This is a genomic window from Caulobacter sp. GW821-FHT11A05, from assembly GCF_058809015.1.
In genome coordinates, this window is sequence record NZ_JBXASF010000009.1 from 68740 (window position 1) to 124540 (window position 55801).

General features: G+C 68.8%; 53 protein-coding genes, 1 tRNA gene and 1 riboswitch (2 of these 55 running past the window's edge). Of the genes, 40 read left to right on the forward strand and 14 right to left on the reverse strand.

The window, feature by feature from the left end:
• Nucleotides 1-247, forward strand: partial view of a hypothetical protein gene (locus AC1RSK_RS14120; protein WP_492908200.1) — the end only. The gene continues 536 nt to the left of window position 1, outside the view; only the last 247 of its 783 coding nucleotides appear in the window; its start codon lies off the left edge, out of view; its stop codon occupies nucleotides 245-247.
• A 138-nt stretch (nucleotides 248-385) separates the two neighbouring features.
• Complete coding sequence (locus AC1RSK_RS14125; protein WP_492908201.1) at nucleotides 386-1036, forward strand: outer-membrane lipoprotein carrier protein LolA; 651 nt, start codon at nucleotides 386-388, stop codon at nucleotides 1034-1036.
• Between the two features lie 272 nt (nucleotides 1037-1308).
• Here the strand turns inward: AC1RSK_RS14125 and AC1RSK_RS14130 are convergent, their stop codons facing one another.
• Nucleotides 1309-3186, reverse strand: a complete 1878-nt coding sequence (locus AC1RSK_RS14130) for a methyl-accepting chemotaxis protein (RefSeq protein WP_492908202.1) — start codon at nucleotides 3184-3186, stop codon at nucleotides 1309-1311.
• A gap of 322 nt (nucleotides 3187-3508) precedes the next feature.
• Between AC1RSK_RS14130 and AC1RSK_RS14135 the strand changes: the two genes are divergently transcribed.
• Nucleotides 3509-4315 carry an exodeoxyribonuclease III gene (locus AC1RSK_RS14135; protein ID WP_492908203.1) on the forward strand — a complete coding sequence of 269 codons (807 nt, stop codon included), beginning with the start codon at nucleotides 3509-3511 and terminating at the stop codon, nucleotides 4313-4315.
• 4 nt (nucleotides 4316-4319) lie between these two features.
• On the opposite strand, the gene AC1RSK_RS14140 is transcribed toward AC1RSK_RS14135, so the two are convergent.
• Nucleotides 4320-4769 (reverse strand): hypothetical protein, encoded by a 450-nt coding sequence (locus AC1RSK_RS14140; RefSeq protein WP_492908204.1) that lies wholly within the window; start codon nucleotides 4767-4769, stop codon nucleotides 4320-4322.
• The gene (locus AC1RSK_RS14145; RefSeq protein ID WP_492908359.1) at nucleotides 4766-5452 is read right to left on the reverse strand and encodes a response regulator transcription factor; all 687 of its coding nucleotides are present in this window, start codon (nucleotides 5450-5452) and stop codon (nucleotides 4766-4768) included. The genes AC1RSK_RS14140 and AC1RSK_RS14145 overlap by 4 nt, the downstream gene beginning before the upstream one ends.
• A gap of 82 nt (nucleotides 5453-5534) precedes the next feature.
• Here AC1RSK_RS14145 and AC1RSK_RS14150 point away from each other — a divergent pair, with 82 nt between their 5' ends.
• Both AC1RSK_RS14150 and AC1RSK_RS14155 read left to right on the forward strand, forming a co-directional pair.
• Nucleotides 5535-6038, forward strand: coding sequence for a L,D-transpeptidase family protein (locus AC1RSK_RS14150; RefSeq protein WP_492908205.1), 504 nt, complete (start codon nucleotides 5535-5537; stop codon nucleotides 6036-6038).
• Complete coding sequence (locus tag AC1RSK_RS14155) at nucleotides 6038-7261, forward strand: CaiB/BaiF CoA transferase family protein (RefSeq protein WP_492908206.1); 1224 nt, start codon at nucleotides 6038-6040, stop codon at nucleotides 7259-7261. Before AC1RSK_RS14150 ends, AC1RSK_RS14155 begins: the two co-directional genes overlap by 1 nt.
• A 182-nt stretch (nucleotides 7262-7443) precedes the next feature.
• Here AC1RSK_RS14155 and AC1RSK_RS14160 read toward each other — a convergent pair whose 3' ends face one another.
• Nucleotides 7444-9348: an HWE histidine kinase domain-containing protein gene (locus tag AC1RSK_RS14160; RefSeq protein WP_492908207.1), complete on the reverse strand. Its 1905-nt coding sequence runs from the start codon at nucleotides 9346-9348 to the stop codon at nucleotides 7444-7446.
• A gap of 154 nt (nucleotides 9349-9502) precedes the next feature.
• Here AC1RSK_RS14160 and AC1RSK_RS14165 point away from each other — a divergent pair, with 154 nt between their 5' ends.
• The 8 genes from AC1RSK_RS14165 (at nucleotide 9503) to AC1RSK_RS14200 (ending at nucleotide 16132) form a co-directional block, all read left to right on the forward strand.
• A complete protein-coding gene (locus AC1RSK_RS14165; RefSeq protein WP_492908208.1) occupies nucleotides 9503-9847 on the forward strand; it encodes a hypothetical protein in 345 nt (114 codons plus the stop codon).
• The gene (locus AC1RSK_RS14170; RefSeq protein ID WP_492908209.1) at nucleotides 9844-10254 is read left to right on the forward strand and encodes a hypothetical protein; all 411 of its coding nucleotides are present in this window, start codon (nucleotides 9844-9846) and stop codon (nucleotides 10252-10254) included. The genes AC1RSK_RS14165 and AC1RSK_RS14170 overlap by 4 nt, the downstream gene beginning before the upstream one ends.
• An 89-nt stretch (nucleotides 10255-10343) precedes the next feature.
• A complete protein-coding gene (locus tag AC1RSK_RS14175; RefSeq protein WP_492908210.1) occupies nucleotides 10344-10964 on the forward strand; it encodes a superoxide dismutase in 621 nt (206 codons plus the stop codon).
• 93 nt (nucleotides 10965-11057) lie between these two features.
• Nucleotides 11058-11228, forward strand: a complete 171-nt coding sequence (locus AC1RSK_RS14180; RefSeq protein ID WP_492908211.1) for a DUF1328 family protein — start codon at nucleotides 11058-11060, stop codon at nucleotides 11226-11228.
• Nucleotides 11229-11338: 110 nt separating this feature from the next.
• Complete coding sequence (locus tag AC1RSK_RS14185; protein WP_492908212.1) at nucleotides 11339-14179, forward strand: M16 family metallopeptidase; 2841 nt, start codon at nucleotides 11339-11341, stop codon at nucleotides 14177-14179.
• Complete coding sequence (gene thiD, locus AC1RSK_RS14190) at nucleotides 14176-14970, forward strand: bifunctional hydroxymethylpyrimidine kinase/phosphomethylpyrimidine kinase (RefSeq protein ID WP_492908213.1); 795 nt, start codon at nucleotides 14176-14178, stop codon at nucleotides 14968-14970. Before AC1RSK_RS14185 ends, thiD begins: the two co-directional genes overlap by 4 nt.
• Before the next feature lie 82 nt (nucleotides 14971-15052).
• Nucleotides 15053-15523, forward strand: a complete 471-nt coding sequence (locus AC1RSK_RS14195; RefSeq protein ID WP_492908214.1) for a surface-adhesin E family protein — start codon at nucleotides 15053-15055, stop codon at nucleotides 15521-15523.
• Between the two features lie 36 nt (nucleotides 15524-15559).
• Entirely contained in the window at nucleotides 15560-16132 is a 573-nt protein-coding gene (locus AC1RSK_RS14200) for a nucleotidyltransferase family protein (RefSeq protein ID WP_492908215.1), read from the forward strand.
• On the opposite strand, the gene AC1RSK_RS14205 is transcribed toward AC1RSK_RS14200, so the two are convergent.
• Nucleotides 16117-16569 carry a GNAT family N-acetyltransferase gene (locus tag AC1RSK_RS14205; protein ID WP_492908216.1) on the reverse strand — a complete coding sequence of 151 codons (453 nt, stop codon included), beginning with the start codon at nucleotides 16567-16569 and terminating at the stop codon, nucleotides 16117-16119. The genes AC1RSK_RS14200 and AC1RSK_RS14205 overlap by 16 nt on opposite strands.
• Nucleotides 16570-16607: 38 nt before the next feature.
• On the opposite strand from AC1RSK_RS14205, the gene AC1RSK_RS14210 reads away from it, so the two are divergent.
• Nucleotides 16608-17420 carry a PhzF family phenazine biosynthesis protein gene (locus AC1RSK_RS14210; RefSeq protein ID WP_492908217.1) on the forward strand — a complete coding sequence of 271 codons (813 nt, stop codon included), beginning with the start codon at nucleotides 16608-16610 and terminating at the stop codon, nucleotides 17418-17420.
• Between the two features lie 116 nt (nucleotides 17421-17536).
• On the opposite strand, the gene AC1RSK_RS14215 is transcribed toward AC1RSK_RS14210, so the two are convergent.
• A complete protein-coding gene (locus tag AC1RSK_RS14215; protein WP_492908218.1) occupies nucleotides 17537-17887 on the reverse strand; it encodes a hypothetical protein in 351 nt (116 codons plus the stop codon).
• Between the two features lie 168 nt (nucleotides 17888-18055).
• Complete coding sequence (locus AC1RSK_RS14220; RefSeq protein ID WP_492908219.1) at nucleotides 18056-19951, reverse strand: ATP-binding protein; 1896 nt, start codon at nucleotides 19949-19951, stop codon at nucleotides 18056-18058.
• 184 nt (nucleotides 19952-20135) lie between these two features.
• On the opposite strand from AC1RSK_RS14220, the gene AC1RSK_RS14225 reads away from it, so the two are divergent.
• Nucleotides 20136-20471 carry a hypothetical protein gene (locus tag AC1RSK_RS14225; protein ID WP_492908220.1) on the forward strand — a complete coding sequence of 112 codons (336 nt, stop codon included), beginning with the start codon at nucleotides 20136-20138 and terminating at the stop codon, nucleotides 20469-20471.
• 172 nt (nucleotides 20472-20643) lie between these two features.
• Nucleotides 20644-21102: a hypothetical protein gene (locus AC1RSK_RS14230; protein ID WP_492908222.1), complete on the forward strand. Its 459-nt coding sequence runs from the start codon at nucleotides 20644-20646 to the stop codon at nucleotides 21100-21102.
• A 12-nt stretch (nucleotides 21103-21114) separates the two neighbouring features.
• Here AC1RSK_RS14230 and AC1RSK_RS14235 read toward each other — a convergent pair whose 3' ends face one another.
• Nucleotides 21115-22032 (reverse strand): DMT family transporter, encoded by a 918-nt coding sequence (locus AC1RSK_RS14235; protein WP_492908223.1) that lies wholly within the window; start codon nucleotides 22030-22032, stop codon nucleotides 21115-21117.
• A gap of 93 nt (nucleotides 22033-22125) precedes the next feature.
• A complete protein-coding gene (locus AC1RSK_RS14240; protein ID WP_492908224.1) occupies nucleotides 22126-22995 on the reverse strand; it encodes a hypothetical protein in 870 nt (289 codons plus the stop codon).
• Nucleotides 22996-23174: 179 nt separating this feature from the next.
• Between AC1RSK_RS14240 and AC1RSK_RS14245 the strand changes: the two genes are divergently transcribed.
• The 7 genes from AC1RSK_RS14245 (at nucleotide 23175) to AC1RSK_RS14275 (ending at nucleotide 30238) form a co-directional block, all read left to right on the forward strand.
• Entirely contained in the window at nucleotides 23175-24350 is a 1176-nt protein-coding gene (locus AC1RSK_RS14245; RefSeq protein ID WP_492908225.1) for a phosphoserine transaminase, read from the forward strand.
• 93 nt (nucleotides 24351-24443) lie between these two features.
• Nucleotides 24444-26018, forward strand: a complete 1575-nt coding sequence (gene serA, locus AC1RSK_RS14250) for a phosphoglycerate dehydrogenase (protein ID WP_492908226.1) — start codon at nucleotides 24444-24446, stop codon at nucleotides 26016-26018.
• 259 nt (nucleotides 26019-26277) lie between these two features.
• Nucleotides 26278-27651, forward strand: coding sequence for an NCS2 family permease (locus AC1RSK_RS14255; protein WP_492908227.1), 1374 nt, complete (start codon nucleotides 26278-26280; stop codon nucleotides 27649-27651).
• Nucleotides 27652-27701: 50 nt separating this feature from the next.
• Nucleotides 27702-27778 (forward strand) — tRNA-Arg (locus AC1RSK_RS14260).
• 406 nt (nucleotides 27779-28184) lie between these two features.
• On the forward strand, nucleotides 28185-28652 hold the full coding sequence (locus AC1RSK_RS14265) for an Lrp/AsnC family transcriptional regulator (protein WP_492908228.1): 468 nt from the start codon (nucleotides 28185-28187) through the stop codon (nucleotides 28650-28652).
• Between the two features lie 157 nt (nucleotides 28653-28809).
• Complete coding sequence (locus tag AC1RSK_RS14270; protein ID WP_492908229.1) at nucleotides 28810-29055, forward strand: DUF6356 family protein; 246 nt, start codon at nucleotides 28810-28812, stop codon at nucleotides 29053-29055.
• Nucleotides 29048-30238, forward strand: a complete 1191-nt coding sequence (locus AC1RSK_RS14275; RefSeq protein WP_492908230.1) for an aromatic amino acid transaminase — start codon at nucleotides 29048-29050, stop codon at nucleotides 30236-30238. Before AC1RSK_RS14270 ends, AC1RSK_RS14275 begins: the two co-directional genes overlap by 8 nt.
• A gap of 6 nt (nucleotides 30239-30244) precedes the next feature.
• Here AC1RSK_RS14275 and AC1RSK_RS14280 read toward each other — a convergent pair whose 3' ends face one another.
• Nucleotides 30245-31285 (reverse strand): YeiH family protein, encoded by a 1041-nt coding sequence (locus AC1RSK_RS14280; protein WP_492908231.1) that lies wholly within the window; start codon nucleotides 31283-31285, stop codon nucleotides 30245-30247.
• Nucleotides 31286-31361: 76 nt separating this feature from the next.
• Between AC1RSK_RS14280 and AC1RSK_RS14285 the strand changes: the two genes are divergently transcribed.
• The 4 genes from AC1RSK_RS14285 to AC1RSK_RS14300 all read left to right on the forward strand — a co-directional run bounded on the left by AC1RSK_RS14285 (nucleotide 31362) and on the right by AC1RSK_RS14300 (nucleotide 35467).
• On the forward strand, nucleotides 31362-32249 hold the full coding sequence (locus AC1RSK_RS14285; protein WP_492908232.1) for a LysR family transcriptional regulator: 888 nt from the start codon (nucleotides 31362-31364) through the stop codon (nucleotides 32247-32249).
• A gap of 56 nt (nucleotides 32250-32305) precedes the next feature.
• Nucleotides 32306-32980 carry a response regulator transcription factor gene (locus AC1RSK_RS14290; RefSeq protein WP_492908233.1) on the forward strand — a complete coding sequence of 225 codons (675 nt, stop codon included), beginning with the start codon at nucleotides 32306-32308 and terminating at the stop codon, nucleotides 32978-32980.
• Nucleotides 32977-34350: a sensor histidine kinase gene (locus AC1RSK_RS14295; RefSeq protein WP_492908234.1), complete on the forward strand. Its 1374-nt coding sequence runs from the start codon at nucleotides 32977-32979 to the stop codon at nucleotides 34348-34350. The genes AC1RSK_RS14290 and AC1RSK_RS14295 overlap by 4 nt, the downstream gene beginning before the upstream one ends.
• Before the next feature lie 100 nt (nucleotides 34351-34450).
• Nucleotides 34451-35467, forward strand: coding sequence for a helix-turn-helix transcriptional regulator (locus tag AC1RSK_RS14300; RefSeq protein ID WP_492908235.1), 1017 nt, complete (start codon nucleotides 34451-34453; stop codon nucleotides 35465-35467).
• A 3-nt stretch (nucleotides 35468-35470) separates the two neighbouring features.
• Here the strand turns inward: AC1RSK_RS14300 and AC1RSK_RS14305 are convergent, their stop codons facing one another.
• Both AC1RSK_RS14305 and AC1RSK_RS14310 read right to left on the reverse strand, forming a co-directional pair.
• Nucleotides 35471-36346, reverse strand: a complete 876-nt coding sequence (locus AC1RSK_RS14305; RefSeq protein WP_492908236.1) for a hypothetical protein — start codon at nucleotides 36344-36346, stop codon at nucleotides 35471-35473.
• A complete protein-coding gene (locus AC1RSK_RS14310) occupies nucleotides 36343-36678 on the reverse strand; it encodes a thioredoxin family protein (protein ID WP_492908237.1) in 336 nt (111 codons plus the stop codon). Before AC1RSK_RS14310 ends, AC1RSK_RS14305 begins: the two co-directional genes overlap by 4 nt.
• A 171-nt stretch (nucleotides 36679-36849) precedes the next feature.
• Nucleotides 36850-36970, forward strand: a riboswitch (SAM riboswitch).
• Between the two features lie 91 nt (nucleotides 36971-37061).
• Between AC1RSK_RS14310 and metB the strand changes: the two genes are divergently transcribed.
• The 8 genes from metB to AC1RSK_RS14350 all read left to right on the forward strand — a co-directional run bounded on the left by metB (nucleotide 37062) and on the right by AC1RSK_RS14350 (nucleotide 45714).
• Complete coding sequence (gene metB / locus AC1RSK_RS14315) at nucleotides 37062-38246, forward strand: cystathionine gamma-synthase (RefSeq protein ID WP_492908238.1); 1185 nt, start codon at nucleotides 37062-37064, stop codon at nucleotides 38244-38246.
• Nucleotides 38247-38257: 11 nt separating this feature from the next.
• Nucleotides 38258-39487, forward strand: a complete 1230-nt coding sequence (locus tag AC1RSK_RS14320; RefSeq protein WP_492908239.1) for a homoserine dehydrogenase — start codon at nucleotides 38258-38260, stop codon at nucleotides 39485-39487.
• Nucleotides 39488-39598: 111 nt separating this feature from the next.
• Nucleotides 39599-41386, forward strand: a complete 1788-nt coding sequence (locus AC1RSK_RS14325) for an ABC transporter ATP-binding protein/permease (protein WP_492908240.1) — start codon at nucleotides 39599-39601, stop codon at nucleotides 41384-41386.
• A 402-nt stretch (nucleotides 41387-41788) separates the two neighbouring features.
• Nucleotides 41789-42298 carry an RNA polymerase sigma factor gene (locus AC1RSK_RS14330; RefSeq protein ID WP_492908241.1) on the forward strand — a complete coding sequence of 170 codons (510 nt, stop codon included), beginning with the start codon at nucleotides 41789-41791 and terminating at the stop codon, nucleotides 42296-42298.
• 55 nt (nucleotides 42299-42353) lie between these two features.
• Nucleotides 42354-42614 carry a FecR/PupR family sigma factor regulator gene (locus AC1RSK_RS14335; RefSeq protein ID WP_492908242.1) on the forward strand — a complete coding sequence of 87 codons (261 nt, stop codon included), beginning with the start codon at nucleotides 42354-42356 and terminating at the stop codon, nucleotides 42612-42614.
• A 114-nt stretch (nucleotides 42615-42728) separates the two neighbouring features.
• Nucleotides 42729-44510, forward strand: a complete 1782-nt coding sequence (locus AC1RSK_RS14340) for an ABC transporter ATP-binding protein/permease (protein ID WP_492908243.1) — start codon at nucleotides 42729-42731, stop codon at nucleotides 44508-44510.
• Nucleotides 44511-44521: 11 nt separating this feature from the next.
• Nucleotides 44522-44857 carry a thioredoxin gene (gene trxA / locus AC1RSK_RS14345; protein ID WP_492908244.1) on the forward strand — a complete coding sequence of 112 codons (336 nt, stop codon included), beginning with the start codon at nucleotides 44522-44524 and terminating at the stop codon, nucleotides 44855-44857.
• Nucleotides 44854-45714 (forward strand): hypothetical protein, encoded by an 861-nt coding sequence (locus AC1RSK_RS14350; RefSeq protein WP_492908245.1) that lies wholly within the window; start codon nucleotides 44854-44856, stop codon nucleotides 45712-45714. The genes trxA and AC1RSK_RS14350 overlap by 4 nt, the downstream gene beginning before the upstream one ends.
• A gap of 179 nt (nucleotides 45715-45893) precedes the next feature.
• Here AC1RSK_RS14350 and AC1RSK_RS14355 read toward each other — a convergent pair whose 3' ends face one another.
• Nucleotides 45894-48263 (reverse strand): TonB-dependent siderophore receptor, encoded by a 2370-nt coding sequence (locus AC1RSK_RS14355; protein ID WP_492908246.1) that lies wholly within the window; start codon nucleotides 48261-48263, stop codon nucleotides 45894-45896.
• A 680-nt stretch (nucleotides 48264-48943) separates the two neighbouring features.
• Here AC1RSK_RS14355 and AC1RSK_RS14360 point away from each other — a divergent pair.
• From AC1RSK_RS14360 to AC1RSK_RS14370, 3 genes are all read left to right on the forward strand, one after another.
• The gene (locus tag AC1RSK_RS14360) at nucleotides 48944-50890 is read left to right on the forward strand and encodes an alpha/beta fold hydrolase (protein ID WP_492908247.1); all 1947 of its coding nucleotides are present in this window, start codon (nucleotides 48944-48946) and stop codon (nucleotides 50888-50890) included.
• Between the two features lie 96 nt (nucleotides 50891-50986).
• Entirely contained in the window at nucleotides 50987-51943 is a 957-nt protein-coding gene (trxB, locus tag AC1RSK_RS14365) for a thioredoxin-disulfide reductase (RefSeq protein ID WP_492908248.1), read from the forward strand.
• Between the two features lie 44 nt (nucleotides 51944-51987).
• Nucleotides 51988-54015 (forward strand): M3 family metallopeptidase, encoded by a 2028-nt coding sequence (locus AC1RSK_RS14370; protein ID WP_492908249.1) that lies wholly within the window; start codon nucleotides 51988-51990, stop codon nucleotides 54013-54015.
• 22 nt (nucleotides 54016-54037) lie between these two features.
• Here AC1RSK_RS14370 and AC1RSK_RS14375 read toward each other — a convergent pair whose 3' ends face one another.
• Nucleotides 54038-54748: a glutathione S-transferase family protein gene (locus AC1RSK_RS14375; protein WP_492908250.1), complete on the reverse strand. Its 711-nt coding sequence runs from the start codon at nucleotides 54746-54748 to the stop codon at nucleotides 54038-54040.
• A gap of 302 nt (nucleotides 54749-55050) precedes the next feature.
• On the opposite strand from AC1RSK_RS14375, the gene AC1RSK_RS14380 reads away from it, so the two are divergent.
• Both AC1RSK_RS14380 and AC1RSK_RS14385 read left to right on the forward strand, forming a co-directional pair.
• Entirely contained in the window at nucleotides 55051-55365 is a 315-nt protein-coding gene (locus tag AC1RSK_RS14380; RefSeq protein ID WP_492908251.1) for a copper-binding protein, read from the forward strand.
• 6 nt (nucleotides 55366-55371) lie between these two features.
• On the forward strand, nucleotides 55372-55801 hold the 5' portion of the coding sequence (locus AC1RSK_RS14385; RefSeq protein ID WP_492908252.1) for a DUF2231 domain-containing protein. The gene runs 239 nt beyond the window's last position; the window shows 430 of its 669 coding nt (coding positions 1-430); it begins with the start codon at nucleotides 55372-55374; its stop codon lies off the right edge, out of view.

Genomic DNA, 55801 nt, shown 5'->3' on the forward strand with positions numbered 1-55801 from the left:
CGACAAGGGCACGGGGGCCATCCTGCTGGAGGGCGCCTGGCGGTCGATGAAGCCGGGCCAGCCGGCCGGCCAGGTGGGTCTGGTCGACAGCATCTCGCGCACCGCGACCGGCGGGGTCGACATCCGCTTCACGCCGCGCGGGGCGCGGGAGGCCTCGGTGCTGCAGCTGGAGCCGACGAGCGGCGGCTGGGGCGGGACGCTGTGGGAGGCGGGGACCAACCGGACGGTGACCCTTCGGCGGAACTGAGCGCCCTTCCCTCTCCTATGATCCGCTCATACCGGCATTCGCCGGGATGAGCGGTCTTATAGGTTTAGGGGCCGTGTTTTCGCCTCCAAGCAACACCATGTTGCAACCCGAAGGACGACCAACGACTTTAGGGCCGACATGACCCATGACCTGAACCGCCGCGCGACGCTTGCCGGCCTGATCGCCCTTCCCGCTGGTTTGGCCGCCGCCGGCCTCGCCGGCGCGGCCTTCGCCGCGCCCCTGTCGGCGGAGGACAGGGCGCTGGTCGACAAGGCCACCACCTACCTGCAGGGACTGGACTCGGCCAAGGGCCGCTTCATCCAGACCGATCCGCGCGGGACCCAGACGCAAGGCAGCTTCTACCTGCAGCGGCCGGGCAAGGCCCGCTTCGCCTACGACGCCCCGGCCAGCAAGCTGCTGGTCTCCGACGGCCGCTTCGTCTCCGAGGCCGACACCCGGCTGAAGACGGTCAACCGCTATCCGCTCGGCCAGACGCCGCTGGCGCTGTTCCTGGCCCAGGACGTTCGGCTCGACAAAGGCGTGGTCATCACCCGGGTCAGCAGGCTGGACGGCGGCTTCTCCCTGACCATGGCCGACGGTCGCAAGCAGACGCGCGGCAGCCTGACGATGAACTTCACCGACAGCCCGGTCAGCCTGATGGGCTGGGTGGTGACCACGGTGCAGGGCTCGACCCGGGTGCGGCTGACCAGCCTGGAACGCACCGCCGGCCTCGACGCCAAGCTGTTCGCCACCCCCTTCCCGCCAGCCAAGAAGACCGGTCGGCCCTGAATCAAAACTGTGTCCTGTGGGGCACAGCCAAATCTTCACCGAAATGTCGTTGACGTTTCCACGTTGAAGTTGTTCTAATGCAACACATGGCGGTTGGCGCGTCCGACCTCGCGCCGCCCGCGGACCGTGCCGGAAACCTATCCCCTCCCGGCGGCGGCATGAGAGACAACTTTTCCCCGCCCGGCGCGTCATCGCGCCGGGCGTTTTTCTTTGGAAGACGGGGGCCGGCGCTTAACAGCGCCGGGCGAATTCCCTGACCGCCGGCCTGAGGTCTAGGCGGCACGCGCCCGATGCCCGCGGACTCCGGCCGCGTCCTCCGGGCGGCCGACCTGGAATCCAAGGGTCAGTTCGGTCAAGGTCACAGCCTCCCGCGAGAGGGTGTGGCTGGCGGCCGTGGATTCCTCGACCATGGCCGCATTCTGCTGCGTGACCTGGTCCATCTGGTTGATGGCGGTGTTGACCTGGGCCAGACCGGTGGCCTGTTCATGGGTCGAGTGGACGATCTCCTCGACCACGTCGTCGATCTGCGACACCTGTTGGGCGATGCGCTGCAGCGCCTTGCCGGCCTCACCGACAAATTCGACGCCCTGCCCGACCTCACCCGTCGATACCGAGATCAGGGCCTTGATTTCCTTGGCGGCCTCCGCCGAGCGCTGGGCCAGGGCGCGGACCTCGGAGGCGACCACGGCGAAACCTTTGCCCGCATCGCCGGCCCTGGCCGCCTCGACGCCGGCGTTCAGGGCCAGGAGGTTGGTCTGGAAGGCGATCTCGTCGATCACGCCGATGATCTGGTTGACCTCGCCAGAGGAGCGCTCGATGGCGCTCATGGCCTCCACCGCCTTGACCACGATCTCGCCCGAGGTCTGCGCCTCGGTCTTGGCGCGCCGGACAACCTGTTGAACGTTCCTGGCGCCGTCGGCGGTCCGGCGCACGGTCGCGGTGATCTCGTCCAGCGCCGCCGCGGTCTCCTCGAGACTGGCCGCCTGCTGCTCGGTGCGGCGGGACAGGTCATCGGCCGCCTGGCTGATCTCGCCGGCCCCATGCTTGATGCCCTGAACCGAGGTGACGACCGCGCCGAGAGCCGCCCGGAGCTTGTCGACGGCGGCGTTGAAGTCGCGCCGCAGCTGCTCGTACTCGTCGCTGAAGGCGGTATCCAGGCGGTGGGTCAGCACCCCGTCGGCCAGACTCTGCAAACCGCCGGCCAGAGCCTGCACGACCCGCGTCAGCTCGGCGGCCCTGGCCGCCCGCTCCTGCTCGGTCGCCGCGCGCTGCGCCTCCGAAGTCTCGCGAAGGCCGCGCGCCTCCTCCTCCATCGCCCGACCCCGCAGGGCGTTGTCCTTGAACACCTGGACGGCCTTGGCCATGGCGCCGACCTCGTCCCGCCGCGCCTGACCCTCGACGTCCAGCGACAGCTCGCCACCGGCCAGCCGCTTCATCTGCTCGCCGAGGCGCACCAGGGGCGCCGCGACCTTGGCGCTGACGATCCAGGCGCTCAGCCCGAGCCCGGCGAGAACCGACAGCAGGCCGACGACCAGCATCGCCACGATCGTGAAGGCCGAATCCTGGCGCAGGGCCTCGATCGCCTTGGCGTTCTCCGCTTCCAGCCCGACGTTGAAGCTGTGGAGATCCGCGGCGAGCGCTGTCAGCTCGACATCGTTCTCCGCCATGGCAGTTGCGCCAAGGGCGAGCTGGTCGAGGTTTTCCGGCGTGAAGGTCCCGATGGCGGTGAGGCTTGGAAAGGTGCTGCCGATGGCGACCGGCCTCTTTGTGGCCTCGTAGACCCGGTCGAACCGCTCCTTGAAGGCGCGGTACTGCCTGGCCTTGGCGGGATTCAGGCGGATGGCGTCGTCGAAGGCCTGGTCGCCTTCGACCTTGGCGGCCTGGAAGTCGGCCAGCACCTGGGCGCCGCGCGGCGTCGCGGGGTCGTAGTTCATCGACTGGTAGGCGTTTCGACCCAGCCGGTTGGTGATCTGGGCGGCGTTGGCCAGCCGGAGAATCGCCGGATCGACGCCGCTGGTGATCTGGCCGTAGCGGTGCGAAAGCTCGCTCAACTTCATGGCGCCGACGGCGATGACCGCGGCGAACAGCACCGCCATTCCGATCAGGGGAATGAGGGTCTTGGTTCCCAGCTTGAGATTGTCGAAGTTCATCGTCGCCTCCGCGCGGCGCGATGCGCCCGCCGGCTGGCTGGACGCCGCACGCCGTACAGATTTCGACTGGAACGGCTAAAAATTCCTTTCCGAGGAACGGCGCCATAACTGTGAAATTGTCGCATCGCTGCTGCGATGCCGGCGGAGTAGCGCGGCTTGGAACGAATTTCTTCGAGCGCACAACTTCGGTGGTTCACCTGGATGTTGATCGACATCCTGCCCTATCTTCAGCAGGCCCTGTGTCAGATTGGCCGAACCTTGGCGCCGACTACCGATCGGGAAAGCCGTGGCGGCGACCGCCTCCAGCCGCTACCTACCGTCCATGCGCCTTCGACTCGCCACCTGGAACATCAACTCCGTCCGCCCGCGCGGCGACCTGATCGGCCGGATGGTCGACGAGATCGCCCCCGACGTCATCGCCCTGCAGGAGATCAAGTGCCAGGCGCACGAGTTCCCGCGTGAGATGTTCGAGGCGCTCGGCTACCGCCACTTCCGCATCCACGGCCAGAAGGGCTGGCACGGGGTGGCCATCATCTCGCGCCTGCCGCTGGAGGATTCCCCGCCGCTCGACGTCTGCAAGAACGGCCACGCCCGCTGTGTCGGGACCATGGTCGGCGGCGTCGAGATCCAGAACTTCTACATCCCGGCCGGCGGCGACGTTCCCGACCGCGAGCTGAACCCCAAGTTCGACCACAAGCTCGACTTCTTCGAGAAGCTGACCGCCGAGTTCGCCAGGCGCGACCCGCGCAATCCGTTGATCGTCACCGGCGACCTCAACGTCGCGCACGGCGAGCACGACGTCTGGAACCACAAATACATGTCCAAGGTGGTCAGCCACACGCCCGTCGAGGTCGCGGCCATGGAGGGCCTGATCGCTTCCAACCAGTTCATCGACCTGCCGCGCGAGGTGGTGCCGCCGTCGGAAAAACTGGCCAGCTGGTGGAGCTACCGCGCCGTCGACTTCCGGGCCTCGAACCGCGGCCTGCGCCTGGACCACATCCTGATCAGCCCCGGCCTGCGGGGCGCCGCCTTCCACACCGGCAAGGCGATCTCGAAGGTGCATGAGGATGTGCGCGGCTGGGAGAAACCGAGCGACCACGCGCCGGTGACGGCGGACTTCATGATCTGATCGCTCAGCGCTGGTCGGCGCAGAACCTCTCCTCGACCTCGAAGGCTTCGAGACTCATGAGGAAGATGTCGTTCCCCACCGCCCTCCGCGAAGGCTGCACGATCACGATCGACCGGCCGAGTGGCGGAACATTGGAACTCGGGCATTCAGTGTAAGGAGAGTCGCTGTAGATCGGCATGCGCAGATCGCCGGCGGGCGGTGACCCCTTGATCGTCCTGACAGGCCGAACTACCGCCTCACCGACCTCGTAGTCCCCATCGAGATGGGCGGAAACCACATCCGCCTCCGCCACCAGGGCGGCCTCCGTCATCATTGCCCGATGGCGTTCGCAACGCAGCTCCGGCGATTCCGGTATCCGCTTCGAGGTGATGATGCAGCTGTAGGCGACCGCCGGGGCGGCGGCGCCCAGTCCACTGGCCAGCAGCAAGCCGCAGGCCAGCAACGGCCGGATCACGGCTGCAGCCTGTAGCCGCCGGCTTCGGTGATCAGCAGCCGCGCCTGGCCGGGATCGGGCTCGATCTTCTGCCGTAGCCGGTAGACGTGGGTTTCCAGGGTGTGGGTCGTCACCCCGGCGTTGTAGCCCCAGACTTCCGTCAGCAGCTCCTCGCGCGCGATGGCCTTGGCGCCGGCGCGGTAGAGGTACTTGAGGATGTTGGTCTCTTTTTCCGTCAGCCGGACCTTCTTGCCCTTGTCGTCGACCAGCAGCTTGGCGGCCGGGCGGAACTCATAGGGGCCGATGCGGAAGACGGCGTCCTCGGAGGCCTCGTGGCTGCGCAGCTGGGCGCGGATGTGGGCCAGCAGGACGGCGAAGCGGAAAGGCTTGGTCAGGTAGCCGTTGGCCCCCGACTCCAGGCCAAGGATGGTGTCCGCATCCGTCGAGGCGGCCGTCAGCATGACGATGGGGGCGGTGACGCCCGCCTTGCGCATCAGCCGGCAGGCCTCGCGGCCGTCCATGTCGGGCAGGTCGACGTCGAGCAGGATCATGTCCGGCCGCGCCTCCTTGGCGATGGCCGAGCCTTCGGTCGCCGTGCCGGCCTCGAGGGTGGTGAACTCCTCGTGCAGGCGAAGTTGCTCCGACAGCGCGCCGCGCAGGTCGTCGTCGTCGTCGATGATCAGGAGGGTCTTGCGTTGCGCCATGAACAGAACCATGCACCGTTTCGGCCCCCTCCGCCAAGACATGTGGGCCAAGCGGGCAACGCCAGACCGTGGAGCCGAAAACTTGAACTTCACCGCCCATGCCGACGGCCGCTTCGAGATAGGGAGCCGAACCGTTTCCTGCATCCTCGGCAAGGGGGGCGTGAAGCCCGCCGCCGATAAACGCGAGGGTGACGGCGCCAGCCCGCTGGGAACCTGGCCGATCCGCCGACTGCTCTACCGGCCCGACAAGAGCCCGCCGCCGAGGACCGGCCTGGCGGTGCATCCCATCCAGCCGAACGAGGGCTGGTGCGATGCGCCGGACGATCCGAACTACAACCGCCCGGTCCGCCTGCCCTACGCCGCCAGCCACGAGAAGCTGTGGCGGGACGACGATGTCTACGATCTGGTGCTGGTATTGGGGCACAACGATGACCCGGTGGTCGCGGGGATGGGATCGGCCATCTTCCTGCACCTGACCCGGCCGGAGCGGACCCCGACGGAAGGCTGCGTGGCGCTGGACGGGCCGGACCTTCTGGATCTGCTGGCCCTGGCCAAGCCGGGCGATACCGTCGAGATCACCGCCTGATGGCCGCCGCGCCTCCGCCCAAGGGCCCGCCCGATGGTCCCCTGGCCGGCCTGACCGTCATCGAGATGGGCACACTGATCGCCGGGCCGTTCTGCGGCCAGATTCTCGGCGACTTCGGGGCGACGGTGATCAAGCTGGAGGACCCCGGCAAGGGCGATCCCATGCGCCAGTGGGGCCGCAGCCTGCCGATGGGCCACAGCCCCTGGTGGCCGGTGATCGGCCGCAACAAGCGCTCGGTGACCCTGAACCTGCGCGACCCGGAAGGGCAGGCCATCGCCCGCAAGCTGATCGCCGGGGCCGATGTGCTGATCGAGAACTTCCGGCCAGGCGCGATGGAGAAGTGGGGTCTGGGCTACGAAACCCTCAGCGCCGACAACCCGAAGCTTGTCATGGCCCGGGTCTCCGGTTTCGGCCAGACCGGCCCCTATGCCCAGCGGGCCGGCTACGCCCTGATCGGCGAGGCCATGGGCGGCCTGCGCTACATTACCGGCGAGCCCGACCGGGCCCCCGCCCGGGCCGGCATCTCGGTCGGCGACAGCCTGGCCGGGCTGCACGCGGCGCTGGGGACGATGATGGCGCTGCACGCCCGCGAGCGGACCGGCCGCGGCCAGATCGTCGACGCCGCCATCTATGAGAGCGTGCTGTCGGTAATGGAGAACCTGATCACCGAGTACGGTCTGACCGGCTATGTGCGCGAACGCTCCGGCTCGGTGCTGCCGGGCATCGCCCCGTCCAACGCCTATCCGACCGCCGACGGGGCGCTGGTGGTCATCGGAGCCAACCAGGACACCCTGTTCGCCCGGCTGTGCGCGGCCATGCGCCGGCCGGAGCTCAGCGCCGACCCGCGCTACGCCGGCCATGCGGCGCGCGGCGAGCACCAGGGCGAGCTGGACGCCCTGATCGGGGCCTGGACGGCGACGCTGACGGCCGCCGACCTGCTGGCCCTGATGGAGACGCACGGCGTCGCCGCCGGCCGGGTCTACCGCGCCCCCGACATGCTGGACGATCCGCAGTTCATCGCCCGCGCGGCCATCGTCGAGACGCCGCATCCGGTGTTCGGCAGCGTGAAGATGCAGAACGCCTTCCCCAAGCTCAGCGACACCCCCGGCGGCGTCCGCTGGCCGGGCCCGGCGCTGGGCGAGCATACCGACGCGGTGCTGGGCGAGCGGGCGGGGGTGAGCGCAGAGGATCTGGTGAAGCTGCGGGAACGCGGCGTGATCTAGCTCAAAATCCTTCCCCGTTTACGGGGAAGGGGGACCGCCGGCGAAGCCGGTGGTGGAAGGGGCGAGGGCCGTGCGCTGACCTCGACCGGCATGTCAGAGATGGTCCTGGACCAGAGTGGGCGGCCCTCGCCCCCTCCACCGCTTCGCGGTCCCCCTCCCCCGTGAACGGGGGAGGATGAGGATCACCGCCCCACGGCTTCGGCCACGGCCCGGACGATCTGGTGGATGTTGTAGGGCTTGCGGACGATGGGGGCGTCGAAGCCGCCGGGGGCGCCGCGCTCGCCGTAGCCGGTGGCGAAGACGAAGGGGATGCCGCGGGCCTGCAGCCGCTCGGCCACCGGGGTGACCAGCCGGCCGCCCAGGTTGACGTCGAGCACGGCCGCGTCGAGCAGCGCCTCGGCATGGCCCATGGCCTCGTCGACGTCGCCGGCGGTGCCGACGATGATGGCCCCGGCCTCGACCAGCCCCGCCTCCAGTTCCAGGGCCAGCAGGGTGGCGTCCTCGACGATCAGGATGCGCAGGCCCTCGACGCCGCCATGGCCGTTGATCTGGCCGGTGGAGACGCCGTTGGGGGCCGGCGCCGGCTCGGCGGTCTTGGCGTCGGCCAGGGCGGCGCGGTTGGCGGTCAGATGCACCCGCACGCCGCTCTTTTCGTAGGTGACCTTGCCGGTCCCGCCGAGCTCGCGGCCGGTCACCCGGTCGAGCAGCACGGCGCCGAAGCCCGTGCGGGTCGGCGGCGTCACCGGCGGGCCGCCGATTTCCTGCCAGTCGATGGCGAAGCCGCCGTCGGGCCGCTTGCGCCAGTCGAGCAGCACCCGGCCGCCCTCCACCGACAGGGCCCCGTACTTGATGGCGTTGGTGGCCAGCTCATGCAGCGCGAGCGACAAGGCGTTGGCGGCGCGCGGAGTGAGGAACAGGTCCGGCCCCGACCAGATGGCCTGGCCCTGGCCAAGGCCGCCCAGCTCCGCCTCGACGATGGAGCCCAGGCTGGCCCCGTGCCAGCGGGTGGCGGTGAGCAGCTCATGGGCCTGGGCCATGGCCTTCAGCCGGCCCGAGAAGCTGTCGATGAAGCCTTCGATCGAGCTGGTGCGGCGGGCCGACTGGGCGGCCAGCGACTGCACGGCGGCCAGCACGTTCTTCACCCGGTGGTCCAACTCGGCCATCAGGGTCTCGCGCTGTTCCTCGTCGCGCTTGCGGTCGGTGATGTCCTGGACGACGCCGATGATCTTGCGCGGCTGGTTGTCGGCGTCGCGGACGACCGTGCCGGCCCCCATCATCCAGCGCACCTCGCCGTTGTCGGGGCGGACGATGCGGTATTCCGCCCGGTAGCGGCCGGTCGCCTTCAGGGAGCGGTCGACCTCGGTCCGCAGGGCGTCGCGGTCGTCGTGATGCACGAACTTGAAGGAGACGTCGCCGTGCTCGCCGGCGGCGCCGTCGCGGGTCAGGCCGGTCATCGCCTTCATCTGCTCGTTGATGACCATGCGGTCGGCGGTGAGGTCCCATTCGAACTCGCCCAGCCCGCCGGCCTCCAGGGCCAGGTCCCGGCGCTGGCGGTCCAGCTTGCGGCCGCGCTCGACGGCCAGGCGGTGGGCGTCGGCCATCAGATGGTCGGTGGCCAGGTCGGCGAGGTCGCGGAGGGCCTCGGCCAGGTCCTCCTCGTCATGCGGATGCGGTTCGGGATCGCCGACCATCAACAGGCCCACCACCGCGCCGTCGGGGGTGACCAGCGGGGCGCTGGCGTAGAAGGCGACATCGGTCTGGGTCAGGTTGGCGCGGACGTCGTCGAAGCGCGAATCGCCGCGCACATCGCCGCTGATCAGCACCTCGCCGCGGCGGATCATGACGTCGGCCAGGGAGCCGGCGCGGGGAAACTCCCGCCGCTCCAGCCCGACGCTGGCCTTGTGCCAGAGGCGGTCGCGATCGACGAGGGCGAGGGCGGCGCGCGGCGCCCCGAACAGGGCGGCGGCCAGGCGAACGATGCGGTCGAAGTTCGGATCGGTATCGCTGTCCAGCGCGCCCAGGCCGCGCAGCACCGCCAGCCGGTCCTCCTCGGCCATTTCGACGTCAGCTGCGACAATTTTACTCATGCGGGCACCTTAGACCCACTTTGTGAGTTAAGCGACTGGTGGCGGTGAGCGGCAGGGCGCCCTATCTTGGAACCAGCGCCTATCCCCGGCGTTGTCGGGCCGTCACCCCATGACGACCCACGCCCGGGGTGCGGGCCTCACGCGGAGCTATCAGATGACCAACGTGCCCACCGGCAGCGAAACCGAAGCGGCCAAGGCCAAGACCGCGCTGAAGAGCGCGGCCAACCATGCCGAGAAGAGCTTCGCGGAAGCCGCCGAAGCCGCCAAGACCAGCATCACCGAGGCCGCCGCGCGCGCCGAGGTGGCGATCAAGGAAGGCCTCGAAACCTTCCGCGCCCAAAGCCGCACCTACGCCGACACGGCCGGCCATCAGCTCGACGTCGCTCAGCGCTACGTCACCGAGCGGGTCAAGGAAAAGCCGCAGACGGCCCTGCTGGCGGCCGCTGGCGTCGGCCTCCTGCTCGGCCTGCTGCTCGCCGGTCGCGGCGACCGTCGTTGATCGTAGAGCGGACTCTGGCGGCCCTGGCGACGGCGGCGGCGGTGGTCGCCGCCGTTTCCGTGGCCATTGTCGCCGCCTTCTTCGCCATCTTCGCCCTGGTTGAGCCGACCGTCGGCAAGGCCGGGGCCGGCGCCGTCGTGGCCGGCACGGCCGCCCTGCTGGCGGCGGTGATCGCCATGGTCGCCGCCCGCAAGATGGAGGGCGACAAGCGCCGCCACGAGGCCGCCCAGGCGGCCAGCATGGGCCCCGGCGGCCACGCCGACCTGGCCAACGTCATCCTGAACGTCATCAAGGACCGGCCGCTGCTGTCGGCCGGCGCCGCCGTCGCCGTCGGCATCTACGCCCTGCGCAACCCGGCCCTGATCAGCGCCGTGGTGCGTGGCTTCATGGACGGCCGCAAGACCTGAGACCCGGGCAAACCCGGACGATCTTCAAGCGTTGTTGAAAATGAACGCCGGCGGCTCCCCTCGCCGGCGAGTGAGGAGTTGCGTCAGTCATGTTCATCCTGCCCGATCTGCCCTACGCCCGTGACGCCCTGGCCCCCGTCGTCTCCGGCGAGACCCTCGACTACCACCATGGCAAGCACCACAAGACCTACGTCGAGACGCTCAACAAGCTGCTTGAGGAAAAGGGTGAGAGGCCGGGCAGCCTGGAGGCGGTGGTCAGGTCGGCCGGCCCCGGCAAGCTGTTCAACAACGCCGCCCAGGCCTGGAACCACGGCTTCTTCTGGGAATCCATGGCCGCCACGCCGCCCAGACCGTCGGGCGCCCTGGCCGAAGCCATCGAGGCCTTCGGCGGCCTGAAGGCGCTGGGCGAAAAGTTCGTCGAGACCGGCGTCGGCCAGTTCGGCTCCGGCTGGGTCTGGCTGCTGTGGAAGGACGGCAAGCTCGCCGTCGCGCCCAGCCATGACGCCGACAACCCGCTGGCAAACGAGGCGGGCTTCCCGCTGCTGGTCTGCGATGTCTGGGAGCACGCCTACTACCTGGACCATCAGAACGACCGCAAAGGCTTCCTGACCGCCTGGTTCGACGGCCTGGCCAACTGGGACTTCGCGGCCCGCCAGCTGGCGGCGGCGCAGGGGTCCGGCGACGGGTATCGCTACCCGCCGCCGAAGTAGACGGCGGAGAAATGGAACCGCGCCCATAGAAAGCCGTTCTCCCAACTGACGACGCGACGTCTTCGCGTTTCGATTAAAGGGAAGGTTTTCAAGATGCTCAGGTGGGCGCTTATTTTCCTTGTCGTGGCGTTGGTCGCGGCAGTTCTTGGGTTTGGTGGTATCGCCGGCGCGGCCGCTGACATCGCCAAGATCCTGTTCTTTGTCTTCCTCGTCCTGTTCGTGGTTTCACTGGTCATGAACATGGTCCGGGGTCGAGCGCCTTGACCGCAAAGGTCGAGACGTAGATTCCGATGAAGGGCGGCGCCGAAAGGCCCGCCCTTTTTCGCGCCTGGGAAACTGCTAAGTCCCTCTCAAATCCCTGGGAGATCCCCCGCGTGCTGAACAAGTCCTCCGCCAGAGTGCTGGCCGCCGCCCTGCTGCTGACGGCGCCCGCCAGCCTGGTCTCCATCCCAGCTTTCGCCGCCACCGCCGCCTCGCTGCCGACCGCCCCGCCGATCAAGTACCGCGAGCGCGTGCTGCCCAACGGCCTGCGGGTGATCAGCTCGATCGACCGCACCACCCCCAACGTCACCGTCCAGGTCTGGTACGGCGTCGGCGGCAAGGACGATCCGGAGGGCCGCACCGGCTTTGCCCACCTGTTCGAGCACCTGATGTTCAAGGCCACCCGCGACATGCCGTCGGAGAGCCTGGACCGCATGACCGAGGACGTCGGCGGCTTCAACAACGCCTTCACCGCCGACGACATGACCGCCTACTACGAGGTGGCCCCGGCCCATCACCTGGAGCGCCTCCTGTGGGCGGAGTCCGAGCGGCTGGGCTCGCTGGTCGTCGACGAGGCCAACTTCAAGTCCGAGCGCGACGTGGTGAAGGAGGAGCTGCGCCAGCGCATCCTCTCCAACCCCTACGGCCGCTTCCAGGCCCTGCTGGTGCCCTCGGCCAGCTACACCACCCACCCCTATCGGCGGCCGGTGATCGGCTCGATCGAGGACCTCGATTCGGCCACCGTCGACGATGTGCTGAACTTCCACGCCGACTACTATCGGCCCGACAACGCCGCCCTGATCATCGTCGGCAACTTCGACGAGGCGGCCCTCGACGCCTGGGTCGACAAATACTTCGCCCCCATCAAGACGCCGGCCGCGCCGCTGCGCCGGGTGACGGTGCGGGAGCCGGCCCGGACCGGACCCAAGACGGTGACCGGCTACGCCCCCAACGTGCCGCTGCCGGCCATCGCCATCACCTGGCAGGCCCCCAAGGCGGCCGACCCGGACGCCGCCGCCCTGACCGTGCTCGACGCCATCCTGTCGGGCGGCAAGTCCTCGCGGCTCTACAACAGCCTGGTCTATGAACAGCAGATCGCCCAGGCGGCCTTCTCCACCGCCGAGCTCAACGCCCAGCCGGGGCTGTTCTACGTCGGGGCCATCATGGCCGGCGGCAAGACCCTGGACGAGGGCCAGAAGGCCCTGCTCGAACAGGTGGCTAAACTCCGCGACGCGCCGCCGACCCCGGCCGAACTGGCCGAGGCCAAGAGCGAGATGATTGCCGGGGCCGTGCGCCAGCGCGAGACCATCGACGGCAAGGGCTTCGTGCTCGGCTCGGCCCTGGTGCTGGAGGGCGACGCCGCCAAGGCCAACAGCGGCATCGACGAGCTGAACGCCGTCACCGCCGCCGACGTGCAGCGGGTGGCCAAGAAATATCTGTCGCCCGACCGCATGGTCGTCGTCCGCTACATGGACGAGAAGCTGCGCCCGGCCGGCGAGAAGGATGTGGCCACCAAGCCCGTCGCCGTGGCCAGCAAGCCCTTCACCGGCCAGCGGGTGGCCCTGCGCGACGTCGCCGACCGCGAAAAGCCGCCGGCGCTGGGCCAGCCGATCGCCCCCGCGCTGCCGACCGCCGTCGAGAAGACCCTGCCCAACGGCCTGCGGGTCATCGTCGCCCAGTCCAGCGCCCTGCCGCTGGTCACCGCCGACCTCACCGTCCGCGCCGGCTCGATCTTCGATCCGGAGGGCCAGGCGGGCCTGGCCAGCATGGCCGCCGACCTGATGACCGAGGGGGCCGGCGGCAAGAGCGCCGTCGACATCGCCGCCCAGACCGAGGCCCTCGGCGCCGACCTGTCGGCCGGGGCCGGCACCGAATTCACCTCGGTGACCCTCAACGCCCTGACCAGCAACCTGGCCCCCGCCATGGACCTGATGGCCGACGTCGCCCTGCGCCCGACCTTCGATCCGGAGGAGCTGGACCGGCTGCGCGACCAGTCGATCGACGGCTTCCAGGTGTCGATGACCGAGCCCCGCTCGGTGGCCGGCTATGTCTCCGCCCCGGCCGTCTGGTCCGGCACGCCGTTCGCCGACGTCACCACCCCGACCACCCTCAAGGCCCTCAAGCGCGACGACCTGGCCGCCTTCCACGCCCGCTGGTTCCGGCCCGACAACGCCGTGCTGGTGATCACCGGCGACATCAGCCCGCAGGACGGCTTCGCCCTCGCCGAGCGGACCTTCGGCGCCTGGAAGGCCCCGGCCGGCGCTCTGGCCCCCGCCCCGGCTATCGCGGCGCAGTCCAAGCCCCGCGTCGTCATCGTCGACATGCCCGGCGCCGGCCAAGCCAGCGTTATCGTCGCCAAGCGGGCCATCACCCGCGACGATCCGCGCTACTACGCCGGGCTGGTGGCCAACAATGTGCTGGGCGGCGGCTATAGCTCGCGGCTCAATCAGGAGATCCGGGTCAAGCGCGGCCTGGCCTATGGCGCCAACTCCTCGCTGTCGGTCCGCAAGGGCAGCGGCGGCTTCTCCGCCTCGACCTCGACCAAGAACGAGACGGCCGGCGAGGCCCTGGTGCTGCTGCGCGGCGAGATGGGCCGGATGGGCGACAGCCTGCCGACGCCTGAGGAGATGGCCGCCCGCAAGTCGGTGCTGATCGGCGGCTTTGGCCGTGAGCTGGCCACCACCGACGGCCTGGCCGACACGCTTGGCTCGCTGGCCGCCTACGGCATCGACCTGAAGGAGGTGTCGCTGTTCACCACCAAGGTCGAGGCGGTGACGCCCGAGCAGGTCCGTAACTTCGCGGCCGAGGTGCTCAAGCCCGGCGAGACCAGCGTCATCGTCGTCGGCGACGGCAAGCTGTTCGGCAAGAGCCTGAAAGAGGCCCTCCCCGGCGCCGAGGTCATCCCCCTGGCCGACCTCGACCTCGACAGCCCGACCCTGCGCAAGCCGAAATGATTGCACGTATCCTGATCATCGCCGGCTCCGACAGCGGCGGCGGGGCCGGGCTGCAGGCCGACATCAAGGCGGTGACCATGCTGGGGGCCTATGCCGCCACCGCCGTCACCGCCGTGACGGTGCAGAACACCCTGGGCGTCACCGGCGTGCATCCGATCCCGCTCGACATCATCGAGGCCCAGGGCCGGGCGGTGCTGGACGACATCGGGGCCGACGCCATCAAGACCGGCATGCTGGGCGACGCCGCCACCGTGGCCGTCGCCGTCCGGCTGATCGACCATGCCGGCAGTATTCCGGTGGTCATCGACCCGGTGATGATCGCCAAGGGCGGCCACAGCCTGCTCGATCCCCGCGCCATCGCCGCGGTGCGCGCCGAACTGATCCCCCGCGCCGCCCTGCTGACCCCCAACGCCCCGGAAGCCGAGGCCCTGACCGGCCTGCCGGCCACCAGCACCGACGAACTGCGCCGTTGCGGCTACGAACTGCTGGAGCTTGGCGCCAAGGCCGTGCTGATGAAGGGCGGCCATGTGCCGGGCGACCGGCTGGTCGACCTGCTGATCACCCCGGACGGCGAGAGCGCCTTCGAGGACGCCCGCATCGACACCCTCCACACCCACGGCACCGGCTGCACCCTGGCCAGCGCCTGCGCCGCCGGCCTGGCCCAGGGCCTGGACCTGACCGCCGCCGTGGCCCGGGCCTGGAACTACGTCCACCGGGCCATCGAGGCGGCGCCCGGCCTGGGAAAAGGGCATGGGCCGCTGGACCATGCCTGGATGTTACGCTCTCGTTAACCCACTGACAGGGCGCGACAAATTGCGTGGTGACAGATTTTAAGCCGCATGATTCCATCCTCTCCAAGTCGGGGAGTTTTCCATGCGTCTCATCATCGCCATGGCCGTGACGGCTGTCGCCCTGCCCACGGTCGCCCTTCCTACTGGCGCCTCAGCTGAAACCTGGCTGCCGATCGCCAAGGGCGCGGCCCATGTCTCCTACGCCGACCCCGACGCCCTGACCGGCGACGACGCCGAGGTCGTGGTCCGCGAGATGAAGGTCTACGACCCGCCGGTCACCGCCGACGGCCAGACCATCCAGGCCCGCATCGTCAACTACCGCTTCCGGTGCGAGAGCACCCGTTTCAAGATCCTCGACGTCGAGAACGTCGACGAGAACGGCAAGAGCCTTGGCGTCAGCCCGGTGGCCGAGGACTGGCGCGAACCGGTCGCCGCCGGCACCGTCGGCGAGAAGCTGGCCGCCTTCGGCTGTGGGCGGATGGCGATGGATCCCAACGGCGCGGTGACCCGCTCCTCGGCCATCCGCGACGGCCGGTGGATGCTTTCCCAATAGGCTGGAGACGGGCTCCGAATCGGCCACATTGGCCGCATGCTGAACAGCCGACTCGAAGAGATCGTCCGCGCCGCCCCGACCCTGATGACGGCGCTGCGCCACGCCCGCGACCTGGACCTGCCCGACTGGCTGATCGTCTCCGGGGCCGTCTACCAGCGGGTCTGGAACCACCTGACCGGCCGCGACGCCGACTACGGGGTGCGCGACTACGACCTGGCCTACTGGGACGCCGACACCAGCTATGAGGCGGAGGACGTCTTCATCAAGCGGGCCGCCGCCCTGTTCCCGCCGCCGCTGAACGATCTGGTCGAGGTGCGCAACCAGGCCCGGGTGCATCTCTGGTTCGAGGACCACTTCGGCGAGCCCTACGAGCCCCTGGCCAACAGCGCCGAGGCGCTCGGCCGTTTCGTGGCCCCGGCCTTCGGGGTCGGCGTCCGGCTGGAGAAGGACGACAGCCTGACCATCGAAGCCCCATTCGGCCTCGACGACCTGTTCGCCATGACCCTGCGCCCCAATCCGAACCGGCCGCTGGCCAAGGGCTGGGAGAAGACCACCAGCTCGGCCCGCGCCCGCTGGCCGGAGGTGACGATCATTCAGCCGCGCGAATAGACCGCGCGGTCCCGGATCTCCATGAACCGGTCGACGCCGGTCAGGTCGGTGAAACCGTAGCTCCGGTAGAGTTCATGCGCATCGGCCGTCGCCAGGTGCCGGCGGCGCAGGCCCTGCAGGTCGGGATGGGCCAGAAAGTACTCGACCAGCGCCTTGCCCAGGCCCTGCCCGCGATGCGCCTCGTCGACGAAGACGTCGCACAGCCAGGCGAAGGTGGCCCGGTCGGTGACCACCCGGGCCATGGCGGCCATCGCCCCATCCGGCGCGTAAGCGGCGTAGGTCAGGCTGTTCTCGACCGAGCGGCGGAAGGTTTCAAACGAAATGCCCTGGGCCCAATAGGACTGTTCGCTGATCCAGACATGGCCCCTGGCCATGTCGAAGCTCGCCGGATCGTCGCTGATGCGGTAGCCGTCACCGCCCTGGGTTTCGAAGGTCATGGCGCTTTCTAGGCCCGGGCCGGGATGAGGAACAAGCCGTGCGCCAGTGGACCGTCGACGCCTTCGCCGCCGTCCCCTTCAAGGGCAATCCCGCCTGCGTCGTCGAGCCGCTTGACGCCTGGCCGGCCGACGCCTGGATGCAGGCCCTGGCGGCCGAGAACAACCAGGCCGAGACCGCCTACCTCCTGAAGACCGCCGACCCGGCCCGCTTCGGCCTGCGCTGGTTCACCCCGGCGGTGGAGGTCCCGCTCTGCGGCCACGCCACCCTGGCCGCCGCCCATGTGCTGTTCGCCGAGCTGGGCCTTGAGGCGGGCGAGATCGCCTTCGAGACCCGCTCGGGCCTGCTGACCGTGTCCCGCGAGGACGGCCTCTACGCCATGGACCTTCCCGCCGACCCGCCCCGGCGGACGGCCGCGCCGGAGGGATTGGCCGAGGCCCTGGGCGCCCCGCCGGCCGAGGTCTGGGCGGGCGCCTATCTCGTCGCCGTCCTGGACAGCGAGGCGGCGGTGCGCGACCTGGCCCCCGACATCGCCGCCCTCGCGAAGATCGCAGGCGAGGCGATCGACGGCCCCGGCAACATCAGCGTCGCCGCCCTGGCCGATCCCGGGCGCGGATACCAGGTCGTGAGCCGCTTCTTCGGCCCCGGCTGCGGCATTCCCGAAGATCCGGTCACCGGCTCGGCCCACTGCCTCCTGGCGCCCCTGTTCGCAGGCAGGCTGGGCCGAGCCCGCAACCGTTTCCACCAGGCCTACCCCGGCCGCGGTGGCGACCTCGACTGCGAGATGAAGGGCGACCGGGTGATCCTGCGCGGCCAGGCGGTGACGGTGGTGGAGAGCATGCTGCGGCTTTGATCGGCGTCATACGAGAGGCCCCCAAACGAAAGCGCCCCCGCCGGGGACGGGCGGGGGCGCGGGCGGGGCTCGCAGTCGGGGGAGGGCGGCGAGCCCCGGGTCTCGGTCGTCAGAGACTAGTAGCGGCGGTAGTCGCCACGGCGGTCGCCGCGGTGGTCGCGGTCGTTGGCCTGCCAGCGGATCTTGACGCTGAGCCGGCTGAAGCGGCGGTCGAGGTCGACCCGTTCCCAGGCCTGCAGGCCGCCGGTGGCCCGGTAGCGGGCTTCCAGGCGGGCGATGCCGCGGAATTCCTGGCGCAGGCCGGCGGCTTCCCGACGGGTCAGCGCGCCGCTGCGGACGCCCTGATCGATGCGGCGGTCAAGCTGGGCCTGGCGCTGGTTGATGTTCTGCCACGGGGCCGCCAGAGCGGGCGCGGCGGTCGCCGCCAGGGCCGAGGCGGCGAGGATGGCGATCGCGAACTTTTTCATCCTGTTGTCCTTCCTGATGACGCCGCCTGAGTGACGACGTTGAAGACAACAGAACATCTGTGACCTGAAATGGTTCTGAGCGGCTCGTTGTCTGCCGTTCAGGAAGCGCGGAGCGCGATCGCCGAAGTGGATACCGGTTCGGCGGCGAATTGCGCGACCATCAAGGACTCAGGCCACGGCCTGCTGGTCGGGCCCCTGCGCCGCCTCGCTGTGGCCGGCCAGGGCGTTCTCGATGGCGACATAGAGTCGCTGCAGCTCGATCGGCTTGGAGACGTGGCCGTCCATGCCGACGGCCAGGTACTGCTCGACCTGGTAGGTCATGGCGTTGGCGGTCAGGGCCAGGATGGGGATGCGCGGCAGGCAGCGCTGGCGTTCCTCGGCGCGGATGGTCTCGGTCGCCTCGACCCCGTCCATGACCGGCATCTGGATGTCCATCAGGATCAGGTCGAAGCCGCCGGTGCGCCAGGCGTCGACGGCGGCGGCGCCGTCGCCGGTGATGGTCAGGTCGATATCCAGCGGGTCGAGCACGGCGCGCAGGACCTTCTGGTTGGTCAGGTTGTCCTCGGCCGCCAGGATGCGCATCGGCCGGCCCTCGCCCTCCTCGGCCTCGCCGACGGCGGGGGCTTCGGGGATGATCAGCTCGCCGCGGGCCAGGGGCAGGTCGACGATGAAGGTCGAGCCCTCGCCCTCGGCGCTGCGGGCGACGATCTGGCCGCCCATCAGCTGGGTCAGCTCGCGGCAGATGGCCAGGCCCAGCCCGGTGCCGCCGAACTGGCGGGTGGTGGAGTTGTCGGCCTGGACGAACTTGTCGAACAGGGTCGGCAGCTTGTCGGAGGCGATGCCGACGCCGGTGTCGGCGACGGTCAGTCGCAGGACGCCGTTCGGACCCTGGCTGAAGCGGGCGGCGACCGCCCCCTCGACCGTGAACTTGATGGCGTTGCTGAGCAGGTTGCCGAGGATCTGGCGCAGGCGATCGCGGTCGCCGCGCCAGGCCCCGGCCACCTCCGGCTCGATGGTCAGGTCGAAGCGCAGGGTCTTTTCCTGGGCCATGACGCCGTAGATCTTGCGGCAGGCGTCGGCCAGTTCGGAGAGGTCGAAGTCGGCGGGGCTGAGCTCCAGCTTGCCGGCCTCGATCTTCGACAGGTCGAGCACGTCGTTGAGCACGGCCAGCAGCAGCTCGCCGGACTCGCGGATGACCCCCAGGCGCTCACGCTGGCGCTCATCGAGGTCACCGCGGCTCATGACGTCGGCCATGGCCAGCACGCCGTTCAGCGGGGTGCGGATCTCGTGGCTCATGTTGGCCAGGAACTGGCTCTTGGCGACATTGGCGCTGTCGGCCTGATCCCGGGCGGTGACCAGGGCGCCCATGGTCTCGCGAAGGTCGCGGTCGTTGGCCTCCAGCTTGGCAAGCAGCTGATTGAAGCTGCGGGCCAGACTCTGGAACAGGCCGTCGTCGGTGGTCTTTTCCTCGACCTGCTTGAACTGGCCGCTGTGCGCGACCTCTTCCATGGCCCGCGACAGCCGGTCGACGGGGGCGGTGATCCGGCGGGCCAGGCCTCGCGACAGGAACAGCGCCGCCCCGGCGGCGCCGAAGAACAGGGCCATGGTCAGGGCCAGAAAGCGCGGCAGCATCTTGGCCAGGCTGGGGTCCACAACCCCGATGCGAAGTTCGCCTACCCGGCGATTTTCGAAGACCACGGGTTCAGCAAGTATTTTGACACCCGCCTGGGTCGCGTCTTCTGTCTTCGCGGCGATAACCTTACCATTGGCGTCACGCAGTTCGGCCGAGACCACGGAGGCCGGCCTGGTCGCCGACTCCACCGCGGCACGGGCGCTGGCCAGGTCGCCGCGGGCCACGGCCGGGGCGGCGACGCCGGCCATGATCTTGGCCAGACCCCCTTGCGTGGCAACGGTTTGCTGCCGCGCTACTGTCCATTGCTGGAACAGGAAACTGGCGCAGGCGACCAGCAGCACGGCCAGGGTCGTGACCAGGGCCACGCTGGCGATCCGCGCCTGGAAGGGCGCGTGGTGCGTCGTGTCTTGCGATGGCGTCGGCTGCTGCATTTGCCCGAAGTCTTGGCCCCTGTTCCCGAGCCTTATCGCGCAATCTTCCTAACGCTTCGCTTCCACCGCGGATTCTCGTTCTGGGTGCGACAATGTTAACCATCGATTCACCTTGGACGAGTTTAAGATTTGATTTACTATCCTTACTGCCCGGTTAACCCGGGGTTTTCAGGAGGGTGAAAAAGTGGACAAGGCATTTGTGGCTCAACGCGTAGCCACCAAGTTGTTCTCGACCGAGAAGGCCGTTGACGCGGCCATGGTCGAAGCGGCTGAACTGCTGGCTGGGATGGTTGAAGCCCGTGCCCAGTTGAAGGTTTCGGCGATCACCGGCGACGCGGCGCAAGCCAAGCTGGTGGAGGCCATCTCGGCGCTCGGCCAGGCCCGCACTGCGGTCGTGGAAATGCACCGCGAACTGGCTGAAGTGAAGCTGCGTGTCGGCATCCGCACCAAGCTGATCGGCGTCGAAGACAAGCCGGAAGAAGACGCCAAGCCGAAGGGCCTGCTGCGCGAAGTCGGCTAAGCCGCGACCGCAGACTGTCTTTTTGGGAAACGCGCCGGCCGGAGGGTCCGGCGCGTTTTCTTTTGCCCGGATCACAAGACTCAGATTCTCCGCGCCCCTCAGGCTGGTCGGCCAACAAGGTTGCGATAGTTTAACTGGTATTGTGCTCAACAGCTTTCTAGAGCCGAGCCACATGCCCAATTACGTCATCGTTCAAATCGTCTGGATCGCCATCCTTGGCACCGTCATCTTTTCCATATGGAAGGGTGGTGTGGCCGAGCGGCTGGCCGGCTGCCTGATGGCGGCCGGGGCGGTTTACGGCTTTGGCGTCAAGATCGTGCCGCAGGAGTTCCAGACCCTGGCCCTGCTGACCGGCGACTTCCTGCTGGCCCTGGGCTTCCTGGGGCTGGCGGTGCGCTACGCCAGCCTGTGGCTGGGCGGGGCCATGCTGTTCCAGGCCGTGCAGTTCACCCTGCACGCCTGGTACATGCTGGGCGAGCGGCCGCGCGACATCTTCCACGGCGTGGTCAACAACCTCGACACCGTCGGCATCCTGGTCTGCCTGATCGTCGGCACCGCCACCGCCTGGCGCCGCCGCAACGCCGCCCTGGCCGCCGAGGCCTTGCGGGCCGAGCCCGCGCCAACCCTCTAGACCCCCGCCCCTCTAGACAGACGGCTTCTTCCAGGTCGTCAGACCGACCCCCAGCAGGATCAGGCCGAGCGCCGCGAAGGCGCTCCAGCCCGGCCGCTCGCCCATCAGCACCACGCCCAGCGCCGTCGCCCACAGGGGCGCCAGGTAGATGGACATGCTCATGAACACCGGCCCGCGCCGCTGGACCAGCCAGACGTAGCCGACGCTGCCGAGCGCCGTGGAGAAGACCCCCAGGGCTGTCACCGCCGCCAGGGCCTTGAGCGAGGGCATCGGCGGGATCGGCGTCGAGACCAGCGCCCCGACGATGGCGAACACCAGGCCGGTCAGCACCATCAGAAGGGCGCCGGCCGTCGAGCTCAGCACCGGCGCCTTGCGGGTGATGATGTTGGACACCGCATACATCAGCCCGCCGAGGATGGCCGCGCCGAGCGCCAGCCCCTCCACCGACCCACCGGCCATGGCCCGCGGCCAGACCAGCACCACCAGCCCGACGAAGCCCAGGGCCACGCCGATCCCCCGGCGCAGATTGAGCCGCTCCTCGGCCAGCAGCACATGGGCCAGGGCGGCGGTGAACAGCGGCGAGGAGCCGTTGCAGATGGCGTTGACGGCGCTGGGCAAGCCCTGGGCGGCGAAGGCGAACAGGAAGAAGGGCGCCGCCAGGCCGATCAGGCCGAGCGCCGCATACCAGGCCCAGGCCGGGTCCGGCCGGGGCCGCAGGCGCGGCAGACGCTCGCCCCGGGCCGCGCAGATCAGGCTGAGCACCAGGGTCGCCACAGACAGCCGCAGCACGGTGTTCCAGGCCGGCGGAATGTCGTGCACGGCGATCTTCAGGCCCGCGAAGGCCGAACCCCAGGCGATGACCAGGGCGGCCAGCACCAGCCAGTCGACGGCGGGCGCGGCGGGGCGCGAGGGAGCGGCGGGCGAGGTCATGGGAGGCTCTGTTAGGGGGCGTCGGAAGGGATGTCGCCTCAATCCCTGTTTCGGATTGCGCGCCGGCGCTGGGTAGACGGGAGGCGCCCCAGTTCAGAACGCTTGCCGGTCAAGCTCATCCAAGGATGCGAACTCGGAAACTTGGCTCAGTAGTTCCAACAGGAACCGGACAGCCACCGCAACATCACCCTCTTCCTGAACAATCCCGTAGAGATAGGCGCCTGGAAACACCCGATCCAGGAAGTCGTCCGGGATCACGAGAGACCAACCGTCCAGCGTGATGCGCACGTAGGGGTCTAGCACCCCGATCATCATCCGCCGCCGATCGTGTCGTATCCCGACATCGATGGATAGCGCTCCCTTTGTCATGCCCAGAATCGGGCGAAGGGTGCGGACACCCGGAGCCCCGCGTTGCTCAACCGACCAGCCGAGTTTCGACCCGATCGTCGTCAGAACTTCAGAGACTTGGCCGGCCTGGATTTCATAGCGGTCGGGTTCGACACCCCGCCCCTTCCACCTTTCGGCGATCAACCGCGTGGATAGAGACCTTCTTCTGTCCGCCGGGCCCTCGATAAGGCGGGAGTGGAACAAGGCGTGGGGCAACAGCTTCCTGAAATCCGGGCGCGAAGCGTCCCACATGACCAGCGGGATGCCATCCAAATATGCCGAGCGATAAGTGGCGGAGCGGACTAGATACCGGGACACCGGCTCACCGATAAATCCAGAGCACACCGACTCCCGCGTTATTTCGGAGAAATAGATGTCGGGATCGATGTCATCGAGGCGATCATCCTCGATCTGCGAAATCAGCGACCAATAGTGGACCTTGTAGACAGCCGGTAGCGTCCACCCTTTACCAGCCCAGACTTCGCTCGCGGTCGGGCCCAATAGTCCGGAAAATACTGCTCCGATTCGACGGTTGTCGATCCTGGCCCGTTCTATCTCGGACGCGTCTACGCTCATGCTGTCCTCTGCGCCCACACCGGAAGACGATTCCACGACTCGATCTCGAAAGCATCAACTCCCTGATCTCCGCGTCAGAAAATCTCCGCTTGCCGCGCCGCACAAATTCCTGTCTGTGAGCGGCGGGCCAGGCCTCCCCAACGAGGCCCAGTCCATCTGTGAGGATGGGAGACATCGCTATGACCAATACCCTGGCCACGCCAGAGGTGCGCCCCGCGCGCCCCGAATTTTCGTCCGGCCCCTGCGCCAAGCGCCCCGGATGGACCCCCGAAAACCTGAAGGACGCCGTGCTCGGCCGCTCGCACCGGGGCAAACCCGGCAAGGCGGCGCTGAAAGGCGCCATCGACCAGACCCGCGAGATACTCGAGGTCCCGGCCGACTATCTGATCGGCATCGTGCCCGGCTCCGACACCGGCGCCGTCGAGATGGCCCTGTGGTCGCTGCTGGGCCCGCGCCCGGTGCAGCTGCTGGCCTTCGAGAGCTTTGGCAAGGACTGGGTGACCGACGTCACCAAGCAGCTGAAGCTGCCGGACGTCGAGGTGCTCGACGCCCCCTACGGCCTGCTGCCGGACCTGACCAAGGTGCGCCCCGACGCCGACCTGGTGTTCACCTGGAACGGCACCACCTCGGGCGTGCGCGTGCCGAACGGCGACTTTATCGCCGCCGACCGGACGGGCCTGACCATCTGCGACGCCACCAGCGCCGCCTTCGCCCAGGCGCTCGACTGGGCCAAGCTCGATGTCGTCACCTTCAGCTGGCAGAAGGCGCTCGGCGGGGAGGCCGCCCACGGCGTGCTCATCCTGTCACCCCGCGCCGTCGCGCGGCTGGAGAGCCACACCCCGGCCTGGCCGATGCCCAAGCTGTTCCGCATGACCAAGGGTGGCAAGATCAACGCCGAGATCTTCGAAGGCGCGACGATCAACACCCCCTCCATGCTCTGCGTCGAGGACTACCTGGACGCGCTGGCCTGGTCGAAGGACGTCGGCGGCCTCAAGGGTCTCAATGCTCGCGCCGACGCCAACTTCGCGGCCCTCGCCGCCTGGGTGGAAAAAACGCCCTGGGTCGACTTCCTGGCGGCCGATCCGGCCACCCGCTCCAACACCAGTGTCTGCCTCAAGGTCGTCGATCCCCGCATCGCCGTCCTGCCCGCCGACGCCCAGGCCGACTTCGCCAAGAAGCTGGCTTCGGTGCTGGAGAAGGAGAAGGCGGCCTACGACATCGGCGGCTATCGCGACGCGCCTCCGGGCCTTCGCATCTGGTGCGGCTGCACCATCGAGACCGCCGACATCGAGGCCCTGACCCCCTGGCTGGACTGGGCCTTCGCCTCCGTCTCCGCCGACCTCGCCTCGGCCTGAAATCTTTCCCCGCTCCTCCCCCCTCGGGGGAGGGGGACCGTCGCCGCAGGCGATGGTGGAGGGGGTCCCCCACGACATTTGAAGGAGGCGCCCATGCCCCGCGTTCTGATTGCTGACAAACTGTCGCCCGCCGCCGTCGAAATCTTCGCCAAGCGGGGGGTCCAGGCCGATGTGAAGACCGGCCTATCGAAGGAGGAACTGCTCAAGATCATCGGCGACTACGACGGCCTCGCCGTCCGCAGCGCCACCAAGGCCGACAAGGATGTGCTGGCCGCCGCGGTCAACATGAAGGTCATCGGCCGGGCCGGCATCGGGGTCGACAATGTCGACATCCCGGCCGCCACCGCCAAGGGCATCGTGGTCATGAACACCCCGTTCGGCAACTCGATCACCACCGCCGAGCACGCCATCGCCATGATGTTCGCGCTTGCCCGCGAGCTGCCCGCCGCCGACGCCTCCACCCAGGCCGGCAAGTGGGAGAAGAACCGCTTCATGGGGGTGGAGCTCTACAACAAGACCCTCGGCCTGATCGGCTGCGGCAACATCGGCAGCCTGGTGGCCGAACGGGCCCTGGGCCTGAAGATGAAGGTCATCGCCTACGACCCCTTCCTGTCGCCGGAACGGGCCGTCGAGCTGGGCGTCGAGAAGGTCGAGCTGGACGAACTGATCGCCCGGGCCGAGTTCATCACCCTGCACACACCGCTTACCGACAAGACCCGCAACATCCTCTCGGCCGAAGCCCTGCAGAAAACCCGCAAGGGCGTCCGCATCATCAACTGCGCCCGCGGCGGCCTGGTCGATGAGGCGGCCCTGCGCGCCGGCCTCGACTCAGGCCACATCGGCGGTGCGGCCTTCGACGTCTTCGTCACTGAGCCGGCCACCGACAACCCGCTGTTCGGCGCCCCCAACTTCATCGCCACCCCGCACCTGGGCGCCAGCACCGCCGAGGCCCAGGAGAATGTGGCCCTGCAGGTGGCCGAGCAGATCAGCGACTACCTGCTGACCGGGGCGATCACCAACGCCCTCAACAGCCCCTCGATCACCGCCGACGAGGCCCCCAAGCTGAAGCCCTTCGTGGCCCTGGCCGAAAAGCTGGGCCTGTTCGCCGGCCAGATGATGGATCCGGGCCTGAAGGCCATCGAGGTCGCCTACATCGGCGTTGTGGCCGGCCTGAACGTCAAGCCGATGACGGCGGCCGCCCTGGCCGGCGTGCTTCGCCCGATGCTGGCCGAGATCAACATGGTCAGCGCCCCGGCGATCGCCAAGGAGCGCGGCGTGACGGTCTCCGAGAACCGCCAGGAGCTGTCGCCCGTCTATGACAGCCTGATCCGCATCACCATCACCACCGAGGAGGGCGAGAAGTCCTTCGCCGGAGCGGTGATCGGCGGCGTGCCGCGCATCGTCGAGGTCAAGGGCATGGAGCTGGACGCCCCGTTCGGCGACGCCATGCTCTACGTCAACAACCTCGACAAACCGGGCTTCATCGGGGCCCTGGGCGGCATGCTGGGCGAGGCGGCGGTCAACATCGCCACCTTCAACCTCGGCCGCGTCGGGGCCGGCGACGACGCCATCGCCCTGGTCGGCGTCGACCAGGCCCCGGACGGCGAACTGCTGGCCCGGATTCAGGCGCTGCCGCACGTGAAAGAGGTTCGGGCGCTGGTGTTCTGAGGGCACAGGCGGCGGTCCCAAGCAACGCTCCCCCCGCGAGCGGGGGGAGGACCGCTCTGGAGCCCCAAGCGACAGAGCAGGAGGGGGCAAGTCTGTTTCAGGCAAGCCCCCCTGCCGCCGGTGGGGCCCGCCTCCTGGTTTCTCGCTAAGGCTCGAAACCTGTCCTCCGCCCGCTATCGCGGGTGGAGAGTTTGTCTTTCCCGCCCCGCTTGACGGTTGATGAACACCCGGCCCTACTCCCCCGGTCGGGGAGCCCATCATGATCAGCCGCTTCTTTCGCCTGGCCGAGAACGGAACCAGCGTCCGCACCGAACTCCTGGCCGGCGTCACCACCTTCCTGACCATGGCCTACATCATCCTGGTCAACCCCGGCATCCTCGGCCAAGCGGGCATGCCCGCCGCGGCCGTGGTGGTGGCCACCTGCCTGGCGGCGGGGATCGGTTCGATCCTGATGGGCCTCATCGCCAACTACCCCATCGCCCTGGCCCCCGGCATGGGGTTGAACGCCTACTTCACCTACACCGTGGTGCTGGGCATGGGCCTGCCCTGGCAGACCGCCCTGGGCGCTGTGTTCATCTCCGGCGCGGCCTTCCTGCTGATGACCCTGGCGGGCCTGCGGCAGCTGATCATCGGGGCCATCCCCCGGCCCCTGTTCGCCTCCATCGCCGCCGGCATCGGCCTGTTCATCGCCTTCATCGGCCTGAAGAACGCCGGCATCGTCGTCGCCCACCCGGCCACCACCGTGGCGCTGGGCGACCTGACCGCACCGGCCGCCCTCGTCGCCCTGCTCGGCCTGGCGGTCATCGCCCTGCTGCAGGTCTGGGGTGTCCGCGCCGCCATCCTGATAGGCATCGTCGTCGCCAGCCTGGTCGGCTGGCTGGTCGGGCTGGTCGTCTTCAAGGTCGAGCCCATCGACCCGGCCGCCCTGACCGCCACCCTGTTCAAGGCCGACGTCCCCGCCGCCCTGGGCCTGGGGCCGGGCGGCAAGGGCCTCAGCATCGGCCTGGTCGAGATCCTGTTCGTCTTCCTGTTCGTCGACCTGTTCGACAACCTCGGCACCCTGGTCGCCGTCTCCAAGCGGGCCGGCCTGGTCCAGCCCGACGGCTCCATCCCGCGGCTGAACCGCATCTTCGCCGCCGACAGCCTGGCGACCATGATCGGCGCCGCGGCCGGCACCAGCACCACGGTCAGCTACATCGAGAGCGCCGCCGGAGTCTCGGCCGGGGGCCGCACCGGCCTGACCGCCGTGGTCACCGGCCTGCTGTTCTTAGCGGCCATCGCCTTCGCACCCTTCGCCAGCGCCATTCCCACCGCCGCCACGGCGCCGGCCCTGATCCTGGTCGGGGCCCTGATGATGGCCCCGCTGGCCGAGTCCGACTGGACCGACCCGCAGGTCGCCATCCCCGCTTTCCTGACCCTGATCATGATCCCGCTGACCTTCTCGATCGCCAACGGCCTGGCCATGGGCATCATCAGCTTCGCGGTGCTGAAGATCGTCCGGCCGCGCCCGGCGGTGGCGCCGCCTGAGGGCTTCCTCGGCCGCCGGGTGCTGGGGGTCAGTTTCGGCGACCTCTTCCTCTACGCCCTGGCGGCGCTGTGCGTGGCGCGCTTCGTCTGGCTGGGCGGGGAATAGACGTTTGCGCGGGTGGCCCCTTTCGGCTAGAGAACCGCTCCCTGATCAAGGCACCCGTAGCTCAGCTGGATAGAGCGCTGCCCTCCGAAGGCAGAGGTCACACGTTCGAATCGTGTCGGGTGCGCCAGGGATTTCAACAGATTGCGAGACGCTGGCGGTCGGCTGAAAAGCCGCCGGCGCCACACCTGGGGAGATGCGGCGCCGGCGGGCCGGCTGCTGGACCGGACCATCGCGCGGGGCCTATCGCGCTGACCACGCCGGACGGGCTCGAAACGCCTGGCGAGGCTGGGCCGATGTCTATCGCGGGCGGAGGCGGCCTTCTCGCTCGGGCCTGCAACATCCTTTGCCCGCAGGCGCAGAACGCGCGCGCGCCGCGCGTTGAGGCGGCTTTTGATCGATCCCGCAGCTTCAATTGCCTGTCAGTGCGAAGTTGCGCCGTTCTTCCCCTGGGGCGTTGCGGGGAAGATTTTCCTCGGAGACAAGGCCTTCAGGAGAACAATCGCAACGCCACACGGCAAACTGGACAACAGGACATGGCTGCTCTTGACCCGACCGACCGCCGCATCCTGGCCATCCTGCAGGACGACGCCACCGTCTCGATCGCGGAGCTGGCCAGTCGTGTGAACCTGTCCCAGACCCCGTGCTGGAAACGCGTGAAACGCCTCCAGGACACCGGCGTGATCCAACGGCGCGTCGCCCTGGTCAACCGGGACGCGCTCGACCTGTCGCTGGTCGTCTTCGTGACCGTCAAGACCGGCCGCCATGACGACAGCTGGCTGGATTCCTTCGCCAAGGGGGCCGGCGGTCTTCAGGAGGTCGTCGAATTCTACCGCATGAGCGGCGACGTCGATTACCTCCTCAAGGTGATCGTCCAGGACATGGCGGCCTACGACCGCTTCTACAAGCGGCTGATCTCGACCGCGCCGCTGACCGACGTCTCCTCCAGCTTCGCCATGGAGCAGATCAAGTTCACGACCGCCCTGCCGGTCAGGATCGGATAGGCCGTTCTCCCAAAAAGTGGGCCGGGAGAATGAGCTTCTCCCAAACCGGCCCCGCGGCGCCTCCGCGTTCTCCGCAAGCCGGGCTTTGCCGCCCAATTGGGAAACCGCCTCATGGCGCAGGCGCCTACCCTGCCTGCCTCAGGATATCGGAGGCAGCATGTATCGGCGTCTGTTCGTCAATCATCCGAGGTCGGTCAACGAGACCTACCTTGAGCATATGGGCATGTCGGCCTCGTTCGGCGGCGCCATGCTGCTCGGCGCCCTGGCCTGCCTGGTGCATGCGGTCATCCCGGGGCTTTGCACCACGACCGGAAGCTCGGTCGTGGCGCGGCTGTACGAGCGCATGGTGACCAACCGGACGGGCCAGGCCGGCGGCGCCGACCAGGGTGGCGTCAATGCTTGATCAGCTCGCCCCGGCAAGAACCGACTCCCTGATGGAGCTTGCGCAGCTGATGCAGGCCGATCCCCGGGCGGACAAGGTCGACCTCGGGGTCGGCACCTATCGCGACGAGGCCGGCGCCATCCCGATCATGCGGGCGGTCAAGCTGGCCGAGCAGAGGCTGATCGGGGAGCAGCGCTCCAAGGGGTACCTGGGACCGGTCGGCGACCGGGACTTCACCCTGCTGCTGCAGAACGCCCTGTTCGACCTGCCGGGTCCTGTCGCCGAGCGCATGGCGCGGGTGCAGACGCCCGGCGGAACCGGCGCCCTGCGCCTCGCCCTGCAGCTGCTGGCCGACGCCAACCCCGGGGCCCGGGTGTGGATCGGCGTCCCGACCTGGCCGGCCCACGCGCCGATCATCCAGGCCTGCGGCCTGGCCGTCAGGACCTACGAGCACCTCGACGCGCGCGGGCGGTTCAACATCCAGGAGCTGGAGGCGGCGCTGGAAGAAGCCGTCGCCGGCGACATCGTCCTGCTGCATGGCTGCTGCCACAACCCGACCGGCGTCGACCTGCCGGCCGCCAGCTGGGCCTGCGTCGCGGCCGCCGCCGCCCGGAAGGGCCTGCTGCCGCTGGTCGACCTGGCCTATCCGGGTCTCGGCGATGGCGTCGAACAGGATGTGGCGGGCGTCGCCGCCCTGCTGTCGAGCTGTGAGAGCGCCCTCGTCGCGGTGTCCTGCTCCAAGAGCTTTGGCCTCTACCGGGACCGGACCGGGGCCCTGATGATGCTGAGCGGCGCGAGCCGATCGAGCGCCAACGTCGAGAAGGTGGCCGCCGCCCATGCCCGGCTGCTGTGGTCGAATCCGCCGGATCACGGCGCGGCGGTCGCGCGGATCATCCTGTCCTCCCCGGATCTGGTTCCGGTCTGGCGCGCGGAGCTGGACGCCATGCGGGTCAGGGTCAACCAGGTGCGCGCCGCGATGGCGGCCCTGCCCCTGCTGCGCATCAACCTGTCCGATCTGACCCGCCAGCGCGGCATGTTCGCCGTGCTGCCGATCGCCGGGGATGACGTCCGCCTGCTGCGGGAGCGCCATGCGATCTATGTGGACGCCTCCCGCCGCATCAACGTCGCCGGCCTGAACGATGGCAACCTGGGTCGCTTCTCGGCGGCGCTGGCCGAGATCGATGAGCAGCGCGCCTACGCCTAGCCGGCTTTAGAGGCGCCAGACCAGCAGCAGGCCGATACCGATCAGGACGGCCAGCGACAGGACGGCGACCGCCGCGACCCGTCCGCCGGACCGCGCCACCTGGCCAAGCTGGGTCTGCAGGCCGAGCCCGGCCATGGCGACCACCGTCAGCAGACCCGACGCCGAGGCGAACATGATCAGCAGGGCCGGCGGAAAGAGGCCCAGCAGCCTGAGGCCCGCCATGACCAGGAAGCCGATGATGAACCAGGGAACCAGCCGGCCGAAGTCGAACGCCTTTCCCGCCCCCGGCCGGCCGACGAAGAGCGACAGCGCCAGGACCACGGGCCCCAGCATGAGAACCCGCACCAGCTTGACCACCGCCCCGGTCTGCATGGCGACCGGTCCGAAGGGCGCGGCGGCGGCGAGGACCTGCGGGACGGCATAGACCGTCAGCCCGGCCAGGAAGCCGAACGATGCGGGCGCGAGGCCGAGCGCGACGCCGAGCAGCGGCAGGGCCAGCACCACAACGACGCCCAGGATGGCGGTGAAGGCGATGGAGGCGGCGACGTCCTCGCCGTCGGCGTCGATGACCGGCGCGATGGCGGCGATCGCCGAGTTGCCGCAGATGGCGTTGCCGCAGGCGGTCAGCAGGGCCAGCCGCCAGCCGAGGCCGAACAGCCGGCCAATGCCGTAGCCGACACCGATGCCGACGACGACCAGCAGGACGATGCCGACCGCCGCCCAAGCCCCCAGCGACTGCAGGGTGGCGGCGCTGACCGAGGCGCCCAGCAGGACGACGGCGACTTCCAGCAGGGTCCTGGCGCTGAAATCGATACCCGGCGCCCAGCGGCTTCCGGGCGTCCAGACCAGGCGAACGAGCGCCCCGAGCAGGATGGCCAGCACCAGGGGCTCCAGCCAGGCGCGGCCGAACAAGGCCGTCTCCATCCGGGCGAGGAGGATGGCCGGAAGGGTCAGCAGGGCGCAGGCCAGCACCCCGGGGGCGTGTCGCCGGACGAAGTCCAGGGGACGAAGGCGCGTGCGGTCGAAGGCAAAGGCGAAAGCCGTCATTGCCTTCGAATGCGCCGTCGTTACATATCACTCCAACTGATTGTTTTGCTCATTTCAATATGATTTGGAGAACGAATTGAACTTCGAACGCCTGCGGATCTTCGTGGCGGTGGCGGAGCGCGAGCATGTCACCGAGGCGGCGCGGTCGCTGAACCTGACGCAGTCCGCGGTCTCCAACGCCCTCAGCGTCTTTGAAGCGGAGCATTCGGTGCGGCTCTTCGACCGGGTCGGACGCGGCATCAGCCTGAACGCCGTCGGCCGGGCCTTCCTGCCGGAGGCAAAGGCGGTGCTGGCCCGCGCGGCGGCGGCGGCGGCGGCGCTGGCCGACATGAGCTCCCTGCGCGGCGGCCGCCTGGCCATCTTCGCCAGCCAGACGATCGCCAGCTACTGGCTGCCAAGGCGGCTGGTGGACTTCCATGCCGCCCACCCCGGCATCGAGCTGAACGTCGCCATCGGCAATACCCGGGAAGCCATGGAGGCCGTCCTCAGCGGCGCGGCCGAAATCGGCCTGGTTGAAGGCGAGGTGGACGATCCGGCCCTCAGCAAATCCCGCGTCGGCGCCGATCGGCTGGCGGTGCTGGTCACGGCCGATCACCCTTGGGCGGGGCGTTCGCGGCTGGAGGCGGCCGATCTGGTGACCCAGCCCTGGATTCTGCGGGAGGCCGGTTCCGGAACGCGATCCACCCTGGAGGCGGCGTTGCGGGCGGCGGGCGTCGATCCCCGCGACCTGGACGTCGCCATGACCCTGCCGGCCAACGAGGCGGTCCTCGCCGCCACCGAGGCGGGGGCCGGCGCCACCGCCCTGTCGGAGAGCGTGGCCCGGGCCTCGCTGGCCGCCGGCCGGCTGGTGGAGGTCGCCTTCCCCCTGCCCGAGCGGCCCTTCCGGCTGATCCGCCACAAGGAACGCTACCGCAGCCGGGCCGGCGACGCCTTCATCGACGTCTGCACCGCCATCACCCCTTGAAGACCGCCATCGGGGCGGCGCATGACAGGCGGCGCCCGGCGCGGAGAACGGCAATCATGAGGGTCCTGCTGGTCGAGGACGAACCGGAGATGGTCTCCGCCCTGCGGGCGGCGCTGCGCGGCCATAACATCCTGCTCGACCATGCCGCCACCCTGGCCGAGGCGGAGGCCCTGGCGGCGGCCTCGCCCTTCGACGCCCTGGTGCTCGACCGCCAGCTTCCAGACGGCGATGGCCTGACCCTGATCCCCAAGCTGCGGGCCAGGAAGAACACCGTCCCGGTGCTGGTGCTGACCGCTCGGGGCGACATCCCCGACCGGGTCGAGGGCCTGAACTTCGGGGCCGACGACTACCTGACCAAACCCTTCGCCGTGGAGGAGCTGCTGGCCCGCCTGCGGGCGCTGGCGCGGCGGCCCTCGGACCTGCAGAGCGACATCGTCACGGCGGGACGCCTGTCCTTCAACCACGTCAATCGCGACGCCAGGGTCGGCGAGGCCGCCCTCGACCTGACGCGGCGGGAGCTGCTGGTGCTGGAGGCGCTTCTGCGCAACTTTGGGCGCATGGTTCCCAGGGCGTCGCTGATGGACTCGGTCTTCTCCATGGACGATGAGGTCCAGCCCAACGCGCTGGACATCCACGTCTCCCGCCTCAGGAAGAAGCTGGCCGCGGCGCAAACCGGCCTGGTGGTCAATGTGGTGCGGGGCGTCGGCTACCTGCTGAGAGAGGACGTATGAACCTCCTTCGGCCGGGCTCGCTGAAAGGCTGGCTCGTCACCCGCCTGTCGCTGGCGCAGTGGCTCATCCTGACGGTGTTCATCGGCCTCAACGCGGCCGTCGGGTCGGCCATGTGGATCGCCGGCTACGGCATCTACGAGACCAGCATCGCCGCCGCCTTCGAGAAGGCGGTCCATCGCGGCGCCGACGGCGGCCTGGTCGTCACCAACACGCCCGCGCTGACCCGTCTGCGCACCCAGGCCCCCGACTTCTGGTTCATCATCCGGGATGGGGCCGGTCACCGGCTTTCGCAGGGTGCTCCGCCGGCGGAGGTCGTGCGTCGGCTGCCGACGCTTGAAACCCTTGAGTACGGCCGCCTCGTCATCAACCCCCATCACACGGCGCCGGCCCCGCCGGTCGCCATCATCCGGATGATCGAGACGGACGCCGGCCCTGTCCAGATGATCACCAGCGGCAAGGGGCGGGCGACCTTCTGGCAGGCGGCCGAGGTGATGGTGAAACCGGCGGTCCTGTATACCCTGATCATCTCCATGGTGACCGCGTCGGTCCTGTTTCTCCTGACGCCGTTCGTCGTCCGGCGGGCCTTGAGGGGCCTTGAGCGCGCCGCCGAGGAGGTCAGGCGGATCGACGTCGACCGCATCGGGACCCGTCTCAGCCTGGAGGGGGTTCCGGCCGAGATCCTGCCCTTCGCCCGCACCATCAACGACACCCTTGAGCGGCTCGACAAGGGCTATGAGGCCCGCAAGCGCTTCCTGGCCGACGCTGCCCACGAACTGCGGACGCCGATCGCCATCCTGGCCACCCGCCTGGCCGCCCTGCCGGCCGGGGCGGACCGATCCCGCCTGCTCGAGGACGCCGCGCGGCTGACGGCGTTGACCGACCAGCTGCTCGACCTGCAGCGGCTGGAAATGCAGAAGACGCCATTCACGCGAATCAACCTGGTCGGTCTCGCCGAGCGCGTGGTTCGCGACCTGGCGCCCCTCACCTTCGGGGCGGGCTACGAGATGGCCTTCGAGCCGGAGGCGCCGACGGTGCTGATCGAGGGCGACGAACTGGCGGTCGAACGCGCCCTGACCAACCTGGTCCAGAACGCCATCAACCACGGCGGCCGTCAGGGAACCATCTCGGTGCGTGTCTCCACCGCCGGCTGGGTGGAGGTCGCCGATGAGGGCGCGGGCATTCCGGAGGCCGAACGCGAGCACATCTTCGAACCCTTCCGGCGGCTGGGACCGGAGGGACGCGGCGCGGGCCTGGGGCTGGACCTGGTTCGACGGATCATGACGCTTCACGGGGGGCGGGTGGAGGTGATGCCCGCCGCCGCCCGGGGGGCGAGCTTCCGGCTGATCTTCCCGCTGGAGCCCGCGACCTAGCAGGGATTGTCCTGTGGCCCCCGCATACCGGACATTGAAACGACGCCGCGACGGGCGCGCGACAGACTGATGACAGGTCGCGGGCGCTTAGTGCCGTCCCATGCGCTACTCGGCAACAAACGCTGCAGTCACGGAACAGGCGGGGACCCACACCGCGCTGCTCCCGCGCGGGGTCCGCGACGGCGCTGGCCTCGCCCGGCCGCCGCTGTCGCTTGTCATCCCAAACCCCTTCCAGAAACAGATCGAAGCCATCTTCGACCCTGGCCAGAAGACCGTCGGGGCGCGGGCCGGCGACGATTGGCGCATCGACAGCGTCGAACGCGACCTGGCGCTCTGGCATGCCGTCTCCGGCGGCGGCTTCGACTGCACCCTGCGCGGCGTCGACCAGGCGGAGGGGCGGGGCCCGAGCGTCCATGTGATCTTCCTGCGGGGCGGTGATCTCGAGGTTCGCCAATGGGGCCGGGTGAGCGCCCTCACGGCCGGGGACGTCTTCGTCTGCTGCGGCTGGCTGCCGCTGTCGCTGCATGTCGAGGGGCGGTTCGACGCTCTGATCTGCGAGCTGCCGGCCTGGTGGGCGATCGAACGTTTCCTCGATCGCTCGCTCATCTGCCCCGACCTGCATATCGACGGGGACTTTTTCGCCGCCCGGACGATCTTCCACATGGCCCAGGCCATCTTCGAGCTCGACGCCGGGGACAGAACGGCGGGCCAGGGCATGGCGATGCTGACCGATCTGCTGCGTTCGGGACTGGCCGCCGGCATAGACGACGCCGCGCCCATGCCCCGCGTGGTCGGCCGGCTGGGCCGCATCCTGCAGTTCATGGTCCACAGGATCGATCAGCCGGGCCTGTCGGCCAACGACGCGGCCGCGGCGCTGAAATGCTCGCCGAGGACCATCTACAAGGCCTGCTCCGACGCCGGCACGACCTTCAACGCCCAGCTCATGGAGGTGCGGCTTCTGACCGCCCAGCACCGGCTGCTGCGCGGCGACGACCGCATCTCGCACATAGCCTACGGGGTCGGCTTCTCCAGCCTTTCCCACTTCTCCAGGCAGTTCAAGGCGCGCTTCGGCCTGCCGGCCAACGCCTATCGGCTGGCCGGCCGCAAGCCTGCCTGAGGGCTAGACACTGACCGGCGCCTGGCTTTGAGCCGCGTCCTGGATGCTCCGCCAGGCCCGGGTCCGCCAGGCCGACAGCACCTCGCCAACCCCGCCCTGCCAGTAGGCCATCAGGGCCTTCCACCGCTCGGCCTGCCCCGAGGCGGCCATCAGCTGGTCCGTCTCCGCCTGGATCTCGGCCTGGCGGGTCTGCTGCTGAGCCTCGTCGGCGTCCTTCGGAAGCGCCGCGAACCGGGCGTGCGCGGTCCGCATGCAGCGGCGGATCGTCTCGGTCAGCATGTCCTGCGTCTCCTGGTCCCATCCGGCGGCCAGCCCCTGCTCAGCCTCGGCGGCGCGCTCCCAGGCCATCCAGACGTCTGCCGCCACGCCGGGGGCGGCGTCCGGATCCCAGGCCATCGCCGCCACGACGCGAGCATAGACAGCGGCCACGGGTGGCGAGTCTTTCAAGGCGGCGATGAGCGCGCTCCGCGCCCGCCGCCATTCGTCCCGCGCCACAGGGGAGTCGGCCGACCGTTCGACCAGCTGGACGATCGCCGCCGCCGGGCCATGGGCCGCCGTATGGCGAAGCCTGGGCTCGACACCATCGACCGGATCGCGCCAGACCTCGATGAACCACCCGCGCTGCAGCCGCTGGAGGTCGGCCCCGAGGGCGACACCATCGAGGGTCGCGCGGAGAAACGCGCAGGATCCCTCAAGGTGGGGCGCTCGCGACGCCAGGGACAGAAGGCCGACAAAGCCGCTGCTCAGGCCGAACGCCTGGGCGCAGGCCTGCCGCTCGTCGTCCGTCGCCGCGGTCGACCAGCCGGGATGGTCGCCGGCCGCGGCGCAGGCCCTGGCCTTGAGGGCGGCGTCGCCGAAGAAGGCCCCGGTCGCGGTCATTGATCGACGCCCAGCTGGGCTTCCACGAACTCCGCGAGGCGACCCCGCGGCTGGTTGCCGATCAGCCGTTCGCGGACCGCGCCACCCCGAAACATCAAGAGGGTGGGGACGCTCTGGACGTTGTAGGCATAGGTCACGTCAGGCGCGGCGTCGGTGTCGACGGCGACCACCTCGATCTCCCCGTCATACTCGGCGGCGAGATCGGCCAGGGCCGGCTCCAGCATCCTGCACAGGCCGCAGCCGTCGTTGGTGAACTGGACGAGGACGGGACAGGGCGATCTGAGAACGCGCGCTTCGAACTCGCCGTCGCCGACTTGGGGAAAAGAAATCATCCGGGCCTCCCGATCAGGGAGCGGATTCTAGGGTGGCTCGCGGGGCGCCATCTTCTCAATTTGCCTGCGCCGGAGCGGCCTGGGAGAATTCCATTCTCGTCGCCCCGGCCCCCTCCTTCGCATCCGCGAGAAGGGGGTTGACGGCTCCGATCCGGTTCGCCACCGTAAAGCCACTCATCAAGACCGGCTGAGGGATAGGCCCTTTGACGCCGGGGCAACCTGTCAGGATCCACCCGATCCTGTCGATGGTGCCAACTCCTGCGAGGCTCCCCGGAGCCGCGAGAGATGAGTGAAGCGACGGCTCCCCTGGGGCCGGCACGACTTCACGGGTCTGTCACCGCACGCGTTGGTTCGCCCCACCGGTCTCGCTGAACGAGATCGTCATGAGCCGCTTCAAGACCCTGCACCCCTGTACGACCACCGCCCATCACGGCATCGACGACGACCCCACGCACGGCGCGGTGATCCCGCCGCTCTACCTGTCGTCCAACTACAGCTTCGACGGGCTGGATGGGAAACGGCGCTACGACTACACGCGATCGGGCAACCCGACGCGGGACGTGCTGGCCGAGACCCTGGCCAGCCTGGAAGGCGGCTGCGGCGCGGTGGTGACCGCGACGGGGATGGCGGCCGTGGACCTGGCCCTCTGTTCGCTCCAGCCCGGCGACCTGCTGATCGCGCCGCACGATCTGTACGGCGGCAGCCACCGCCTGCTCAGCGCCCGCGCCCAGCGGGGGCATCTCGAGGTCGCCTTCATCGATCAGAACGATCAGGCGGCGCTGGACGCCGCCTTCGCCCTGGGGCCGAAGCTGATCCTCATCGAGACGCCGTCCAACCCGCTGATGCGGGTGGTCGATGTGGCCGACCTCTGCGCCCGCGCCCACGCCGTGGGCTGCAAGGCGGCGGTGGACAACACCTTCCTGTCGCCGGCCCTGCAGCAGCCGATCGCCCTGGGCGCCGATCTGGTGATCCATTCGACGACCAAATACATCAACGGCCATTCCGACGTGGTCGGCGGCTGTGTCGTGGCCAAGGCCCCGGCCGACCTCGAACAGCTGGCCTGGTGGGCCAACTGCCTGGGCGTCACCGGCTCGCCGTTCGACGTCTGGCTGACCCTGCGGGGCGTCCGCACCCTGTTCCCCCGCATCGAGCGCCAGCAGGCGACGGCCGGGCGGGTCGCCGAGTGGCTGGCGGCGCATCCGGCCGTCAGGGCGGTCCACTATCCGGGCCTGAAGAGCCACACCGGCCATGCCGTCGCCGGCCGCCAGCAGAGCGGCTTTGGCGCCATGCTCAGCTTCGAACTGGCCGACCTCGACAGCGCCCGCGCCTTCGTCGACCAGTTGCAGCTCTTCACCCTGGCCGAATCCCTGGGCGGGGTGGAGAGCCTGGTCGCCCATCCCGGCCTGATGACCCACGCCTCGATGACGCCCCAGGCCCGGGCGACGGCCGGCATCACCGACGGCCTGCTGCGCCTGTCGATCGGGCTGGAGCATCCCGAGGACCTGCTGGCCGACCTGACCGCCGCGCTGGCCGCCGTGCCGACCGCGCGCCTTTTCGAAGCCGTCTGAGAGGCGCCGGCATGACCTCCAATACGCTGGCCCTGGCCCACCCGGCTCCGGCTCACTCCGACAACCCCGCCCCTGCCGACGAGCCCGTCGCCCTGCTGCAGCTCGACGCCAGCGACGCCAGGGAAGCCGCCTCGGCCGTCTATCGCGAGGTTCGGCATGGGCGGCGGGTCGTGGCCGTCGCGTCCGGCGACGCCGAGGCCCCGGCCCGTCTGGTCGCGGCTCTGGACGCGATCGGCGTCCGCGCCGTGCGGCCGGCCCCCGGCGAGGCCTGGCTGACCTCCGGGGTCGCGGTTGTGCCCGGACCGCAGGCGCCGCCCCGCGCGGCGGCTCCGCCCACGCGGGTCCTGCGCATCGCCCTGGCCGGCTGCGGCGTGGTCGGCGGCGGCGTTCTGGCGCGGCTGCTCTCCGATCCGCGCTTCGAGGTGGTCGGAGTGCTGGTCCGGTCGGCGGACAAGTCTCGCGGGACAGCGATCCCCGCCGGGCTGATGCAGACCGATCCGGCCGCCCTGCTGGCCCGCGAGCCCGACGTGCTGGTCGAGGCGATCTCGGACGCCGCGACCGGTCTGGCGCTGATCCGAGCGGCGCTGGCGCGGCGCGTGCACGTGGTCAGCGCCAACAAGCAGGCGGTGGGCGCCGACCTGCCGGCGCTCAGGGCCCTGGCGCAAGGCTGCGGCGCGCGGCTGCTCTATTCGGCCAGCGTCGGCGGCGGCGCGCCCCTGATCGAAACCGTTCGCCGGGCGCGCGCCCAGGCGCCGGTCGTGCGCATTGAGGCGGTGCTGAACGGCACCTGCAACTTCATCCTCAACCGCCTGGCGGACGGATGGGCCTTCGACGCGGCCCTGGCCGAGGCCCGCGCCGCCGGTTTCGCCGAGGAGGATTCGTCGGCCGACCTGAGCGGCCTCGACGCCGCCGCCAAGCTCGCCATCCTCGCCCACGAAGCCGACGGCCGACGGCTCGCCATCTCGGCGGTGTCGCGGACCGCCCTGTCAGCGGCGCTCGCCCTTCCGGCCGGCCGGGTGCGGCAGGTGGCTCGGCTGGACCTGACGACGGGCCGGGCCTCGGTGGGGTTCGAGGCCGTGGGCGCCGACCCTCTGTTCGCCGACCTGGCCGACGAGGGCAACGCCGTCCGGGTGGTCACGGCGGACGGGCAACGCTTCCACGCCAGGGGCCGGGGGGCCGGACAGATCCCGACCGCCGAGAGCGTCTGGGGCGACCTGACCGATCTGCTGACCGAGGGCTGAAAGCGGGCCCACCGCCATTGTGGTTGGAGGGGCGTTCAAACGTTGAGTTGGTCAGCCTGCCCGCGTCAGCGCGGCATCCCCACCTGATCGACCATTCGGGCGCCCGCTTCGATGCAAGACAACCAAACCCTGATCGATCCCTCGGCCCGGCAGGCCGCCGAGAAGGAAAGCCCGCCTGAAAGCGGTTCCGGATCGCTCTGGCAGGACCTCAGGTTCGGCGGCCGCCTGATCGGGCGATACGGCAGGTCAGACCCGATCGCCGCCACCGCGCTGTTCGCGATCTTTCTGTTCTCCGGCGGCCTGGGGTCGTTCCTGATGATGCAGACGCAGGTCAACCTCGCCGCCATCACCAACGCGCTGGTGGCCAAGCAGGCGGGCCTGATCGGCGGTCTGGTCCTGAATATCGTCGGACTGAGCGCCGTGTCGGCCGCCCTGGGCATGCTGACGATCTGGGCCGGACTGACCGTGAGAATCCGGTTCCGGAAACACATGGTCGAAAACTATGTGGGGCGCTGGATAGAGGGCTACAAATTCTTCCACCTGGAGCAGAGAGGCGACCTCGACTATCCCGAGCAGCGCATCCAGGAGGACACCTTTCTGTTCCTCGAGCGCTTCATGATGATCGGCCCCGGCATCCTGATGGTGTCGTTCTCGATCTTTCTCTATTCGGGCCAGCTGTGGCGGATATCGCCGCCGATCACCATCGACGCGATCGGCATGGATCAGGCGATCCCGGGCTTTCTCGTCTATGCGGCGTTCGCCTTCGGCATCGCCTTCACCCTCCTCATCCACTGGGCGGGCGCGAGCCTGACCCGGGTGGAAGTCGTCCGGCAGAGGCTGGAGGCGCAGTTTCGGGCCGAGATGGCGGCCGTGCGGGTGAACGCCGAGGCCATCGCCTTCGCCCGGGGCGCCGGGGTCGAGCACAGCCGCCTGACCGGCACCTTCAACCTGATCCGGAAGAACTGGCGCTTCTACACCTGGTCGAACATGAAGATTAATTTCGTCCGGGGGGTCCCGGAGATGCTGCTGATCATCGGCCCGACGCTGCTGTGCGCGCCCTTCATCCTTCGCCGGCAGCTGCAGATCGGCGATATCGCCCTCATGGCGATGGCCTTCCGGCAGGTGTTCATGGGGGTCGGCGTGCTGACCCTCTACTATGACCAGCTGGCCATCCTGCGGTCCTCCGTCGCCCGCCTTCGCCGTCTGGACGAACTGCTGTCGGTGACCATCCCGAGCGACATCACGGTGGTCGACGGCCAGGGCCGCGACATCGAGGTCCGCAGGCTGACCATCGCCTATCCGGACGGCTTGGCCATGACCGAGGTCGGCGACCTGACCATCGCCCCCGGCGACCGCCTGCTGGTCCAGGGCCGCTCCGGGGCCGGCAAGAGCACCCTGCTGCGCGCCATCGCCGGCCTCTGGCCCTTCGGAGCCGGCGAGGTCACCCTGCCCCAGGACGCCCGCATCGCCTTCCTGCCCCAGCGCGGCTACATGCCCGACGGAACCCTGGCCAGCCTGATGGCCTATCCGCGCACGCCGGACGCCTTCTCCGACGAGACCTATGTCGATCTTCTCACCCACCTGGGCCTGGAGCGGCTGGTCCCCAGGCTGCACGACTTCGAGCCCTGGGGCCGCAGCCTGTCGCCGGGCGAACAGCAGCGGATCTCCGCCGCCCGCGCCATCCTGGCCGCGCCCGACTTCCTGTTCGTCGATGAGGCCACGAGCGCCCTCGACACCGAGTCCGAGGCCACCCTCTACGGCCTCATCGCCCAGCGCCTGCCCAGCACGGCCCTGATCTCCGTCGCCCACCGGCCGACCGTCGAGCGCTTCCACACCACCCGTCTCAAGCTCGAAGGCGGCAAGACCCGCCTGGGCGCCATCGCCCCCGCCACGGCGTAGCGCCGCGCCCCGGCCCCGTCCGCCGGAGCCCTCATTGCACTGAGAGGCAAGTCATCAGCACTGTGGGGCAACAAGTATGCTGGCAATACGACAGTCGAATAGCGACGTTCAAATGACTCTTTCCTAACAAAATTCGGGGAAAGAGAATTATATTCTCTTTCATGTATATTTTCGACCTCTTCATATCTACGAACACTCAATAAAGAGCATCGTTTTGCATTGAAGACACTCTTGCGCGGCGCCACCCTAGCGTCCTGGGCAGGCCTCCATCCCCGCGAGCGCGGATGGCCCCGCCCCACCTAATTCGTCGCGTTGGGAAGCTGATATGCGTCCGTCGGGCAAAAGGTCTTCGGCAATGCGGCTCGGCTCCGGCCGGGGCCATGGCCAACGGGGGACGCCCCGGTGAAACCAGCGCTGTCGGCTGACGATCTGCGGGAAGTGTTCTGCGACACGCGCGTCGAACTGGAGCGCATGTTGCGCCGCCGGGTGCGGTGCGCGGACCTGGCGGCCGACCTGACGCAGGATACCTTCCTGCGCCTCGGCCAGATCACCGCCGCCTTGCCTGACCGCGACCAGGCCCGGTCCTACCTGTTCCGCATCGCCAAGAACCTCGCCACCGACCATCAGCGCCGGGAGGGGCGGCGCGCGGAGATCCTGGCGGGTTCGACGGTGCTGTTCGAGGACTACCGGTCGACGCCCGAGGACGTGACGCTGGCGAAGGACCAGATGCAGGTCGTGGAGGCGGCCCTGGCCGAGCTGCCGAAGCATTGCCGCAACGTCCTGCTCATGAGCCGCCTGCAGGGCATGACCCACGGCCAGATCGCCGCCGAGCTGAAGGTCAGCAAGAGCCTTGTGGAGAAGTACGCGATCAAGGCCGCGCTGCACTGCCGGGCAAGGCTGGAAGCGCTGTAGGACCTTCTTCGCTACCCGCATTGCGATATTCGATCGTGCTGATCGTTGTTGTTGCATGACCGCCCTTCGAACGCCCCCCGGCGCAGACGATGAGCCAGCCGAGCCCCTGGACGACCTCGCGCGTCAGGCGACGCGCTGGGTCGTCCGATTGACCAGCGGGGAGGCGACCTCCGAGGACATCGAAACCTATCGGCAATGGCGCGACCACTGTCCCGAGCACGCGGCGGCGCTGGCCGAGGCGCGCCGGCACTGGCTGCTCTTGGGGCCCGCCCTGGAGGCGGATCGCGCCTCGCCGTCCGCGCCCCCTTCCGCCTGAACCTTCGTCGGTTGCGGTTGTGGCCCCGCCCACTCGTTACCCCCAGGTGACGCGAACCGCCCTGGCGGGCGCGCCGGACGCCGTTCGATCCGTTACCTGGGGATTCCATTGGCCATGCAAGACAAGCTGCTCCCGACGGAGACCGGCGGCGCCGGCAGTCCAGGCGACGGCGGCCCCGGATCGCGCCGGCTGGGCGGCGTCTGGCGGGATGTCAGTCACGTTGGCTGGCTGATCGGCCAGTACGTCAAGGCCGACCCCTGGGTCGGCGTCCTGCTGCTTGGGGCCCAGGTCGGCGGAGGCCTGGCCTCCACCTTCATACTCCTGCAGATGCAGGTCGGTCTGGCGGCCCTCACCAACGAGTTGGCGGCGCTGAACGGGGATCGGATTCCCGGCCACACCACCACCCTGCTGGGCCTCGCGGCCGTTGCCGCCAGCCTGATCGCGGTCATGGTTCTCGTACGGTTCGCTCTCCAGATCCGCTTCCGCCGCGTCGTGACCAACAACCTGCTGGGGCGTTGGCTGGCGGATAACCGGTTCTTCCACCTCGACAGGCGGGCCGATGTCGATCACCCCGAGCAACGGATCCAGGAAGACGTCTTCCAGTTCATCGAACGCACGATGTCGATGGCGCCGACCGTCCTGTTCTCGTTCTTCGCCATCTTCCTCTACACCGGCCAGCTGTGGCGCCTGTCGCCGCCGATCCGGGTCCCCGGCCTGGACCAGCCCCTACCCGGGGCCTTGGTCTTCCTGGCCTATGGCTTCGCCATCGCCTTCACCCTGATCGTCCACTGGGTGGGCGTCGGCCTGACCCGGGCCGAGGTCGCGCGCCAGGGGCTGGAGGCCCGGTTCCGCCAGCAGATGGGGGGCCTTCGGCAGAACGCCGAGCCGATCGCCTTCGCCCGCGCCGCCGGCGCTGAGAAGGAGCGCCTGACCAGCAGTTTCGGCGACATCCGCCGCAACTGGCGGGCCTTCACCTGGGCGAGCATGACGGTCAACTTCGTCAAGGACCTGCCCACCACCATCCTGATCATCGCGCCCACCCTGATGGCCGCGCCCTTCGTGCTCAGTGGACAGATGCAGATCGGCGACGTCGTGCTGATCGCCGCCTCGCTCGCGGCCGTCTACGGCGGCGTCGGCGTCATCGTTCAATACTACGACCAGCTGGCCATCGTCCGCTCGGCGGTCGCCCGTCTGCGGCTTCTGCACGAGCTGCTGTCGACGACCATCCCCAGCGACATCACGGTGGTCGACGGCCAGGGCCGCAACATCGAGGTCCGCAGGCTGACCATCGCCTATCCGGACGGCTTGGCCATGACCGAGGTCGGCGACCTGACCATCGCCCCTGGCGACCGGCTGCTGGTCCAGGGCCGCTCCGGGGCCGGCAAGAGCACCCTGCTGCGCGCCATCGCCGGCCTCTGGCCCTTCGGAGCCGGCGAGGTCACCCTGCCCCAGGACGCCCGCATCGCCTTCCTGCCCCAGCGCGGCTACATGCCCGACGGCACCCTGGCCAGCCTGATGGCCTACCCGCGCACGCCGGACGCCTTCTCCGACGAGACCTATGTCGATCTTCTCACCCACCTGGGCCTCGAACGGCTGGTCCCCAGGCTGCACGACTTCGAACCCTGGGGCCGCAGCCTGTCGCCGGGCGAGCAGCAGCGAATCTCCGCCGCCCGCGCCATCCTGGCCGCGCCAGACTTCCTGTTCGTCGACGAGGCCACCAGCGCCCTCGATACCGAGTCCGAGGCCACCCTCTACGGTCTCATCGCCGAGCGCCTGCCCAGCACGGCCCTGATCTCCGTCGCCCACCGGCCCACCGTCGAGCGCTTCCACACCACCCGTCTCAAGCTCGAAGGCGGCAAGACCCGCCTGGGCGCCATCCCTCAAGCCACAGCCTGAAAGAAAGAAGCATGTCCCTCATAGCCGACGTCACCACCGAGCAGTTCGAGACTGAAGTCCTGCAGTCCAGCCTTCCGGTGTTCGTGGATTTTCACGCCCAATGGTGCGGCCCCTGCAAGGCGATGGCGCCGGCCCTGGAAGACATGGCCCGCGAGTTCGAGGGCGAGGTCCGCATCGTCAAGGTCGATATCGACGCCGAGCCGGCGCTGATGGAGCGCTACAACGTCCAGGGCGTGCCGACCTTCGTGATGATCCAGGACGGGGAGATCAAGGAGCGGTTCAGCGGCGGCGCCACCCGCGGCAAGCTGGCGGCGGTCTTCGAACGCTTCGTCGGGGGCGGTCAATGAGCGCGTTCGGCGCTGAAGCGCGCAAACAGTCGCTGCTGGAGGATATCCGCGCCCAGGGCCCGGCCTATCAGCAATGGCTGAATCCGGAGAACAACCCCGCCGACCTCGCCCGGGACTACAGCCTGCACCTGGCCTTCCTGCGCCTCGCGCCCGTCCTGGCCGGATATGGCGTGGATGACGAAGGCAAGGCGTTCCTTGCCTCGGCGCTCGAGGCCCTGCTGGTCGGCGGCGACGAACTGAACGCCGTCCGCCGCTGGTTCCTGGCGGCCTGGGATGACCAGGCCTATGGGATCGGCGCGACGCTGGCGTCGACGCCCCTGCTCGCGCCCGCCGAAGCCATCATCGACCTGGTCCGCCGCTCGCTCGCCGAGCCGGTGGAGAAGCAGGCCTGGCGAAAGGCCCGCTCCGCCCTGCTCGCCGCCATCGAGGCGGCCGGCCTGTCGAGCGACCTGGCCGACCCGGTGCTGTCGATGGCCTGGGACCTCGACCAGACGCCCGGCGCCGCCGGCGATGTGGCCAACGCCTGGGGCGGTCCGATCCTCTGGCGGGCCCATGCCGAGGACGCCGACCAGTTCACCCAGGCCGAGAACGATGAGCTGATGGAGGCCTACCGTCTCTTCCACGAGCAGGCCATGGAAACGGTCGGCGAACTCATCCCCGGCAATGCCGAGCAGTACGCCGCCTACCAGGCGGCCCAGGCCAACCTCTGGGCGGCTCAGCCGCGGCTGAAGGCTTTGAAGCAGCGCTCCGACGATCGCGGCGCCCGCGCCAACGCCATCTTCGCGGCCTGGCGGGCCGAGGCGCGGCAGGCGCTTCTGGACTGCCTGCGGACGGCTCCCGTCTACAGCGCGGCCTGACAACGCCCACCGGCCGGCCGAGGGGCCTCGGCCGGCCGGTGGATCAGCCATCATCAAATGAAAAAGCCCGCCGGTTCGCGGGACGCGACTCTCGGCGGGCCAATGACCGGGCTTGTTCGACCGCGGCGTCCATCCGGGCCGGCGTCGCTTTCACACGACGCCAGCCCGGGGGTCGCCGCCTATTTGAAGCGATACCGCACGGTGGCGATGAAGGCGCGCGGCTGTTCGACGTTGGCGTTGCCGAAGGTCCCGGAACTCACCGAGTAGAGACGTTCGTCGGTGACGTTCTTGACCCCGAACGTCGCCGACCATTTGGGCGCGTCGTAGCCGACGCTCAGGTCGAGCCTGAACTGGCTGGGGTTGTCGGCCGTCGGCAGGGTGGGGCTGCCATCGACCCGCGCGCTGCGCGCCCGAAGGCCGCCCCCGGCCCACCAGCCGACGCCGTCGGTCCCGAAGTCGTAGGTCAGCCAGATGCTGCCCTGGTGCGGCGCATACAGGGCGTTGGCCACCGACAGGTCATCGGTCTCGGTGTTGGCGTAGCGGTAGTTGGCCCGCACCTCGAGCCGCGGCAGGATCTTGCCCGAAACGTCCAGCTCGAGACCCTCGGAGTGCATGCCCTTCACCGTGACGTAGCAGACCAGCGTCTGGCCCAGGCAGATCGGCATGTTGTTGACCGGATCGGGCACGGCGACGTTCTTCTGGTCGATGGAGTAGACCGACAGCGTGGCCGCGATCTTCTCGTCCATCAGCAGCGCCTTGACCCCGACTTCGTACTGCTGGGCGTCTTCGGGCGGCACGGTGTTGCCATTGATGTTGTAGAAGCCCTGGTTCGGCCGGAAGCCCTTGGAGGCGTTGCCGTAGACCGACAGCGTGGGCGAGATCCGGTAGACGACGCCCAGAGATGGCAAGGTCCGCTCGAAGGTTTCCAGCTTGGGCCCGGTCAAGGTCTGGGCCTCGTATGACATCTTCCGGACGCCGGCCAACACCACCAGCTTGCCCCAGGTCATCTGGTCCATCAGCAGGATGCCGGTCTCTTCGGGATTGAAACCGCCGCCCGCGAAGGGGGTCGGAATCCCGAAGATCGGGCCAAGGTCGGCGGTGCGGTCGAGAGTGACCCCGGTGTCGAGATTGGTGGAGTAGGCGCCCACGAGCCGCTGCTTCACCTGGTATTTGCCGGTCGAGATGTCGTAGGCCGCCAGCAGCTTGTGCTCGATCGGGCCGGTGTCGAAGCGGCCGCGCAGTTCGAGCTTGGTGTTCTCGACCTTCGTGGTCGAGACCCCTTCGAACTGGATGGTCATGACGCTCGGCGGGGGCACGAAGAACGGGAAGGCGAAGGTCGCGCTGGTGCTCGAGTCCCGATCCTGCTGGTCATGCGAATACCGGAGCGCCAGGCTCCAGTCGTCGGTGATCCTCTGTTCCAGGGTGAAGGTCGCGGTGCGGCTCTCGACCTCGATGCCGCTGTCCCTGGGCCCGAAGCGATAGATCGGCAGGTCGTCCGTCAGCTTGGACTTGTCCGTGATGACCAGGGTCTCGGGCGCGTTGCGGATATCCTGGTATTCGTACTGGGCGGTGAACTCGGTGCCCCAACTCGGAATCCGGAAGGTCACGGAGGGCGCCAGGTAGTCCGTCGAGGACCCGTCGTAGCCGGCCTCGGTATGATCGGCGCTCTGCGTCGACCCGACCAGGCGGGCGCGAATATTGCCCTCCGACGTCAAGGGACCGCCGACGTCGAAGCCGACGTCATAATAGCCGTTGCTGCCCACCGAGGAGGTCACTTCGGCCTTCAGGGTGCTCGGCGGCGTCTTGGTGATGATGTTGACGACGCCGCCATAGCCGGCGCCGACGCCGGCGATGATGGCTTCGGGGCCCTTGACGACTTCAAGGCGCGATATGGCGATGATCGGCAGGTTGTTGGACCGGCCGTCGATCCCCAGGTTGCCGTTGCGCATGACGTTGGCGTTGAAGCCGCGCATGGAGAACGAGCCTTCGATGCCGCCATCGACGCCGGAGACGTTGGCGACGGCGTCGGCGAAGGTCAGGGACTGCTGGCGCTGAAGGAGTTCCTCGCTGACCGTGCTGACCGACAGGGGCAGCGTCATCGGATCGGCGTCCATCCGCGTGCCGGTGCGGGTGCGATCGGCCAGGTGGGAGACGCCGGTCGAGGTGACGACGACCTCGGACACGTCACCCCCAACGGACGCGACGTCGGACTGCGAGGTCGGGCACCCCCGCGCCTCGCTGACGATGAGGACGCCGCCGGCCTCGCCGCAGGAGGTCAGCTTGGTGCCGGCGAGGACGCTTTCGAGCGCCTGGCGGGACGACTGGGCGCCCTTGGCGCCCTGGGTGGTGCGCCCGGCGATGTCGACGCCTTCGATGCGCACCTTCTGGCCGGTCGCCGTCTCATAGGCGGTCAGGGCCGCGGCCAGGTCGCCGGCCGGAATGTCATAGGTTCGCTGCTGCGCGAGGGCCGGCGAAGCGAACAGGGCCAGCGCGCCGCATAGGGCCGTCGTCGCCAGGTAGGTTTTATTCAGACAAGGTGTTTTGGTCATAAGAACCCCCGATGTGGCGACGACGCCGTCGCTCGTGCAGACAGTAAACGTCTGTGCCGAAGCGATTCCTCAAAGGCCCGCCGCGCGCCGGGACCACCCCTCTTCATTAGGCGCTGATTTCATTATAGAAATACCACAGTTTTTTATGATCCCGGCACGCCGTTCGCTCTACGGCCGGGTCTTTTCGTCGCAAAGCCGGCCCTGCAAGAATGACATCGTCGAGGCGGCGCCCCTCGAACGATCAGGCAAGAACATGCCTCTGGAAAACCCGGTTCAGGTAATTTTCATGCGGGATTGCCGAGGCCGCAGGCTGAGGTCGCGCCCCGGGGAGTCCGGCCGATCCTGAAGGCCTCAACCGGGCGCATTTCGCCAACCTGGACTGCATCTATAGTTTGAGCCGACTTGCGGACGTCTCGCCCTGGCCGGTTAACCGTCGCCTTCCGGTCCCGTTGCTTGGGGATATCTGGCGGCGACCGGCGGCAAACCTAAGCGGGAAGATCGATGCGGGTGACAGCTCATATCTTCTCCCGGCCCCGCCAAATGGAGAATGGTCTTTCCGCAAACCGTGGCGGCGCAGAGAAGCTTGGAACGCCGCCCTCGCGCCCTGGCCCTATCTTCGGGAAGACAGCGCCGCCGTCCGTGACGGCCCGGCCCAACCCTCATCCTCAGAAGATCGGCGCATGAGCCTCAACGACACTGACCTGATCTCCCGCTCGACCCTGTTCGGCAATCCGCGGCGCGGCAGCTGCCAGATCAGCCCCTGCGGACGCTGGCTGGCCTTCATCGCCCCGCGCGACGGGGTGATGAACCTGTGGATCAGCGAGCGCGGCGCCGATCTCGCCGAGGCCCTGGCGGCGGCGCGGCCGATCACCCATGACCGCGGTCGCGGCGTCTACCAGTACTTCTGGGCCTTCGACGGGGTCCATCTGCTTTACCTGCAGGACCAGGACGGCGACGAGAACGAGCATCTCTACGCCGTGCCGGCGGCCGGCGGCGCGATCCGCGACATGACCCCCTTCGCCGGCGCCCGCGCCACCCTGCAGGGCGTCAGCCGCAAACAGCCGGGCAGCCTGCTGGTGACCATCAACCAGCGCGATCCCCGCTTCGCCGACCTCTTCCGGCTGGATCTGGCCAGCGGCGAGCTGGTCCTGGTGCGCGAGAACCCCGGCTACTTCGGATTTCTCACCGACGACGACTACCAGGTGAAGATGGCGATGGCGTCCCAGCCGGACGGCAGCGTCGAAATGCTGCAGCCCGAGGGCGACGGCTGGACCACCTGGCGGGTGATCTCCGAACCGGACAGCGCCAACACCTGGCCCCAGATGCTGCATGCCGACGGCCGCACTCTCTACATGTTCGAAAGCCGGGACCGGGATACCGCCGCCCTGGTCAGCTATGACCTGGAGGGCAGTTCCGATCGGGCGACGCTGATCGCCGAGCACCCCCAGGCCGACATCAGCGGACTGTGGACGGACATCCACAGCCATGAGCCCCTGGCCTGGACCGCGACTTTCGAACGGCGCGAAATCCATGTGCTGGACGCGCGGATCGCGGCCGACATCGCCCACCTCGATACCCAGGGCCTCGGCCAGTGGGGGGTCGGCAGCCGCACGGACGACGACAGCCTGTGGATTGTCGTGGCCTCCACCGACCGAAACCCGACGGCCTTCTACCTCTATGAGCGGGCGTCGAAGACGCTGACCAAGCTCTATGACGCGCGGCCCGAACTGGCCAAGGCGCCGCTGGCCCGGATGCAGAGCACGGTGATCAGGAGCCGCGATGGCCTGGGACTGGTCAGCTACCTGACCCTGCCGGTCCATGCCGAGGCGGCTGGCCAGGCGCTGACCAGCACCGAGCCGCTGCCGCTGGTGCTGCTCGTGCACGGCGGCCCGCGGGATCGCGATTCCTGGGGCTACAACCCCCTGCACCAATGGCTGGCCAATCGCGGCTATGCCGTGCTCAGCGTCAACTTCCGGGCCTCCACGGGCTTCGGGAAAGGCTTCGTCCGGGCCGGCGATGGCGAGTGGGGCGGCCGGATGGACGACGACCTGGTCGATGCGGTGACCTGGGCGATCGAACGCCGGGTCGCCGATCCGAAGCGCATCTGCATCATGGGCGGCAGCTACGGCGGCTACGCCACGCTCTGGGGCATGACGGCGCATCCGGACCTCTACGCCTGCGGTGTCGACATCGTCGGCCCCTCCAACCTGGAGACCCTGGCCGCCTCGATCCCGCCCTACTGGGAGGCGGCGAAGTCCCAGTTCTTCAGCATGATCGGCAATCCGGAGACCCCGGCCGGCCTGGAGCTCATGCAGCGTCGGTCGCCGGTCCACCGCGCCGGCGCGATCCGCAAACCCCTGCTCATCGGCCAGGGGGCCAATGATCCGCGGGTGAAACAGGCCGAAAGCGACCAGATGGTCGCCGCAATGAAGGCCAACGGCGTCCCCGTGACCTATGTGCTCTTCCCCGACGAAGGGCACGGCTTCCACCGGCCGGCCAATAACATCCGGTTCAACGCCATCACCGAAGATTTTCTCGCCAAATACCTCGGCGGTCGCAGTGAGCCCCTGGCTCCCGGTGAAGTCGAGGGCAATACCGCCGTCCTTGTGGAAGACTCCCTGCACTGACGGAGGCCGGCCGGCGATCGGCGCTGAGGGTCCTGCTAACCTCCGCGCCGGTCGCCGGCCAATCCTGCCATTCCCAATCACCCCAGCGAAAACGCCATGCCCAACCCGATCCGGCACTGCCGGCTGCTGATCCTGGGATCCGGCCCCGCCGGCTGGACCGCCGCCCTCTACGCCGCCCGCGCCAACCTCAAGCCCGTGCTCATCACCGGCATGCAGCCCGGCGGCCAGCTCACCACGACCACCGAGGTCGAGAACTGGCCCGGCGGCGTCCACGACCTGCAGGGCCCCGGCCTGATGGCGCAGATGCAGGAACACGCCGAGCGCTTCGCCACCGACGTCCTCTACGACCACATCCATACGGCGGACCTGTCGGCGCGGCCCTTCACCCTGACCGGCGACCTGGGCGTCTACACCTGCGATGCGCTGATCATCGCCACGGGCGCGACCGCCCAGTACCTGGGGCTGCCGTCTGAACAGGCCTACCTTGGCCGGGGCGTCTCTGCCTGCGCGACCTGCGACGGCTTCTTCCACCGCGGCCGAGAGGTGGCGGTGATCGGCGGCGGCAACACGGCCGTCGAGGAAGCCCTCTACCTCTCGAACATCGCCAGCAAGGTCTGGCTGATCCATCGCCGGGACAGCCTGCGCGCGGAAAAAATCCTGCAGGATCGCCTGTTCGCCAGGATCGAGTCGGGCGCCATCTCGCCGGTGTGGAACCACGTGGTGGAAGAGGTGCTTGGCGACGACCGGGGTGTGACCGGCATTCGCGCCAGGTCGGGCCTTGACGGGACCAGCCGCGACATCGCCGTCAGCGGCGCCTTCGTCGCCATCGGCCATAGGCCCAACACCGGCCTGTTCGACGGGCAGTTGGCGATGCGCAACGGTTATCTGCAAATCCGGTCGGGTCTGGAAGGCGGCGCCACCGAGACCTCGGTCGCCGGTGTCTTCGCGGCCGGCGACGTGGCCGACCAACATTATCGCCAGGCCATCACCTCGGCCGGGTTCGGCTGCATGGCGGCGCTGGATGCCGAGCGGTTTCTGGAGCGTTCCTCATGAGCGCCGCCGCCCTTCAAACCAATCCCCCTCCCACAGGTAAGACGATGAGCAACCCACTCCTGGACTTTTCCGGTCTCTCGCGCTTCGACGAAATCCGGGCCGAGCACATCGCCCCGGCCATCGACCAGCTGCTGGCCGAGGCCGAAGCCGCCGTGAAGGCCGCCGAGACCGTGGCGCCGGTCACCTGGGACCTCTTCATCGAGCCGCTGGACGACGCTATGGAGCGACTGGGCCGGGCCTGGAACCAGGTCAGCCACCTGCAGGCCGTGGCCAACACGCCGCAGCTGCGGGCCGCCTACAATGAGACCCTGCCGAAGATCAGCCGCTTCTACAGCGGCGTCGGTCAGAACCTGGCGCTGTTCGAGCAGTACAAGCGCCTCAGCGAGGCGGCGGACGCCGCCGGCTACGCCCCATCCCGGCGCAAGTTGATCGACAACGCCCTGCGTGGCTTCCGGCTCGGCGGCGCCGAACTGCCCGACGACCAGAAGGCGCAGTTCACCGAGCTCGGGCAGGAAATGTCGGCCCTCTCGGCCAAGTTCTCGGAGAATGTGCTTGACGCCACCGACGCCTACAGCCTGCACGTAGAGGATGAGGCCGAGCTGTCCGGCCTCCCGGCCGACGTTCGCGACGCCTGTCGGGCCGCCGCCGAGGCCACCGGACAGACCGGCTGGACGCTCAGCCTCAAGGCCCCCGTCCTGTTTCCGGTGCTGATCTACGCTGACAACAGGGCGCTGCGCGAGGCCCTGTACCGGGCCTCCGGCGTGCGCGCCTCCGAGCACGGACCGGCGGAGCGGGACAACACCGGCCTCATCCGCCGCATCCTGGAACTGCGCCAGGACTCCGCCGCCATGCTCGGGTTCGGCAGCTACGCCGACTATTCCCTGGTCACCACCATGGCCGCCTCCTCGGAGGCCGTGCTGACCTTCCTGGAAGACCTCGCGGCGCGGGGCCTACCGCACGCCCGCAAGGATCGGGCCGATCTGGAGGCCTTCGCCGCGGAGACCCTCGGCCTGGAGACGCTGGAGGCCTGGGACGTGGCCTACGTCAGTGAGAAGCTCAAGCAGGCGCGCTACCAGCTGTCGGCCGAAGAGGTGAAGGCCTACTTCACCGAGCCGAAGGTGTTGGCCGGGTTGTTCGACGTCATCGAGACGCTCTACGGCCTGAAGGTTGCGCCGGATTCGGCGCCCGTGTGGCACGAGGACGTGGGATTCTTCCGGCTGACGGACGCGGACAACAGGCTCATCGGCCAGTTCTACCTCGACCTCTACGCCCGGCCCGGCAAGCGCGGCGGCGCCTGGATGGACGTCAACCGCAACCGCCGGGTCAAGGCCTCAGGCCTTCAGACGCCGGTCGTCTATCTGACCTGCAACTTCGGCAAGGGCGTCGACGGCAAGCCCGCCACCTTCGGCCATGGCGACGTGATCACCCTCTTCCACGAGATGGGCCACGGGCTGCACCAGCTGCTGACCGAGGTCGACGACATGGGTGTGGCGGGTCTCAACGGGGTGGAATGGGACGCCATCGAACTGCCCAGCCAGTTCATGGAAAACTTCTGCTGGGAGTTCGACCGCCTTCGCCGCATGACCGCCCATGTCGACAGCGGCGAGCCGTTGCCGCGCGACCTGTTCGACCGGATGATCGCCGCCAGGAACTACCAGAGCGGCATGCAGATCATGCGCCAGCTCGAGCTGAGCCTGTTCGACATGCGAATCCACGTCGAAACGTTCGATCCCCGGCGCGATGATGTCATGGCGCTGCTGGACCAGGTTCGCCTGGAGGTTTCGGTCAATCCCATTCCCGACTGGCACCGCTTCCCGAACACCTTTGAACACGTCTTCGCGGGCGGCTACGCGGCCGGCTACTACAGCTACAAATGGGCGGAGGTGCTCAGCGCGGACGCCTACGCCGCCTTCGAAGAGGCTCCCGACAAGGTCTCGCAATCGGGCGCCAGGTTCCGCGCCGAAATCCTGTCACGCGGGGGCAGCAGGACCGCCGCGCAGAACTTCGAGGCCTTCCGTGGCCGGCCGCCTGAAATTGACGCCCTTCTGCGGCACGGTGGCCTGTCCGGATAGCTGACCAGGCGCCGCCGGTGCTCTAGGCGTCGGCGGCTTCCATGGCAGCCTTCGCGGCCGCCATCATCTTGGCGAAAGCGCCGCTGCGGATCAGCTCGCGCCGCTCCTCCAACCCACGGTGAAGCTCGGCCAGCGTCCTTGCGGCATGCTCGTTCGTCTGGATCGCGGCCCAGTAGGCGGCCACGTTGGCGTGATCCGGAATGGGGTTCTCCCGGCCGGCGGCCGGCAGGGTGTTCTCGATGAGGAAGAGCGCCGGAACCAGGGCGCAGTCGGCCATCGTCAGCCGCCCACAGCAGGCGAAGCCGTCCTTGCCGATGACGCGGTCCAGGGCCTTGACGTTGCGCAGCACCTGGCCGGCGAGCAGATCGACCACGCCCTCATTGCGGGTCTGGGCGTAGGTCTGGCCGGCCAGCATGAACATGTTGTTCATGAGGTAGATGTCACCGATCCGCGCCAGCGTCCGGATATGGGCCGTCTCGCGCGGCGTGGCGCCCAGCATCCGCGGCTGCGGATAGACCTCTTCCAGATATTCGGCGATCACCTCCGACTCCGGCATCAGATCGCCGTCGATATCCAGGACCGGGATGCGGCCGATGGGATTGTCCTCCCGGAACGCCGGCAGCCCGAAGGTCGCCGGCCGCTCGATCACGATATCGGAGATGCCCTTGGCGTAGATCTGCATGCGCACGCGCGCCGAATAGGGGCTCAAGTCTCCGGAATAGAGCTTCATCATCCGGTCTCTCCTTCGGCGCCGACAGATCAATTCGAGGGTCGCTCACAGCTTAGCGGCAATCCAAGGTCCTTTGCCAAGGCTCTCGGCAGAGGTCACACATTCGAATCGCGTCGGGTGCGCCGGGATTTTCAACAGAATCGCCATGACGGCCGCCCAACGAGGGACGAAGGGCGGCGAGAGCGTGGTCGGTTTCGCACGCCCGTCGCCATGAGGGATGATGGCGTCAGCGCCGTATAGTCCTCCAACGACGCCTTGCGGCGTGTGACAGTGATTGGAGTTCCTTGATGAAAAGCAGACTGCTGATGGCGGCGCTGACCGCGATTCTGACGGCGACGAGCGCGGCGATTCCGGCGGCCATGGCCCACCCTGGCGAAGATCACGCGGCCGTTCCGCAGACCGCGGAGGGCCAGGGGACGGTCAAGGCGATCGACGCCGAGGCCGGCGTCGTCACGGTCGCGCACGGGCCCATCCCGGCGCTGAAATGGCCCTCGATGACCATGAAGTTCAAGGTTGAGAACGCGGCCGTCCTCCAGGGCGTGACCGTCGGCCAGAAGATCCACTTCGTGCTCAAGAATGTTGGCGGCAAGCCGGTCATCACCCAGATCCACGCGATGTGACGCGGAATGGGCGCGATGATGGTCAGGAGTTTCAAGGCAGGCCTACTGGCCCTGCTGGCGGCGATGACCGTTTCGACGGCGCCGCTCCAGGCGCAGGACGCGCCCGGCGCGCCCGTCGCCGCCCCTTCATCCTCTCAGGCCACCGCGTCGCCGCCCGATGAGGCGCCGGTAACGGAGATGGCCTGGCCGACCGGGGAGTCAGGCGGCATGCAGATGTCGCACGACAAGCCCAAGACCTTCGCGGGCCGCCTCATCATGTGGCTGGGCATGTGGCATCCGGCCGTCATTCATTTTCCGATCGCGCTTGTCCTGACGGTCGCCCTGTTGGAAGCGGCGGCCGCCGTGCGGCGTCAGCCGGTCTATGCGGCGGGCAACCGGCTGCTGCTCGCGGTGGCGACGGTCGGCGCATTTGTCGCCGCGCCGTTCGGCTGGGCCA

Coding starts and splice junctions, on each gene's coding strand:
- AC1RSK_RS14125 (WP_492908201.1), top strand. CDS start 386: ATGACCCATGACCTGAACCGCCGCGCGACGCTTGCCGGCCTGATCGCC.
- AC1RSK_RS14130 (WP_492908202.1), bottom strand. CDS start 3,186: ATGAACTTCGACAATCTCAAGCTGGGAACCAAGACCCTCATTCCCCTG.
- AC1RSK_RS14135 (WP_492908203.1), top strand. CDS start 3,509: ATGCGCCTTCGACTCGCCACCTGGAACATCAACTCCGTCCGCCCGCGC.
- AC1RSK_RS14145 (WP_492908359.1), bottom strand. CDS start 5,452: ATGGCGCAACGCAAGACCCTCCTGATCATCGACGACGACGACGACCTG.
- AC1RSK_RS14155 (WP_492908206.1), top strand. CDS start 6,038: ATGGCCGCCGCGCCTCCGCCCAAGGGCCCGCCCGATGGTCCCCTGGCC.
- AC1RSK_RS14160 (WP_492908207.1), bottom strand. CDS start 9,348: ATGAGTAAAATTGTCGCAGCTGACGTCGAAATGGCCGAGGAGGACCGG.
- AC1RSK_RS14165 (WP_492908208.1), top strand. CDS start 9,503: ATGACCAACGTGCCCACCGGCAGCGAAACCGAAGCGGCCAAGGCCAAG.
- AC1RSK_RS14175 (WP_492908210.1), top strand. CDS start 10,344: ATGTTCATCCTGCCCGATCTGCCCTACGCCCGTGACGCCCTGGCCCCC.
- AC1RSK_RS14180 (WP_492908211.1), top strand. CDS start 11,058: ATGCTCAGGTGGGCGCTTATTTTCCTTGTCGTGGCGTTGGTCGCGGCA.
- thiD (WP_492908213.1), top strand. CDS start 14,176: ATGATTGCACGTATCCTGATCATCGCCGGCTCCGACAGCGGCGGCGGG.
- AC1RSK_RS14195 (WP_492908214.1), top strand. CDS start 15,053: ATGCGTCTCATCATCGCCATGGCCGTGACGGCTGTCGCCCTGCCCACG.
- AC1RSK_RS14200 (WP_492908215.1), top strand. CDS start 15,560: ATGCTGAACAGCCGACTCGAAGAGATCGTCCGCGCCGCCCCGACCCTG.
- AC1RSK_RS14205 (WP_492908216.1), bottom strand. CDS start 16,569: ATGACCTTCGAAACCCAGGGCGGTGACGGCTACCGCATCAGCGACGAT.
- AC1RSK_RS14215 (WP_492908218.1), bottom strand. CDS start 17,887: ATGAAAAAGTTCGCGATCGCCATCCTCGCCGCCTCGGCCCTGGCGGCG.
- AC1RSK_RS14220 (WP_492908219.1), bottom strand. CDS start 19,951: ATGCAGCAGCCGACGCCATCGCAAGACACGACGCACCACGCGCCCTTC.
- AC1RSK_RS14230 (WP_492908222.1), top strand. CDS start 20,644: ATGCCCAATTACGTCATCGTTCAAATCGTCTGGATCGCCATCCTTGGC.
- AC1RSK_RS14235 (WP_492908223.1), bottom strand. CDS start 22,032: ATGACCTCGCCCGCCGCTCCCTCGCGCCCCGCCGCGCCCGCCGTCGAC.
- AC1RSK_RS14240 (WP_492908224.1), bottom strand. CDS start 22,995: ATGAGCGTAGACGCGTCCGAGATAGAACGGGCCAGGATCGACAACCGT.
- AC1RSK_RS14245 (WP_492908225.1), top strand. CDS start 23,175: ATGACCAATACCCTGGCCACGCCAGAGGTGCGCCCCGCGCGCCCCGAA.
- serA (WP_492908226.1), top strand. CDS start 24,444: ATGCCCCGCGTTCTGATTGCTGACAAACTGTCGCCCGCCGCCGTCGAA.
- AC1RSK_RS14255 (WP_492908227.1), top strand. CDS start 26,278: ATGATCAGCCGCTTCTTTCGCCTGGCCGAGAACGGAACCAGCGTCCGC.
- AC1RSK_RS14265 (WP_492908228.1), top strand. CDS start 28,185: ATGGCTGCTCTTGACCCGACCGACCGCCGCATCCTGGCCATCCTGCAG.
- AC1RSK_RS14270 (WP_492908229.1), top strand. CDS start 28,810: ATGTATCGGCGTCTGTTCGTCAATCATCCGAGGTCGGTCAACGAGACC.
- AC1RSK_RS14275 (WP_492908230.1), top strand. CDS start 29,048: ATGCTTGATCAGCTCGCCCCGGCAAGAACCGACTCCCTGATGGAGCTT.
- AC1RSK_RS14280 (WP_492908231.1), bottom strand. CDS start 31,285: ATGACGGCTTTCGCCTTTGCCTTCGACCGCACGCGCCTTCGTCCCCTG.
- AC1RSK_RS14290 (WP_492908233.1), top strand. CDS start 32,306: ATGAGGGTCCTGCTGGTCGAGGACGAACCGGAGATGGTCTCCGCCCTG.
- AC1RSK_RS14295 (WP_492908234.1), top strand. CDS start 32,977: ATGAACCTCCTTCGGCCGGGCTCGCTGAAAGGCTGGCTCGTCACCCGC.
- AC1RSK_RS14300 (WP_492908235.1), top strand. CDS start 34,451: ATGCGCTACTCGGCAACAAACGCTGCAGTCACGGAACAGGCGGGGACC.
- AC1RSK_RS14305 (WP_492908236.1), bottom strand. CDS start 36,346: ATGACCGCGACCGGGGCCTTCTTCGGCGACGCCGCCCTCAAGGCCAGG.
- AC1RSK_RS14310 (WP_492908237.1), bottom strand. CDS start 36,678: ATGATTTCTTTTCCCCAAGTCGGCGACGGCGAGTTCGAAGCGCGCGTT.
- metB (WP_492908238.1), top strand. CDS start 37,062: ATGAGCCGCTTCAAGACCCTGCACCCCTGTACGACCACCGCCCATCAC.
- AC1RSK_RS14320 (WP_492908239.1), top strand. CDS start 38,258: ATGACCTCCAATACGCTGGCCCTGGCCCACCCGGCTCCGGCTCACTCC.
- AC1RSK_RS14325 (WP_492908240.1), top strand. CDS start 39,599: ATGCAAGACAACCAAACCCTGATCGATCCCTCGGCCCGGCAGGCCGCC.
- AC1RSK_RS14335 (WP_492908242.1), top strand. CDS start 42,354: ATGACCGCCCTTCGAACGCCCCCCGGCGCAGACGATGAGCCAGCCGAG.
- AC1RSK_RS14340 (WP_492908243.1), top strand. CDS start 42,729: ATGCAAGACAAGCTGCTCCCGACGGAGACCGGCGGCGCCGGCAGTCCA.
- trxA (WP_492908244.1), top strand. CDS start 44,522: ATGTCCCTCATAGCCGACGTCACCACCGAGCAGTTCGAGACTGAAGTC.
- AC1RSK_RS14350 (WP_492908245.1), top strand. CDS start 44,854: ATGAGCGCGTTCGGCGCTGAAGCGCGCAAACAGTCGCTGCTGGAGGAT.
- AC1RSK_RS14355 (WP_492908246.1), bottom strand. CDS start 48,263: ATGACCAAAACACCTTGTCTGAATAAAACCTACCTGGCGACGACGGCC.
- AC1RSK_RS14360 (WP_492908247.1), top strand. CDS start 48,944: ATGAGCCTCAACGACACTGACCTGATCTCCCGCTCGACCCTGTTCGGC.
- trxB (WP_492908248.1), top strand. CDS start 50,987: ATGCCCAACCCGATCCGGCACTGCCGGCTGCTGATCCTGGGATCCGGC.
- AC1RSK_RS14370 (WP_492908249.1), top strand. CDS start 51,988: ATGAGCAACCCACTCCTGGACTTTTCCGGTCTCTCGCGCTTCGACGAA.
- AC1RSK_RS14375 (WP_492908250.1), bottom strand. CDS start 54,748: ATGATGAAGCTCTATTCCGGAGACTTGAGCCCCTATTCGGCGCGCGTG.
- AC1RSK_RS14380 (WP_492908251.1), top strand. CDS start 55,051: ATGGCGGCGCTGACCGCGATTCTGACGGCGACGAGCGCGGCGATTCCG.